General features: G+C 57.5%; 48 protein-coding genes, 2 tRNA genes, 1 other RNA gene and 1 pseudogene. 17 read left to right on the forward strand and 35 right to left on the reverse strand.

Annotated features, from left to right (window positions below; all coding sequences use genetic code 11):
* From K0F75_RS20595 to tssI, 3 genes and pseudogenes are all read right to left on the reverse strand, one after another.
* Positions 1-1475 (reverse strand): annotated as a pseudogene (locus K0F75_RS20595) (hypothetical protein); the annotation flags it as partial.
* A 1-nt stretch (position 1476) separates the two neighbouring features.
* Entirely contained in the window at positions 1477-2016 is a 540-nt protein-coding gene (locus K0F75_RS20600) for a DUF4123 domain-containing protein (RefSeq protein ID WP_219063816.1), read from the reverse strand.
* Positions 2013-3752, reverse strand: a complete 1740-nt coding sequence (tssI, locus tag K0F75_RS20605) for a type VI secretion system tip protein TssI/VgrG (protein WP_219063817.1) — start codon at positions 3750-3752, stop codon at positions 2013-2015. The genes K0F75_RS20600 and tssI overlap by 4 nt, the downstream gene beginning before the upstream one ends.
* Before the next feature lie 493 nt (positions 3753-4245).
* Between tssI and acs the strand changes: the two genes are divergently transcribed.
* From acs to K0F75_RS20635, 6 genes are all read left to right on the forward strand, one after another.
* Positions 4246-6183 carry an acetate--CoA ligase gene (gene acs, locus K0F75_RS20610; protein WP_219063818.1) on the forward strand — a complete coding sequence of 646 codons (1938 nt, stop codon included), beginning with the start codon at positions 4246-4248 and terminating at the stop codon, positions 6181-6183.
* A gap of 49 nt (positions 6184-6232) precedes the next feature.
* Entirely contained in the window at positions 6233-7105 is an 873-nt protein-coding gene (locus K0F75_RS20615; protein ID WP_219063819.1) for an oxygenase MpaB family protein, read from the forward strand.
* Positions 7106-7267: 162 nt separating this feature from the next.
* Positions 7268-8446, forward strand: a complete 1179-nt coding sequence (locus tag K0F75_RS20620) for an acetyl-CoA C-acetyltransferase (protein ID WP_219063820.1) — start codon at positions 7268-7270, stop codon at positions 8444-8446.
* Between the two features lie 110 nt (positions 8447-8556).
* Entirely contained in the window at positions 8557-9573 is a 1017-nt protein-coding gene (locus K0F75_RS20625; RefSeq protein ID WP_219063821.1) for a class I SAM-dependent rRNA methyltransferase, read from the forward strand.
* A gap of 107 nt (positions 9574-9680) precedes the next feature.
* Positions 9681-12635 carry a DUF748 domain-containing protein gene (locus tag K0F75_RS20630; RefSeq protein WP_219063822.1) on the forward strand — a complete coding sequence of 985 codons (2955 nt, stop codon included), beginning with the start codon at positions 9681-9683 and terminating at the stop codon, positions 12633-12635.
* 3 nt (positions 12636-12638) lie between these two features.
* Positions 12639-12932, forward strand: a complete 294-nt coding sequence (locus K0F75_RS20635; protein WP_219063823.1) for a DUF2845 domain-containing protein — start codon at positions 12639-12641, stop codon at positions 12930-12932.
* A gap of 186 nt (positions 12933-13118) precedes the next feature.
* Here the strand turns inward: K0F75_RS20635 and K0F75_RS20640 are convergent, their stop codons facing one another.
* From K0F75_RS20640 to rlmE, 16 genes are all read right to left on the reverse strand, one after another.
* Complete coding sequence (locus K0F75_RS20640) at positions 13119-13469, reverse strand: BON domain-containing protein (RefSeq protein ID WP_219063874.1); 351 nt, start codon at positions 13467-13469, stop codon at positions 13119-13121.
* Between the two features lie 300 nt (positions 13470-13769).
* Positions 13770-15875, reverse strand: coding sequence for a polyribonucleotide nucleotidyltransferase (gene pnp / locus K0F75_RS20645; RefSeq protein WP_219063824.1), 2106 nt, complete (start codon positions 15873-15875; stop codon positions 13770-13772).
* 175 nt (positions 15876-16050) lie between these two features.
* Positions 16051-16320 carry a 30S ribosomal protein S15 gene (gene rpsO / locus K0F75_RS20650; RefSeq protein ID WP_219063825.1) on the reverse strand — a complete coding sequence of 90 codons (270 nt, stop codon included), beginning with the start codon at positions 16318-16320 and terminating at the stop codon, positions 16051-16053.
* Between the two features lie 118 nt (positions 16321-16438).
* The gene (gene truB, locus K0F75_RS20655; RefSeq protein WP_219063826.1) at positions 16439-17356 is read right to left on the reverse strand and encodes a tRNA pseudouridine(55) synthase TruB; all 918 of its coding nucleotides are present in this window, start codon (positions 17354-17356) and stop codon (positions 16439-16441) included.
* Positions 17357-17361: 5 nt separating this feature from the next.
* A complete protein-coding gene (gene rbfA, locus K0F75_RS20660) occupies positions 17362-17808 on the reverse strand; it encodes a 30S ribosome-binding factor RbfA (protein ID WP_219063827.1) in 447 nt (148 codons plus the stop codon).
* 160 nt (positions 17809-17968) lie between these two features.
* Positions 17969-20491 (reverse strand): translation initiation factor IF-2, encoded by a 2523-nt coding sequence (gene infB / locus K0F75_RS20665; RefSeq protein WP_219063828.1) that lies wholly within the window; start codon positions 20489-20491, stop codon positions 17969-17971.
* A 27-nt stretch (positions 20492-20518) separates the two neighbouring features.
* Complete coding sequence (nusA, locus tag K0F75_RS20670) at positions 20519-22000, reverse strand: transcription termination factor NusA (protein ID WP_219063829.1); 1482 nt, start codon at positions 21998-22000, stop codon at positions 20519-20521.
* A 47-nt stretch (positions 22001-22047) separates the two neighbouring features.
* Complete coding sequence (gene rimP, locus K0F75_RS20675; protein WP_219063830.1) at positions 22048-22506, reverse strand: ribosome maturation factor RimP; 459 nt, start codon at positions 22504-22506, stop codon at positions 22048-22050.
* 129 nt (positions 22507-22635) lie between these two features.
* Positions 22636-22712, reverse strand: a tRNA-Met gene (locus tag K0F75_RS20680).
* A gap of 95 nt (positions 22713-22807) precedes the next feature.
* Positions 22808-22893, reverse strand: a tRNA-Leu gene (locus K0F75_RS20685).
* A 44-nt stretch (positions 22894-22937) separates the two neighbouring features.
* Positions 22938-23321: a preprotein translocase subunit SecG gene (gene secG, locus K0F75_RS20690; RefSeq protein ID WP_219063875.1), complete on the reverse strand. Its 384-nt coding sequence runs from the start codon at positions 23319-23321 to the stop codon at positions 22938-22940.
* Between the two features lie 4 nt (positions 23322-23325).
* Positions 23326-24081: a triose-phosphate isomerase gene (gene tpiA / locus K0F75_RS20695; protein WP_219063831.1), complete on the reverse strand. Its 756-nt coding sequence runs from the start codon at positions 24079-24081 to the stop codon at positions 23326-23328.
* A 66-nt stretch (positions 24082-24147) separates the two neighbouring features.
* A complete protein-coding gene (glmM, locus tag K0F75_RS20700; protein ID WP_219063832.1) occupies positions 24148-25485 on the reverse strand; it encodes a phosphoglucosamine mutase in 1338 nt (445 codons plus the stop codon).
* Positions 25486-25501: 16 nt separating this feature from the next.
* A complete protein-coding gene (folP, locus tag K0F75_RS20705; RefSeq protein WP_219063833.1) occupies positions 25502-26353 on the reverse strand; it encodes a dihydropteroate synthase in 852 nt (283 codons plus the stop codon).
* Between the two features lie 8 nt (positions 26354-26361).
* Positions 26362-28266 carry an ATP-dependent zinc metalloprotease FtsH gene (gene ftsH / locus K0F75_RS20710; RefSeq protein WP_219063834.1) on the reverse strand — a complete coding sequence of 635 codons (1905 nt, stop codon included), beginning with the start codon at positions 28264-28266 and terminating at the stop codon, positions 26362-26364.
* A 193-nt stretch (positions 28267-28459) separates the two neighbouring features.
* The gene (gene rlmE, locus K0F75_RS20715) at positions 28460-29110 is read right to left on the reverse strand and encodes a 23S rRNA (uridine(2552)-2'-O)-methyltransferase RlmE (protein WP_219063835.1); all 651 of its coding nucleotides are present in this window, start codon (positions 29108-29110) and stop codon (positions 28460-28462) included.
* 104 nt (positions 29111-29214) lie between these two features.
* On the opposite strand from rlmE, the gene yhbY reads away from it, so the two are divergent.
* The gene (yhbY, locus tag K0F75_RS20720) at positions 29215-29526 is read left to right on the forward strand and encodes a ribosome assembly RNA-binding protein YhbY (RefSeq protein ID WP_219063836.1); all 312 of its coding nucleotides are present in this window, start codon (positions 29215-29217) and stop codon (positions 29524-29526) included.
* Positions 29527-29534: 8 nt separating this feature from the next.
* Here the strand turns inward: yhbY and K0F75_RS20725 are convergent, their stop codons facing one another.
* The 8 genes from K0F75_RS20725 to grpE all read right to left on the reverse strand — a co-directional run bounded on the left by K0F75_RS20725 (position 29535) and on the right by grpE (position 40059).
* On the reverse strand, positions 29535-29990 hold the full coding sequence (locus K0F75_RS20725; protein ID WP_374029082.1) for an MFS transporter: 456 nt from the start codon (positions 29988-29990) through the stop codon (positions 29535-29537).
* Positions 29968-30444, reverse strand: a complete 477-nt coding sequence (greA, locus tag K0F75_RS20730; protein ID WP_219063837.1) for a transcription elongation factor GreA — start codon at positions 30442-30444, stop codon at positions 29968-29970. Before greA ends, K0F75_RS20725 begins: the two co-directional genes overlap by 23 nt.
* Positions 30441-33662 (reverse strand): carbamoyl-phosphate synthase large subunit, encoded by a 3222-nt coding sequence (gene carB / locus K0F75_RS20735; protein WP_219063838.1) that lies wholly within the window; start codon positions 33660-33662, stop codon positions 30441-30443. Before carB ends, greA begins: the two co-directional genes overlap by 4 nt.
* Positions 33663-33798: 136 nt before the next feature.
* A complete protein-coding gene (carA, locus tag K0F75_RS20740) occupies positions 33799-34935 on the reverse strand; it encodes a glutamine-hydrolyzing carbamoyl-phosphate synthase small subunit (protein WP_219063839.1) in 1137 nt (378 codons plus the stop codon).
* Between the two features lie 264 nt (positions 34936-35199).
* Positions 35200-36003 (reverse strand): 4-hydroxy-tetrahydrodipicolinate reductase, encoded by an 804-nt coding sequence (gene dapB, locus K0F75_RS20745; protein ID WP_219063840.1) that lies wholly within the window; start codon positions 36001-36003, stop codon positions 35200-35202.
* Positions 36004-36027: 24 nt separating this feature from the next.
* Positions 36028-37152 (reverse strand): molecular chaperone DnaJ, encoded by a 1125-nt coding sequence (dnaJ, locus tag K0F75_RS20750; RefSeq protein WP_219063841.1) that lies wholly within the window; start codon positions 37150-37152, stop codon positions 36028-36030.
* Positions 37153-37477: 325 nt separating this feature from the next.
* Positions 37478-39391, reverse strand: a complete 1914-nt coding sequence (gene dnaK, locus K0F75_RS20755) for a molecular chaperone DnaK (protein ID WP_219063842.1) — start codon at positions 39389-39391, stop codon at positions 37478-37480.
* A 104-nt stretch (positions 39392-39495) separates the two neighbouring features.
* Positions 39496-40059, reverse strand: a complete 564-nt coding sequence (gene grpE, locus K0F75_RS20760; protein ID WP_219063843.1) for a nucleotide exchange factor GrpE — start codon at positions 40057-40059, stop codon at positions 39496-39498.
* Between the two features lie 274 nt (positions 40060-40333).
* Here grpE and recN point away from each other — a divergent pair, with 274 nt between their 5' ends.
* Positions 40334-42007, forward strand: coding sequence for a DNA repair protein RecN (gene recN / locus K0F75_RS20765; protein ID WP_219063844.1), 1674 nt, complete (start codon positions 40334-40336; stop codon positions 42005-42007).
* A 128-nt stretch (positions 42008-42135) separates the two neighbouring features.
* Here recN and fur read toward each other — a convergent pair whose 3' ends face one another.
* Positions 42136-42543 carry a ferric iron uptake transcriptional regulator gene (fur, locus tag K0F75_RS20770; RefSeq protein ID WP_219063845.1) on the reverse strand — a complete coding sequence of 136 codons (408 nt, stop codon included), beginning with the start codon at positions 42541-42543 and terminating at the stop codon, positions 42136-42138.
* A gap of 98 nt (positions 42544-42641) precedes the next feature.
* Here fur and K0F75_RS20775 point away from each other — a divergent pair, with 98 nt between their 5' ends.
* Positions 42642-43163, forward strand: a complete 522-nt coding sequence (locus tag K0F75_RS20775; RefSeq protein ID WP_219063846.1) for an outer membrane protein assembly factor BamE — start codon at positions 42642-42644, stop codon at positions 43161-43163.
* A gap of 78 nt (positions 43164-43241) precedes the next feature.
* Here the strand turns inward: K0F75_RS20775 and K0F75_RS20780 are convergent, their stop codons facing one another.
* From K0F75_RS20780 to K0F75_RS20790, 3 genes are read right to left on the reverse strand one after another with little or no spacing between them, the layout of a single operon-like run.
* Entirely contained in the window at positions 43242-43562 is a 321-nt protein-coding gene (locus K0F75_RS20780) for an RnfH family protein (RefSeq protein WP_219063847.1), read from the reverse strand.
* On the reverse strand, positions 43555-43989 hold the full coding sequence (locus K0F75_RS20785) for a type II toxin-antitoxin system RatA family toxin (RefSeq protein ID WP_219063848.1): 435 nt from the start codon (positions 43987-43989) through the stop codon (positions 43555-43557). The genes K0F75_RS20780 and K0F75_RS20785 overlap by 8 nt, the downstream gene beginning before the upstream one ends.
* 7 nt (positions 43990-43996) lie before the next feature.
* Positions 43997-45400 (reverse strand): sodium-dependent transporter, encoded by a 1404-nt coding sequence (locus tag K0F75_RS20790; protein WP_219063849.1) that lies wholly within the window; start codon positions 45398-45400, stop codon positions 43997-43999.
* A gap of 118 nt (positions 45401-45518) precedes the next feature.
* On the opposite strand from K0F75_RS20790, the gene smpB reads away from it, so the two are divergent.
* Positions 45519-46001 carry an SsrA-binding protein SmpB gene (smpB, locus tag K0F75_RS20795; protein WP_219063850.1) on the forward strand — a complete coding sequence of 161 codons (483 nt, stop codon included), beginning with the start codon at positions 45519-45521 and terminating at the stop codon, positions 45999-46001.
* A 123-nt stretch (positions 46002-46124) separates the two neighbouring features.
* On the opposite strand, the gene K0F75_RS20800 is transcribed toward smpB, so the two are convergent.
* The gene (locus K0F75_RS20800; RefSeq protein WP_219063851.1) at positions 46125-46892 is read right to left on the reverse strand and encodes a GntR family transcriptional regulator; all 768 of its coding nucleotides are present in this window, start codon (positions 46890-46892) and stop codon (positions 46125-46127) included.
* Between the two features lie 411 nt (positions 46893-47303).
* Here K0F75_RS20800 and K0F75_RS20805 point away from each other — a divergent pair, with 411 nt between their 5' ends.
* The 7 genes from K0F75_RS20805 to ssrA all read left to right on the forward strand — a co-directional run bounded on the left by K0F75_RS20805 (position 47304) and on the right by ssrA (position 55930).
* Positions 47304-48998 (forward strand): lactate permease LctP family transporter, encoded by a 1695-nt coding sequence (locus K0F75_RS20805; RefSeq protein WP_219063852.1) that lies wholly within the window; start codon positions 47304-47306, stop codon positions 48996-48998.
* 150 nt (positions 48999-49148) lie between these two features.
* Positions 49149-49973, forward strand: coding sequence for a (Fe-S)-binding protein (locus K0F75_RS20810; protein ID WP_219063853.1), 825 nt, complete (start codon positions 49149-49151; stop codon positions 49971-49973).
* Positions 49970-51460: a LutB/LldF family L-lactate oxidation iron-sulfur protein gene (locus K0F75_RS20815; RefSeq protein WP_219063854.1), complete on the forward strand. Its 1491-nt coding sequence runs from the start codon at positions 49970-49972 to the stop codon at positions 51458-51460. Before K0F75_RS20810 ends, K0F75_RS20815 begins: the two co-directional genes overlap by 4 nt.
* Entirely contained in the window at positions 51457-52128 is a 672-nt protein-coding gene (locus K0F75_RS20820) for a lactate utilization protein (protein ID WP_219063855.1), read from the forward strand. Before K0F75_RS20815 ends, K0F75_RS20820 begins: the two co-directional genes overlap by 4 nt.
* Complete coding sequence (locus tag K0F75_RS20825) at positions 52125-54935, forward strand: FAD-binding and (Fe-S)-binding domain-containing protein (RefSeq protein ID WP_219063856.1); 2811 nt, start codon at positions 52125-52127, stop codon at positions 54933-54935. The genes K0F75_RS20820 and K0F75_RS20825 overlap by 4 nt, the downstream gene beginning before the upstream one ends.
* A 213-nt stretch (positions 54936-55148) precedes the next feature.
* On the forward strand, positions 55149-55418 hold the full coding sequence (locus K0F75_RS20830; RefSeq protein WP_219063857.1) for a hypothetical protein: 270 nt from the start codon (positions 55149-55151) through the stop codon (positions 55416-55418).
* A 118-nt stretch (positions 55419-55536) separates the two neighbouring features.
* Positions 55537-55930: a transfer-messenger RNA gene (ssrA, locus tag K0F75_RS20835) on the forward strand.
* A 579-nt stretch (positions 55931-56509) separates the two neighbouring features.
* Here ssrA and K0F75_RS20840 read toward each other — a convergent pair.
* Genes K0F75_RS20840 through K0F75_RS20850 form a run of 3 tightly spaced genes read right to left on the reverse strand, consistent with a single transcriptional unit; the run spans position 56510 to position 57601 of the window.
* A complete protein-coding gene (locus K0F75_RS20840) occupies positions 56510-56974 on the reverse strand; it encodes a DUF1353 domain-containing protein (RefSeq protein ID WP_219063858.1) in 465 nt (154 codons plus the stop codon).
* Positions 56967-57161, reverse strand: a complete 195-nt coding sequence (locus K0F75_RS20845) for a hypothetical protein (protein ID WP_219063859.1) — start codon at positions 57159-57161, stop codon at positions 56967-56969. The genes K0F75_RS20840 and K0F75_RS20845 overlap by 8 nt, the downstream gene beginning before the upstream one ends.
* The gene (locus K0F75_RS20850; protein ID WP_219063860.1) at positions 57158-57601 is read right to left on the reverse strand and encodes a structural protein P5; all 444 of its coding nucleotides are present in this window, start codon (positions 57599-57601) and stop codon (positions 57158-57160) included. The genes K0F75_RS20845 and K0F75_RS20850 overlap by 4 nt, the downstream gene beginning before the upstream one ends.
* Between the last annotated feature and the right edge of the window lie 70 nt (positions 57602-57671).

The following is a 57671-nucleotide window of genomic DNA, read 5'->3' on the forward strand; positions in this document are numbered from 1 at the left end:
CTCAACAGCGCCTGACTCATGTCCAGCTGGCGCCAGAGTTGCGCTCGTTCGCCGGTGGCGGTGAAGCGGTTGATGTCGATCCGGCCCTGCTCCTTGAGCTTCTCCATACCTTGGTGCAGCGGATTTTTCTGCCCACCCAAGGTCTGCGGCACGATCAATTGTTGCACCAGAAGCGCGCTGGCGTGATGGGCGTAATGGCTGGCGCGCTGGGCGCACAGGTTCAGCAGGTGTTGCTGGTCGTGAATCCGCGTCTGTACGTGACGCAGACGATAGTGCGCGTCGTGCAGCAGCACGCCGTACAGCTCGCGTTTTCGTGCACTTAACAGCACATCAGCCACCGCCGGCTGCGCTTGCCAGAACTCATCGGCGATCTGGGTTTCGGGATTGCACACCTGTTCCAGCCAATGGGCCCAGGCGCCGGTTTCCACGGAGGTCGGCTGATAGGCAGTTTCACCCTTCTCACAGCGAACCACATGCTGGCGCGCTGCGCTCAAGGCAATGACCGGGAACTGCCCGCTCAGGTCGCACAGGTAGCGGCCCGGTTGGTCGAGCAGCCATTCGTAACCAGGTTGGCGGGCGCGTTGCGGGGCGACCAGGCTGACCGGAAAGGCGTGCGAGCTGAGGTTGAGCCTGGCGACATGCGCCGCGCCCGCCGCAGACTGGTTGGCCGCGTCATAGGCGTCGAATGCGCTGAACGCTTCGAGCATTGCCACGCCGTCCGGTTTATCGCGGAACACGCGTTTGAACTTATCTTGCGAGCTGCGCAAGTCCGGGCTTTGGCAGCGTTGGGCGCGCAACGCCGGGTCTTGCTCAAGACGGCGCAAACGCGGCCCGCTGAGCTGCACTTCGCTGAAACAGAGCTGCGGCGACACCTGTTGATCGTTCCAGCTGGACGGCAACCAGATGTCCTCCAGCGCCTGCCCGCTGGCCAGTCGAAGGCCCTCCTCAATCTCGTCGCCCATGCGATAACGGTTCAGGTCGATGTCGTGGTAAGTGGTGTGTTCGTCTGCGACCCGCACCTCCAGCTCGCGCCACAGCCGGTTGCCCAAAAAGACATAAATGAACCCTGCGCGGCACACCACCGGAGTGCCGTGATCGTGGGCACTGTTGGCACCGGGCAACGCGACGAAGGGCACCACTGGCACGATCTGGTTCCACTGCGCGTCGAACTGGCGCAGGGTGATCGCGACCTCGGGTAGGAGCAGGCGAATGGGACTGCCGTCGACCGAGTCGATTTCCAGCCACAGGCGGTGGGTGTAGTGATTTTTCCAGCTCCAGACGTGCAGGGCGCTGTCCACAAAGTAGGGCTTTTCCAGCGTTTCAGGCTTGTCTTCGGCAGTCAGGGTGTCCAGGCGTTTTCCGGCTTGGTCATAAAACGCCAAGCGCTGACTGGGCGGATGGTTGTTGCCGGTGACCTGTACGATCAATTTATTGATTTCGCAGCATGGGCCGCGGCTGAGCATGCTCTGGGCCATGTCAGGACTCCTGTCCGTTCGCAATGTACTGCTCAAGGGCCACGCTTTGCTCTGCGCTAAGCACCAAGAGGTGGTTGGAGGTGGCTGGAAGCCAGGTGGTGGCGTGAGGGTTGTCCAGGCGTTGCCATCCGCTTTCACGCGACGCATACCAGTTCAAACGACTGATCGGGCCAAGCCAGCGGTTGAGGTTTTCATCGGTGCAGGCGGGGAAAAAACACTCGGCAACGGCCGGATTCCAATAATGCAGCATGCCTTTGCGGGTCTGTTTGAAGCGAATGATCAGCAGATGCCGCAGGTGTTCACGTACCGCTTCGGCGCTATGTTCACTCTCGATCACCAATCCCGGCCAGTGGATGGGTGCTTCCTTGATCGCCTGTAGCAGTGTCCCGTCGCTGTCGTCTTTCACCAACAACGGGCTGAACTGCGAATAGATCATCAATTCAGTTGAATCAAACAGGCGCACAAAATCCGGACGACCCATCTGCCGGAAAAGAGCAGGCAGCAAATGGTCGGTGTGTTCCAAGAGCATCCAAGTGGTCATGAGCGTGCTCCCGGATTCATAGCCTCGCGGCAACCGCAGTCCTCAAGCGGGCAGTCCATGGGTGTACCCCCTTCTGGCATTTGGCACATCTCGACAATGGGCTCACCGCCAAGGAGCTGCTGTTGGAACGTTGGGCTTGGTGGCAAAACGTCAGCTTCGAGTGCTTGAGTGTCGCCCGGCGCCAACGGCGTCGCTGGCATACCCGTCATCGCCATACCGCCTGACAGAATCGGTGTACTGCTGAAAATGCCAGCCGGATTAAGGACGATATGTTGGCCTCCGGCGCTCAGCGTCAGGCCTAGACAGGCGTGGACGACGATGTCGTCACCGGTGAGGTGTACGTGTTCGGCCTCCATCACCAACACCTGACCCACACGGGTGTGACTGCTGCCTGCCACCTGCAGATGATCGCCCGCCAGCAGCTGAACCTTGCGCTCGCCGGTGAGGGTCCGGTGTTCCTCACCGTTGAGTACCGAGGTGCTGTTGCCCTTGATGGTTTCCAGGCGCTGACCGCCAATTTCAGTCCGGCTGTCGTTCTGGATCAGCTGCTCCATGTCGCGTTGGGCGCGCAGGTAGACCCGTTCCGCACCGCTCTTGTCGTCAAAATGGACTTCGTTGAAACCGGTGCTCGCACTGGAACTCCGGCTGCGAAAGACGCTTTTGGTCTTGTTTTCAGGCAGCCCATGCGCAACGGGATTCAGGTTATTGGCAAGGCAGCCCACGATAACCGGCCTGTCGGCGTCCCCTTCAAGGTATGAAACCAGCACCTCCATGCCCACCCGGGGAATGGTGACGGCGCCATACCCATCGCCCGCCCAACTAGAGGCGACCCGCACCCAGCAGCTGGTTGTTTCATCGTCCTGTTCGCTACGGTCCCAGTGGAATTTGACTTTCACCCGGCCGAATTTGTCGCAGTAGATTTCTTCATTCACAGGGCCGGTGACTCTGGCGGTCTGGGTGCTGTGGATTCGCGGTTTCGGGTGCTCCAGTGCCGGACGGAACTGGACCGCTTCCGCAATGGCGGTGAAGGTGTTGCGATACCCCTGAACGATGCGCCCGTCTTCAACCGGGCTGCTGCCGGTCAGCTCTTCGAGCACCTGCGGCTGTCTTGCGTCATGTTGCACAAAAATCAGCACCCAGTGGGTTTCGGGGGCGTAATCCTGAACCAGGTGCAAGCGCGATCCACTGCGCAAAAGCGACGCATCACTCTCGCCATCCGCCAGGCGAAAACCGGTTTGATGGCGCTCAAGCGCACGCTTGGATAGGACGTCACCGCGCCGTCTCTCCTCGAAATTCCCGGGATAGACGTAATCCTCCAGGTAGGGACCGTATTTGGGGACTTCGCCGCGCTCCCATTGCGCCTGGGTTCGCGCGGGGTCTTGTAGGCTCTGCAGCGGAATATGGGTCTGTTTGAAGTCATGATCGCGCAGGGCGACATGGTTGGTTTGGGCGGTCAGACGCACGCCGAAGGCCTTGACCGCCGGACCTTCTGCCACCAGGCCGCTCCCCGGCTTGAACGGCAACACCTGCGGGGATTGCTGCGGGAATCGGGTTTCATCGTCGGCAAAGATCAGGTGATGACTGTCAGGCGTGTGCTCAAACCGGTAGAAAATCCCCTCTTCCTCGCACAGCCGGCTGAGAAAGTGCAGGTCCGACTCGTCGTACTGCACGCAATAGTCGCGCGGCGCCATGACCGCCGTGATGCGGTCGAACGATGCATCGGTGCCCTTCAGCATGTGGTGCCCTTNAATGCCCCGCCTGTTTTGCCTTGGCGGATCGCATAAATATGACCGTGAATCCCCTGCCCTTGCGCCCCGAATCTCAGGTAGGCCGCTTTATGCAGCAAGCCGTCCAACGCGTGGGATGAGCGCCGGCTCACCAGTTCGATGTTGATTTCATAGGGTCGGCTCAGCGCCTCGGTCCCGTGAAAACTCAGCACCTGCAAGTCAGCTTGCTGTTGCCCGTTGATGTCCAGACAGAACTTCGGGGTAAGGCCGGGATGAGACATGCGCGGATCTTCGTGTTGGAAGGGGGCACGCAGTGTCATTGACGATGTGCGCCCACACAGCCAGCCAGCACCTCTGGATCATGTAGGACAGTTCTGGTGATTGGGTGGGCTTGTACTGACGGACTTAGCCAAACATGGATGCAGTTCCCGTCCCCTTGAACCAATCCCCACCAAAGCGCACCCTGATGACTTGTTGCATCAACAAGAATAAGGATCAACCCATGTTCGATATCAGCGTTTTCCCGAAAGCCGACGCCGTGCGTAAAGCTGCGCAGCTGAGCCCCGCTGACTATCAGCGGATGTATCAACAATCAGTGGAACACCCCGATACCTTCTGGGCCGAACAGGCCAAGACGTTTCTCGACTGGTCCAGACCTTGGCAGCAAGTGCAGCACGCAGACCTGAACACGGGCGAGGCCAGCTGGTTCAAGGGCGGCGAGTTAAATGTCAGCTACAACTGCATCGACCGTCATCTGAAAGAGCGCGGTGATCAAATCGCGATCATCTGGGAAGGCGACAATCCGGGTGAGTCCGCTGAAATCACCTATAAAAAGCTGCATCACAACGTCGCCCGCCTGGCGAACGTACTCAAAAGTCGCGGAGTGAAAAAAGGTGATCGCGTCTGCATCTATATGCCGATGATCCCCGAGGCCGCTTACGCGATGCTGGCCTGCACCCGAATCGGTGCCGTGCATTCGGTGGTGTTCGGCGGGTTCTCGCCAGACGCGTTGCGTGACCGGATTCTCGATGCCGACTGCCGCACGGTGATCACTGCCGATGAAGGGGTGCGCGGGGGTAAATATGTCGCGCTCAAGAAGAATGTCGACAAGGCGCTGCAAAGCTGCCCGAACGTCAGCACCGTACTGGTGGTAGAGCGCTCTCAGGGCGACGTGGAATGGGTCGAAGGTCGCGACATTTGGTACCACGACGCCGTGCGTGGCATGAGCGCTGACTGCCCGCCCGAGCCAATGGATGCGGAAGACCCGCTGTTCATCCTCTACACCTCAGGCAGCACCGGCAAGCCCAAAGGTGTGCTGCACACCACCGGCGGTTACCTGCTGCAAGCCGCAATGACCTTCAAGCACGTGTTCGACTACCAGGACCGAGAAATCTTCTGGTGCACCGCCGATGTCGGCTGGGTCACCGGTCACAGCTATATCGTCTATGGCCCGCTGGCCAATGGCGCCACCACGCTGATCTTTGAAGGCGTACCGAACTACCCGGACGCTTCACGCTTCTGGCAGGTAATCGACAAGCACCAAGTCAACATTTTCTATACCGCCCCCACTGCCCTGCGCGCCCTGATGCGCGAAGGGCCAGGGCCGCTGCAAAGCACGTCACGCGAGAGCCTGCGCGTGCTCGGCAGCGTCGGCGAGCCAATCAACCCTGAGGCATGGGAGTGGTATTTCCATCAGGTCGGCAAGGAGCGCTGCCCCATTGTCGATACCTGGTGGCAGACCGAAACCGGCGGCATCATGCTGTCACCGTTGATCAGTGCCAGCCACCTCAAGCCGGGCTGCGCGACGCGTCCGTTGTTCGGGGTACAACCGGTATTACTGGACGAGCAAGGCAAGGAAATCATCGGTGCGGGCAGCGGTGTTCTGGCGATCAAGGCCAGTTGGCCGGGACAGATTCGTAGCATATACGGCGATCAACAGCGCATGGTCGAGACCTATTTCAAACCCTATCCCGGCTACTACTTCACCGGCGACGGCGCTCGCCGCGACGAGGATGGCGACTACTGGATCACTGGCCGCGTCGACGACGTACTCAACGTGTCTGGACACAGGATCGGCACCGCAGAAGTTGAAAGCGCACTGGTGCTGCACGACAGCATCGCCGAAGCCGCAGTGGTCGGTTATCCCCACGACGTCAAAGGTATGGGGATTTACGCCTTCGTCACGCCGATGAAAGGCGTCGAAACAAATGATGCGTTGAAAAAAGAACTGCTGGCCCACGTCGGCCAGGAAATCGGCAGCTTCGCCAAACCGGAATTGATTCAGTGGGCATCCGCCCTGCCGAAAACCCGCTCAGGCAAGATCATGCGCCGGATTTTGCGCAAAATTGCCTGCAATGAACTGGACAGCCTGGGTGATACGTCGACCCTGGCTGACCCGAGCGTGGTCGAAGGCCTGATCGATAAACGCCTGAACCGTTGAACGTGTTGGGCGCAGCCCTCCCTGCGCCCGACTCAGATGTTGAGAGCCCATGGAATTCATTCGTAGCCGTATCGAAACCCAAGTCATGAGTCTGACTGGATTGTCTCTGGGTCAGTTGGACCTGGAAAACCCTAAAGGTGATCCCGGCCTGTTCGGTCCAGAGGCGATCTGCTGGCAGGTGCATGGCGACTTCAGCAGCATGCTGATCGGCGGCATCAGCGCATTGATGCTGCAAGCCCTGCACCCATTGGCGCTGGCCGGGGTCTGGGATCACTCGACCTTCCGTCAGGACATGCTGGGCCGCCTTCGCAGGACCGGCCAGTTTATTTCAGGGACAACCTTCGGTTCGACCCGCGACGCCAACTGGCTGATAGACAAGGTGCGCACCATCCACTTGCAAGTGACTGGCACTGCGCCCGACGGACGCCCCTATGCTGCCAGTGATCCGGACCTGTTGACGTGGGTACATGTGGCCGAAGTCAGCAGTTTTCTGGCCGCCCATTTGCGCTATCGCAACCCCGAGTTGTCGGGTGACGCACAGGATGCGTACTACGCAGAAGTCGCCACCATTGCCGAACGGCTCGGCGCACGTGAGGTGCCGCGCTCAAGGCAAGCCATTGCCGACTATCTCGACCGGATGCGCCCGCAGTTGATCTGTGATGAACGCAGCCGCGAGGTACTGCGCTTATTGCTGAATGCCCCGGCTCCGAGCAGGCTGGCCAAGCCATTCGGTGCCTTAATGATGCAGGCAGGCATCGACCTGTTACCGGTCTGGGCCAGCGATTTGTTCGAGATCCATCAGGGCCTGCTGCAACGCACATTGATCCGCGCCAGCATCAGACGTAGCGTGCCCCTGTTACGCTGGGCGGTGCGCAACGGCTCAGTTCAGCGCGCCCACCGACGGTTGGGGCTATCCTGCTGACCGACCTGAAGCACACACGCGACCGTCAGTTTGTCGTTGGAACCTGAACGGCCATGTGTGACACCATGCGCACCATTGTCATCGTCATAGCCACCGCCACAGCGAACAGGGCCAGCTGAATCAGGCCCGACGCAAAACCCAATAATAGTGAGGACCTTTGCCATGCAAGACGTCGTTATCGTTGCCGCCACCCGTACCGCTGTCGGTGCGTTCCAGGGTGCCCTGGCGAATATTTCCGCAGTCGATCTTGGCGCTGCTGTCATTCGCCAACTGCTGTCTCAAACCGGGCTGGATGTTACTGAAGTCGATGAAGTGATCATGGGCCACGTATTGACCGCAGGCGCCGGGCAGAACCCTGCACGTCAAGCCGCGATCAAGGCGGGGCTGCCTTTCGCGGTACCGGCAATGACCGTGAGCAAGGTCTGTGGCTCGGGCTTGAAGGCCCTGCATCTGGCCGCTCAGGCGATTCGCTGCGGCGACGCGGAAGTGGTCATCGCGGGCGGTCAGGAAAACATGAGCCTGTCCAATTACGTCATGCCCGGTGCGCGCACCGGTCTGCGTATGGGCAACAGCACCCTGGTCGACACGATGATCAGCGATGGTTTATGGGATGCGTTCAACGACTACCACATGGGCATCACTGCCGAAAATCTGGTGGAAAAGTACGGCATCACCCGCGAAGCACAAGATGCGTTCGCCGCCGCGTCGCAACAGAAAGCCATGGCCGCCATCGAAGCCGGGCGTTTTGTCGACGAAATCACCCCGATCCTGATCCCGCAGCGCAAAGGCGACCCGCTGTCGTTTGCCACGGACGAACAACCGCGCGCCGGGACGACCGCCGAATCGTTGGCCAAACTCAAGCCAGCGTTCAAGAAAGATGGCTCCGTCACCGCGGGCAACGCTTCGTCGCTGAATGACGGCGCCGCCGCCGTCATCCTGATGAGCGCCGCCAAAGCTGAAAAGCTCGGGCTGCCGGTTCTCGCGCGCATCGCTGCTTACGCCAACGCAGGTGTCGACCCGGCAATCATGGGCATCGGCCCGGTCAGCGCCACGCGTCGTTGCCTGGCCAAGGCCGGCTGGTCGCTGGAGCAGCTTGACCTGATCGAAGCCAACGAAGCGTTTGCCGCGCAAGCTTTGTCAGTCAGCAAGGAGCTGGGCTGGGACATGAACAAGGTCAACGTCAACGGCGGCGCCATTGCCCTTGGCCACCCGATTGGTGCGTCAGGCTGCCGCATTCTGGTCACGCTGCTGCACGAGATGATCAAGCGCGACGCCAAAAAAGGTCTCGCAACCTTGTGCATCGGTGGTGGTCAGGGTGTGGCATTGGCGCTTTCCCGCTGAGTCTGCTGCGCCTGATCTGACGTGATCGCGGGCAAGCACGCTTGCCCGCGATCAATGCCCGCGCTTAACTGTTAAACTGCCGCGCCCATTTCCAACCCAAGGCGCTGTGCATGTCCTCCTTGAATCAGGCGCTAAGCGTCGCCCTCGATAACCGCGAACCACTGCTTGCCGAGTTGCATCAACACGGCACGGATTGCTATCGGCTATTCCATGGCAGCCAGGAAGGTGCCAGCGGCCTGACCATCGACCGTTATGGCCCGCAATTGCTGGTGCAGAGTTTCCACCACGCGCTGGAACGCGAGGTCCTGCTGGAACTGCACGCGGCCGTCAATACGCGCCTGGGACTCGAAACCCTGCTGGTCTACAACGACCGCTCCCAAGGCAACTCGCGAATAGACCGTAACGACGCCGTATACAAAGCCGAAGATGCAGCACTGGTGGATATGATCGGTCACGAGTGGGGCCTGAACTACCGTGTACGCGGGCGCCATGCCGGGCAGGACCCGCTGCTGTTTCTCGACTTGCGTAATACCCGTGGCTGGATAAAGCAACACAGCGCCGGCAAGACCGTGCTGAACCTGTTTGCGTACACCTGTGGCGTTGGCCTGAGTGCGGCGGCGGGCGGCGCGCGGGAAGTGTGCAACCTGGACTTCGCCGAAGGCAATCTGGCGGTGGGTCGCGAAAATGGCGTCCTCAACCCTCAATTGAAAGCCATGAAGTTTGTGCAATCCGATTACTTCCCGGCGATCCGCCAACTGGCAGGCTTGCCCATCGCCCCACGTCGCGGGAATAAGTTGCCCGAGTATGTGCGCCTCGAACAACGGCAATACGACCTGGTGTTCCTTGATCCGCCTGCGTGGGCAAAAAGCGCATTCGGCACCGTCGATTTGCTGCGCGACTACCAGAGCCTGCTCAAACCGGCGGTATTGACCACGGCCACCGATGGCGTGTTGATCTGCTGCAATAATCTGGCGAAGGTCAGCATGGAGGACTGGCGCGAACAGGTGCTACGCTGCGCCAGCAAGGCCGGGCGCCCGGTACGCGACTGGCAGGTTCTGACGCCGGGCAGCGACTTCCCGTCTCAGGACCAGCAACCACCGCTCAAAACGCTGATACTGCAGCTCTGACGCCCGACGCAAGAAAGGAATCTTCCGACACGCACTGAGGGTACTTCTGGGGAACCAGATTCGCGTGCCATACTCCAAGGACCTCCGACAGAGAGACGACGCCTCACATGCCCAAAGGATTGATACGCGCTATTTGCGCCTTGCTGACCGTCATCGCGCTTTATAGCTTGCTGGGGTTCTTGATTCTGCCCGGCATCGCATTGCGGATCGTCAATCAACAACTGGCCACCTATTCCACGGTCCCGGCAACGCTTGGTCGCCTGGAAATCAACCCCTACACACTGGAAGTCACCCTGTGGGGCCTGAACATCGGCACGCCGGGCCAGGAGCAGGTCGGTTTCGAACGGTTGTACACCAACCTGCAGATTGACAGCCTGTGGACCGGCGCCCTGCATCTGGCGGCTGTCGAGTTGGACAAACCCAAGTCCGAACTTCTCTTCAGCAAGGACGGTACGCTGAACCTGGCGCAGTTGTTCAAGCTACCGGCCAGCGCGCCGGCGAAGGACGCGCCACCCGGCAAGCCTTTCCCGATGCGGGTCGACTACATCAAGTTGGCTGACGGTTATGTCCACTTCCAGGACCTGCGCCCCAGCGAACCGATTGAATTCCTTTACGACAAACTAAGTCTGGAACTGAAAAACCTCAGCACCCTGCCCGAAGACAATGCCGACATGACCCTGGTTGCAGTAGGTCCTGGAGGCGGTCGACTCGACTGGGTCGGGCGCATCAGCCTGGTGCCGATTGCCTCCGAAGGTAAGCTAAAAATCACTGACGGCAAGATGAAAGTCTTTTGGCCCTACGTGCGCGATGCGCTACCGCTCGTACTGCAAGACGGCATTCTGAACTTCAGCACCGACTACACGCTCAGCCTGGCCAGCGCAACCGAATTGCAACTGACCAATACCGCCTTGAGCGTTGCGCCCTTCGCGATCAATGCGCCGGATGGGCGACCATTGGTGCGTCTGGAACGACTGGACGTCACCGAGACCTCTATCGACCTGGCCAAGCAGCAAGTGACGGTCGGCAAGATCCGCAGCAACAAACTTGAAACCTGGGCGACGCGCGAAGCGGATGGCGAGCTCGACTGGCAGAAGCTGTTCGCCAGCCAACCAAAAAAACCCGCTTCCGCAGCCGCCATCAAGGCTCCGGCGACCGCAGCAGGTAGCGCCCCCGAAGTCGCCCAGCAGCCCATCGCCCCCAGCAAACCCTGGCAGGTGCTGCTGCGTGACGTGCAACTGCGCAACTATCAGATTCACCTGGCTGATCGGGTCCCCAAGGAACCCGTTGCGCTGGAAGTAGGCCCGCTGAACCTCGACCTGCAGAATTTCGACAGCCTCAACAAGTCGCCTTTCAGCCTCAAGCTTGACACCGGACTGGGCAAACAAGGGCATATCACGGCAGCAGGTGACGTCAATCTGAGCCCGGTCAGCGCCAAACTGCAGGTCACCACCAAAGACATCGACCTGCGTGTCGCGCAGTCTTATATCAGCCCGTTTATCCGTCTTGAACTGCGCAGCGGCATGCTTGGCAGCGACCTGGCGGTCAATCTGAAGAGCACGGAGCCGCTGGCTTTCAGCGTCATGGGCAAGGCCCAGATCGACCAATTGCACACCCTCGACACCCTCAAGCAGCGCGACTTTCTCAAGTGGCAGCAGGTGATGCTTGAAGGACTGGATTATCAACACGGCAACAGCCTGACGATCGCCAAGGTCAATCTGCAGCAACCGTATGCGCGCTTCATGATCAACGATGACCGCACCACCAACATTGATGATCTGTTGATTCCACAGCCAGCCGACAGCGGTAAACCAGCGACTAAACCAGCGGCAGGCAAGGCCTCTGCAAGTAGTGAAAAACCGATGGGAATTCGTATCGGTGAAGTGAATATCAACGACGGCTCCGCCAACTTCGCCGACTTCAGTCTCACGCCCAACTTTGCCACCGCCATTCAACAGCTCAATGGCAAAATCGGGACGCTCGACAACCGTCAGTCAAAACCTGCAACAGTCGATATAAATGGCAAGGTCGACCGCTATGCGCCGGTGACCATCAAAGGCAGCCTCAACCCCTTCGACCCCTTGGCCAGCCTGGACATCGCGACCAGTTTCAAGCGCGTCGAGCTAACCACACTGACGCCGTACTCCGGGAAGTTCGCCGGCTACCGCATTCGCAAAGGGCGCCTGAATCTCGACCTGCATTACATGATCGTCAAAGGCCAACTCAAGGCCGAAAACAAGGTGGTACTCGAACAGCTACAGCTGGGTGAGAAGGTCGACAGCGCCAGTGCCGTCGATCTGCCGATTCGCCTGGCCATTGCCTTGCTGAAGGACACCGATGGCAAGATCTCCATCGAACTGCCAATCTCCGGCGACTTGAACAACCCACAATTCAGCGTGATGCCCATTGTCTGGCAAACGCTGCGCAATTTGGTATTGCGTGCGGCTGAGGCGCCCTTCAAGTTCATTGGGGGGTTAATCAGCGGCGGCGAATCTCAAGACCTCGGCAGCATTGCGTTCACCCCCGGCTCGAGCGACTTGACCAGCGACGCCCAATCCGCCCTGAACAAGCTCTCCGCCGCACTCAAGGAGCGCCCGGCGTTGCATCTCGAGATCGAAGGCACCAGCGCTGTCAGCAGCGATGGCCCGCTGATCGCGGCACAACGTCTGGAGCGCGAGTACCAGAGCACGTACTACAAGATTCTTCAGCGTCGCGGTGACAAAGTCCCGGCTCAAGCCTCACTGTTGCAAGTGCCGGAAAACGAAAAAACACCCATGCTCGAAGGTATTTATCGCACCCTGCTGAAGCAACAACCGCCTGCCGAGTGGACAGATCTGGGCAAGGAAGAGCGGGCCGCGAAAATGCGCGCAGACGTGATCAAGTCCTGGAGCAGCAACACCGCATTGCTCCGCCAGTTGGGCCAGGCGCGCGCCGGCAGCATCAAGGACTATCTGGTCGATAAAGGCAAACTGGCTGATGATCGGGTCTATTTCATCGACACCAGCCTTGGTGAGGCTCAATCAGATGGCCGTGTCGTCACTCAGCTGCATCTGGACAGCGAATAATCCATGCGAACAGGCGGTTTAGTACTTTTGGCAGTCGCTTGCCTCGCAGGCCAGGCACAGGCAGATACCTTGCGTTGCGGCAGTCAATTGATCAGCGTGGGTGATCGGGAGTTTGAGGTGCAGCAGAAATGCGGTGAACCTATTGCCCGAAATATCATTGGTTATAAGCGCAGCGTGAACAGGCGCGAAGAAGTCCAGATTGATGAATGGATCTACGGGCCCAATAACGGAATGTATCAATACCTGCGTTTCGAAGGCGGCCGACTACTGCGCATAGACAGTAAGCGCGGTAGCTGACGGCTGCGCCGGGCCTTACCCTTCAAATCCCCCATCCCCACAATAGAACAGGCCCCGGCGCGAACGCAGGGGCCTGTAATGACCACATCCTTATGGTCTTTCGCATGAACCTTTAACGAGCCAGCCGACACCGTCCAGCGTTATCAGCGGGCTCCTTATCCATGATCATCGCGAGAGGGTAAAACGTTACTCGGATTTCAGGCCATCAGCCGACACTGCTTGAACGCCTTTGATTTTCTTGGCGATGTCGACAGCCAGCTTTTTCTGAGCTGCGCTCAATGTAACGGTCGATGACAGGGAAACCACGCCTTTGTTGGTCTCTACCTTGATGTCAGTACCTGGAATGCCTTTTTCGGTGACCAGATCGGCTTTGACTTTGGTGGTGATCCAGGTATCAGAGGTTGCTTCTGTAGCTTTGGTCATTTCGCCAGCAGCAATAACCATAGGTGCTTGAGTGGTTTGTTGAGCAAATGCCGCGTTGGCCATGGTGAAGGTCAGTGCAGTGGCAGCAGCAGCGGCAATAGCGAACTTATTCATATTCATACGAGTCACTCCTGTTTTTCAAAAATCTGCGCCAGCATCACTGGCAGCAGGGTTACAGGATATATCGCAAGGGCTGTGCCAACCTCTAGCTGGATATAATTGCATTATAAAACAATAACTTAAGCTCCATCCTTAAATTGGTTATCGTGCAGATTGCACGTTCCTCCCCCTGTGCTGCGTGCAAGATGCATGCAGTGCGCAGCGAAATGACTGGCTGCCCGTATAAGCGCTTAAAAGCGCTCATAAAAAAAGGACCCCGAAGGGTCCTTTTTCAGCGTATGGCAATCAGGCTAATTACACGCCTGATGCTTTTGCTGCTGCAACGTCTTTGATCGACAGCTTGATACGGCCGCGGTTGTCCACGTCCAGTACCAGAACTTCAACTTCCTGACCTTCTTGCAAGATGTCAGTCACTTTCTCAACGCGAGCGTCGCTCAACATGGAGATGTGAACCAGGCCGTCTTTGCCAGGCAGGATGTTGACGAATGCGCCGAAGTCGACGATACGCTCAACCTTACCGATGTAGATCTTGCCAATCTCGGCTTCAGCGGTGATACCCAGAACGCGCTGACGTGCTGCTTCAGCCGCTTCCTTGGTTTCGCCGAAGATCTTGATAGTGCCGTCGTCTTCGATGTCGATCGAAGCCTTGGTCTCTTCACAGATCGCACGGATCGTCGCGCCGCCTTTACCGATGACATCACGGATTTTGTCGGTGTCGATTTTCATCGCGATCATGGTCGGAGCGTTTTCCGACAGTTCAGTACGCGATTGACCAATGATCTTGTTCATCTGACCGAGGATGTTCAGGCGCGCTTCCAGGGCTTGGCCCAGAGCGATCTCCATGATTTCTTCGGTGATGCCTTTGATCTTGATGTCCATCTGCAGCGCGGTAACACCTTTGGCGGTACCCGCTACTTTGAAGTCCATGTCGCCCAGGTGATCTTCGTCACCCAGGATGTCGGTCAGGATGGCGAACTTCTCGCCTTCTTTAACCAGACCCATGGCGATACCGGCCACTGGCGCCTTCATCGGCACACCAGCGTCCATCAATGCCAGGGAAGCACCACAGACCGAAGCCATGGAGCTGGAACCGTTGGACTCGGTGATTTCCGATACCACACGAATGGTGTACGGGAACACGTCAGCAGCAGGCAGCATGGCTTGTATGCTGCGACGAGCCAGACGGCCGTGACCGATTTCGCGACGACCAGCACCGCCCATACGACCACACTCGCCCACCGAGAACGGAGGGAAGTTGTAGTGCAGCATGAACGGGTCTTTGCGCTCGCCTTCAAGAGTGTCGAGCAACTGTGCATCACGTGCGGTACCCAGAGTGGCAACAACCAGCGCCTGGGTTTCGCCACGGGTGAACAGTGCAGAACCGTGAGTCTTCGGCAGAACGCCGACTTCGATGTTCAGCGGACGTACAGTGCGGGTATCACGACCATCGATACGCGGCTTGCCGTTAACGATGTTCTCGCGCACGGTGCGGTATTCGATTTCGCCGAAAGCAGCTTTGACTTCGCTGGAAGTCGGCTGACCTTCTTCACCGGAAAGCTTGGCAACGATCTGGTCACGCAACTCACCCAGACGGGCATAACGCTCGTGCTTGACGGTGATGGTGTAAGCCTGGGAAATCGCATCGCCGAACTCAGCGCGAATCGCGCCCAGCAGTGCGGTGTTTTCTGGTTGTGCTTTCCAGTCCCAAGTCGGCTTGGCAGCTTCGGCAGCCAGCTCTTTGATGGCCTGGATAACAACCTGGAATTCGTCGTGGGCGAACAGTACGGCGCCCAGCATCTGGTCTTCGGTCAGCTCTTTAGCTTCCGATTCAACCATCAATACCGCTTCCGAGGTACCGGCTACAACCATGTCCAGGCTCGAAGCCTTGAGTTGTTCGTAGTTAGGGTTCAACAGGTAGCCGGTGCTTTCGTGGAAAGCAACGCGCGCAGCACCGATAGGGCCGTCGAAAGGAATACCGGAGATCGCCAGTGCAGCCGAGGTGCCGATCATGGCAGCGACGTCTGGATCAGTCTTTTTGCTGGTGGACAAAACGGTGCAGACAACCTGCACTTCGTTCATGAAGCCTTCTGGAAACAACGGACGGATCGGGCGGTCGATCAGACGCGAAGTCAGGGTTTCTTTCTCGGAAGGACGGCCTTCACGCTTGAAGAAACCGCCGGGGATTTTGCCCGCAGCGTAGGTTTTTTCCTGGTAGTGAACGGAAAGTGGGAAGAAGCCTTTGCCTGCGTCAGCGTGCTTGGCACCGACCACAGTCACTAACACGCTGACGTCGTCGTCAACGGTGACCAATACTGCGCCGGAAGCTTGACGGGCGATACGGCCTGTCTCGAGGGTGACGGTCGATTGACCGAATTGGAATTTCTTGATGACCGGGTTCACGGTTTCCTACCTTCTTTGTGGCTCTTGGGGAACTGGTTTCTTGCGAATTCTTGGGCAGTGACAGGGATCGGACCCATCGACCGTCCAGATAAAACTTGAGGCTGGGAGCCTGCCACGGCTCATCAGGTAAACCCGATGAGCCGTGACAAACAACCAACCTCGAGCAACGTCGTTATTAGCGACGCAGACCCAGACGAGCGATCAGGGCGCTATAACGGCTAACGTCCTTACCTTTAAGGTAATCCAGCAGCTTGCGACGCTGGTTTACCATACGGATCAGACCACGACGTGAGTGGTGATCCTTACCGTTGGCCTTGAAGTGGCCTTGCAGTTTGTTGATGTTGGTGGTCAGCAGTGCAACTTGCACTTCTGGCGAACCAGTATCACCAACAGCTTGCTGGTAGTCGGCTACGATCTGAGCTTTTTCTTCTACGCTGAGTGCCATGTGGGCAATCCTTTATTCGAGAAACCGCTCCAAAGAGACAGTTTCAATGGGCCGAGGACAAATCCTCGTATTTTTAAATGAGATGTGACCGTGCCCATTGACAGCCACCCTCGTCCGGTCATTCTGACCGAATCAATCGACGCGGCGCGATCCGCCCGTCTTCACTCACTTCACCGATTCCGATGAAGCGACCTTCATGATCTTGCACGCGAACCATGCCAAATTGTGGCGCGTCCGGTGCTCTTACGGGTTGACCATGCAACCAGTAAAATGAACTGTGTTCCGAGAACTGCAGCAGCGGCCAATCCAGCAAACCGCTGTCCGAAGGCATCAGGAAGCGATCAACCGCTTCGTTGCCACCCTCGGCGTGTACCTGCTCCAACTCTTCCAGCGTAACCGTCTGAGCCAGGCTGAAAGGTCCGGCCTGCGTACGACGCAACTCTGCGACATAGGCGCCACACCCAAGCTTTTCACCAATATCTTCCACGAGGGTACGAATATAGGTGCCTTTGGTGCAGTCCACTGCCAAGCGCGCAGTATCGGCGTCACATTCGAGCAATTCCAGGCGCGTGATAGTAACAGAACGCGGTTCGCGCTCCACCACTTCCCCCGCTCGGGCCAGCTTGTACAGGGGCTGACCATCACGTTTGAGCGCTGAGTACATCGGCGGTATCTGACTGATTTCACCGCGAAAAAACGGTAAAGCCGCTTCGATATCGGCACGACCAACGGTCACTGGACGAACGAGTAAAACATCACCTTCAGCGTCTGCCGTGGTGGTGGTTTTACCCAATTGCATCTTGGTTTCGTACGCTTTGTCCGAATCGAGCAAGTATTGGGAAAACTTTGTCGCTTCGCCAAAACACAACGGTAATACGCCCGTCGCGAGTGGATCGAGGCTACCGGTATGCCCGGCCTTTTCCGCATTGAGCAGCCAGCGCACTTTCTGCAAGGCGGCGTTGGACGTGAAGCCCAGCGGCTTGTCGAGCAGGATGATCCCGCTGACGTTACGGCGTATACGTTTGACCTGCGCCACCCGCATTACTCCTTGTTGCTTTCTGGCTTGTCGCTTTCTGCCAGGGAGTTTTCCTGGGTAGCGTCTTCTGCCTGCACATTGTCCGGGTGATGGCCATCTTCAGCCACAGCACGTTCGATCAATGCAGAAAGATGAGCGCCACGCACGACGCTTTCGTCGTAATGGAAATGCAACTGTGGAACGCTGCGCAATTTCATCTCGCGAGCCAGCTGCATGCGCAGAAAACCTGCCGCAGCGTTAAGCACCTTGATGGTCTGGGCAATTTCTTCAGCACTGTCCTGACCCATCACGGTCATGAAAATCTTCGCATGACCAACGTCACGGCTGACATCGACAGCAGTGATGGTGACCAGGCCGACGCGCGGGTCTTTGATTTCGCGGCGGATCAGCTGTGCCAGCTCGCGCTGCATCTGATCGCCAATGCGTTGGGTACGGCTATATTCTTTTGCCATGTCTACTACCTGTCACTGACCCGGGGCGAAACCCGTACGGTCTGAAAGCGGCAAACGCCCGGCCTGACAAAATGTCGGACCGGGCGTTGCGTTTAGAGCCCATGACGGATCGCGGTGCATTTGCATGCGACGACCCGTCATGGCTCTTACAACTCGCGACTTAGAGGCTGCGAGCCACTTGGACTTTCTCGAACACTTCGATCTTGTCACCGGCTTTGACGTCGTTGTAGCTCTTGACGCCGATACCGCATTCCATGCCGGCACGCACTTCGGACATGTCGTCCTTGAAGCGGCGCAGGGACTCGAGTTCGCCTTCGAAAATAACGATGTCTTCGCGCAGTACACGGATCGGACGGTTGCGGTGAACCACACCTTCCAGAACCATACAGCCAGCGATCGCACCAAACTTCGGCGAACGGAATACGTCACGGACTTCGGCGATACCCAGGATGTTCTCCCGAACGTCGCTGCCAAGCATACCGGTAAGGGCTTTCTTGACGTCTTCGATGATGTCGTAGATTACGTTGTAGTAACGCATATCCAGACCTTCCTGCTCGACAATCCTGCGAGCGCCAGCATCGGCACGCACGTTGAAGCCAAACAGCACAGCGTTGGAAGCCAGTGCCAGGTTAGCGTCGCTTTCGGTGATACCACCGACACCGCCGCCGACTACGCGCACTTGCACTTCGTCGTTACCCAGGCCGCCAAGGGCGCCCTGCAGAGCTTCCAACGAACCACGAACGTCAGATTTGAGGACGATATTAAGCGTCTTCTTCTCTTCCTGGCCCATGTTCTCAAAGATGTTTTCAAGCTTGCCGGCATGAGCGCGAGCCAGTTTGACTTCGCGGAACTTGCCTTGACGGAACAGAGCGACTTCGCGCGCTTTCTTCTCGTCAGTCAGTACGCTCAGCTCGTCGCCAGCGTCCGGTGTGCCATCAAGACCCAGGATTTCGACCGGAATCGAAGGACCCGCTTCTTTAACAGGCTTGCCGTTCTCGTCGAGCATGGCGCGGATACGGCCGAAGTTCGAACCGACCAATACCATGTCGCCTTGACGCAGCGTACCGTCTTGGACCAGAACGGTTGCAACCGGACCACGACCTTTGTCGAGACGCGATTCAACCACGACACCACGACCAGGAGCGGACGGGGTCGCTTTCAGTTCCAGCACTTCGGCTTGCAACAGAACAGCTTCGAGCAGTTCGTCAACGCCGGTACCTACTTTCGCAGAGACTAGAACGAACGGAGTCTCACCGCCCCACTCTTCGGAAGTAACACCGTGGACAGACAATTCGCTTCTGATGCGATCGAGATCAGCACCTGGCTTGTCGATTTTGTTCACTGCTACGACCAGCGGAACACCCGCGGCCTTGGCATGCTGAACAGCTTCAACGGTCTGCGGCATGACGCCGTCGTCCGCAGCAACAACCAGAATCACGATGTCGGTCGCCTTGGCACCACGAGCACGCATTGCGGTAAACGCAGCGTGACCCGGGGTGTCGAGGAAGGTGACCATGCCACGATCAGTTTCAACGTGGTAAGCACCGATGTGCTGAGTGATGCCGCCGGCTTCGCCAGCTGCAACCTTGGCACGACGAATGTAGTCGAGCAGCGAGGTTTTACCGTGGTCAACGTGGCCCATTACGGTCACAACCGGTGCACGGGAGAACGTCTCACCTTCGAACTTCAGCGATTCGGCCAGAGAATCTTCCAGGGCATTGTCGCTGACCAGTTTGACCTTGTGGCCCAACTCTTCGGCGATCAACTGGGCAGTTTCCTGATCCAGTACCTGGTTGATGGTCACCGGGGTGCCCATCTTGAACATGAACTTGATCACTTCAGCCGCTTTGACCGACATCTGTGCGGACAACTCGCCGACAGTGATGGTCTCGCCGATGGCAACGTCGCGAATGACCGGCCCGGTAGGGCTCTGGAAACCGTGAGCGTTACGCTTTTTCAGCTTGGCCTTGCCGCGACCACCACGACGGAAGCTGTCGCTTTCTTCGTCGGTAGTACGAGGCGCAACACGTGGCGCTGGCGCTTTCTCTTTAACAGAAGCACGGTGCGGCGCGTTCTTGCGATCGCCGTCACCACCACCGCCGCCACGACGACTGTTGTCATCGCTGCGTGGTTTGTCCGGGCGACGCTGTTCGTCTTTCTTGCGGGCATCGGCAGCCGGTGCAGCAGCCGCGACCGGTGCTTGACGCACAGGTTCGGCAACAGCAACAGGCGCGGCAACAGCTTCAGTACCGTTCGATTGCGCAGGAGCAGGCTGGCTACGCGCTTGTTCTTCGGCGCGACGCTTGGATTCTTCTTCAGCCTTTTGACGTGCAGCATTTTCTACGGCGCGACGTTCGTCCACTTCGCGTTTACGCTCGGCTTCGATTTCTTCCGGGCTGCGCTGTACGAAAACTTTCTTCTTGCGCACTTCAACGCTGATGCTTTTGCTGCCAGCAACGCGAAGTGTGCTTGTGGTTTTGCGCTGCAAAGTGATCTTGCGCGGCTCTTCCACTTTGGCCTTGTGACCGCTTTTCAAATGCGTCAACAGGGCTTGTTTCTCTATGTCGGTCACAACTTGCTCGGCGGCGGTGTGCGGCAAACCTGCCTCACGCATCTGCTGTAACAGGCGCTCTACCGGTGTGTCGACCACTGTGGCCAGTTCTTTCACCGTGACTTGCGTCATGCACTTCTCTCCTCAGGCCGCGCCTACTTACTCGAACCAATGGGCTCGGGCGGCCATGATCAACTTGCCGGCACGAATATCGTCAATGCCGTCGATGTCGAGCAGGTCGTCAATAGACTGCTCGGCCAGGTCTTCGCGGGTAACTACGCCGCGCACCGCCAGTTCCATCGCCAAATCCTTGTCCATACCCTCAAGCGAGAGCAGGTCTTCGGCCGGATGGGCGTCTGCCAGCTTTTCCTCAGTAGCGATGGCTTTAGTCAACAAACGATCTTTGGCCCGAGCGCGAAGCTCGTTGACGGTATCTTCGTCAAAGCCATCGATGTTGAGCATTTCTTCCAACGGTACGTAGGCAATCTCTTCCAGACTGGTGAAGCCTTCATCAACCAGTACCTGTGCCAGATCTTCGTCGACTTCCAGCTCGTCGATGAAGTTGCGCAGGATGTCACCGGTTTCTGCTTGCTGCTTAGCCTGGATGTCCGATTCGGTCATCACGTTCAGGGTCCAGCCAGTCAACTGGCTGGCCAGACGCACGTTCTGACCGCCGCGACCAATGGCCTGAGCCAGATTGTCTGCGCCAACGGCGATGTCCATTGCATGGGCATCTTCATCAACGATAATTGCCGCCACTTCAGCCGGTGACATGGCGTTGATGACGAACTGCGCCGGGTTATCGTCCCACAGGACGATGTCCACACGCTCGCCGCCCAGCTCGCCGGAAACAGCTTGAACGCGCGAACCACGCATGCCAATGCAAGCGCCTTGCGGATCGATTCGTTTGTCCTTGGAGCGAACAGCGATTTTTGCACGCGAACCCGGGTCACGGGAGGCAGCCATCACCTCGATGAGACCTTCGGAGATTTCCGGCACTTCAATCCGAAACAGCTCGATCAGCATCTCTGGCGCAGTACGCGACAGGATCAGCTGAGGGCCACGGTTTTCGGTGCGGATTTCTTTAAGCAGTGCACGAACGCGGACACCCACGCGGAAAGTCTCCCGCGAAATAATGTCTTCACGCGCCAGCAGCGCTTCGGCATTGTTACCCAGGTCGACGATGACATTGTCACGCGTAACCTTTTTAACAGTGCCAGAAATAATTTCGCCAAGACGCTCACGATAAGCATCAACGACTTGAGCACGCTCGGCTTCGCGGACTTTTTGCACGATGACTTGCTTGGCAGTCTGTGCAGCGATCCGACCGAATTCGATAGAGTCGATTTTAATTTCGACAACATCACCGGCTACGGCACCAGGCTGTTTTTCCTGAGCCTGATCGACAGCCAGTTCGTGTGCTGGATCGTCCAGATCTTCGTCTTCGACCACTGTCCAGCGACGGAAAGTCTCGTAGTTACCGGTCTGGCGATTGATCTCCACACGCAGCTCAACTTCATCTTCGAAACGCTTTTTGGTAGCAGTGGCAAGAGCCAGCTCCAGCGCTTCGAAAATCACACCTGCCGGTACGCCCTTTTCATTGGACACCGACTCAACAACCAGCAGTACTTCTTTGCTCATCGTACGCCTCGCCTTTCGCAAGCCATTGGATCCGCGGGATCCGCGTCTCAGTCAAACTTGGGGATAATGTTGGCTTTGTCGATCAAGTCGATCGGCAACAAGTATTCGTGGTCTTCTACCTGCACCACGATGTCTTGCTCCTCCACCCCGCGGAGAAGGCCCTGAAAGTTGCGACGACCATCGAAGGGCGAACGCAGCTTTATCTTCACTTGTTCGCCGGCGTGCAAAGCAAACTGCTCAAGCGTGAACAGTGGGCGCTCCATGCCAGGAGAAGAGACTTCAAGGGTGTATTCAACGGCGATCGGATCTTCGACGTCCAGAACACCGCTGATCTGACGGCTGACTATTGCGCAGTCATCCACCAAAACGCCGCCTTCTTTATCGATATAAATACGCAACAGTGAATGGCGACCTTGAGCCGAAAACTCAATTCCCCAGCATTCATAGCCAAGGGCCACGACCACCGGGGCCACCAAGGCCTGCAACTGTTCTAGCTTGCTCGACACCTGAACCCCCTCGTGCATGCAATGCAAATAAAAAATGGGCGAAACGCCCATCCCTGAAAACGCCGTTGAATAGCGGCGCTATGACTGTCCAGCTAACAAAAAGCCCCTAAAAAGGGGCTCCGCTAAAACTGGTTGCGGGGGCTGGATTTGAACCAACGACCTTCGGGTTATGAGCCCGACGAGCTACCAGACTGCTCCACCCCGCGACAAAGCTGGGGCGGAAGTATACGACCGATCCCTCACAGGGTCAATCGAACCTCCACCGACAAGAAAGCCCGCTACTGCGGGCTTTCTTGATAATTGGTACCGAGAAGGGGACTCGAACCCCTACACCCTATGGGCACAACCACCTCAAGGTTGCGTGTCTACCAATTCCACCACCTCGGCAATACAACTCTTTAGCGGCTCAACATCAACCGCCCTATCCCGTGTTACTTTTGCTGTGGCGCTTGAGGTACGTCAGCAGGTTTAGCCGCTGGCTTTTGCGCTTCGAGCACCGGTACATCTTCTGTAGCCGGCTTTTTCTGCGGCACTTCCAATACTGCTGGATCAGGCAAACCTACTTGAGTCAGCTGATGAGCTTTCTCTTTAGCAAAGTAACCTAACCCCAAGCTGGTTATGAAAAAACCTGCGGCAAGTATAGCAGTAAACTTACTAAGAAAGGTAGAGGAACCTTGGCTTCCGAACACAGTATTTGAAGCACCTGCACCGAAAGACGCACCAGCGTCCGCACCCTTACCCTGCTGCAGCAATACCAGAGCGACAACGCCCAACGCACCCAACAGATGAAAAACGACTACGACTGTTTCCAGCATTTTTTCAGTTTCCCGCGGCGCGACAAATCGCACCGAACTCATCTGCATTCAGGGAAGCTCCACCAATGAGCCCCCCATCGATATCCGGCATGCCGAACAGTTCAGCCGCATTGGCCGCCTTCACGCTGCCGCCATAAAGAAGTCGCACACCTTGTGCAACCTCAGCATTCTCTGCCGCCAACTGCGCACGAATGGCTGCGTGCACTTCCTGCGCCTGTTGGGGCGATGCAGTCAGTCCGGTACCAATGGCCCAGACAGGCTCGTAAGCAATGACTGCATTTACAAAAGCACCGACGCCCAGCTCTTCGATGATGCTGCCAAGCTGACGCGCGACAACTTCAAACGTCTTGCCCGCTTCGCGCTGCTCCAGGGTTTCCCCTACACACAACACCGGCGTCAAACCACACGCCTGAGCTGCCGCGAACTTGCGATTAAGGACGTCGTCGCGTTCGCCCATGATCTGGCGACGCTCAGAGTGCCCTACCAGCACCAGGGTACAGCCCGCATCAGCCAGCTGACTCGGTGAAGTCTCACCGGTCAACGCACCCTGCACTGGCTCTACCGCAGAATTCTGCGCACCTACGGCGATCAACTTGCCATCAAGGCCGTCAATCACCTGATTGATGTACAAACAAGGCGGAAACACCGCTACATCAACACCGCTCGGCAAGGCCTGATTACGAAGGCCCTTGATCAGCTCAGCGACGCTGGCGCGGGTACCGTGCATCTTCCAGTTACCAGCTACCATTAGGCGACGCATGCTGTACCTCGTCGGTCAAAGTGGGCGCAGATGTTACCCAACCGCATCAACACTGGCAAGCCGAAATCAGGCGCAAACTTCAGTAACCAGTTTTGCCAGCTCATCAGCGTAACCACGAACCAGGATTTCGTCGTCGCCTTCGACCATGACACGCACCAATGGCTCAGTGCCAGATTTGCGCAACAGCACACGCCCACGACCACCCATAGCCACGGTAACGCGCTCGCAAGCCTCTTTCACGGCAGGATGCTGGACCGGGTCCACACCGCCTGCGAAGCGAACATTAAGCAGCACCTGAGGACACTTGCGCAGCGCTTGTCGCGCCAACGCCAGGCTTTCGTCGCGACGACGCAGTGCAAGCAGAACCTGCAGCGCAGCAATAATGGCGTCACCGGTCGTGGTGTGCTGGAAGCAGATAATGTGACCGGAGTTCTCACCACCGACCTGCCAGTTACGCTCAAGCAACTCCGCAACCACATAACGGTCGCCAACGCCCGCACGCACGAACGGAATATTCAAGTCCGCAAATGCCAGCTCAAGCCCGAGATTACTCATCAGCGTCCCAACGACACCGCCTTGCAGCTTGCCACGCTCATGTAAATCACGCGCAATGATGAACAAAAGGTCATCGCCGTCGACGATTGCACCCGTGTGATCGACCATCAGCACCCGGTCGCCATCGCCATCGAAGGCGATGCCCAGATCGGCATGCCCTGCCAGCACGGCAGCCTGCAAGTTGCCCATGTGGGTCGACCCGCAGTCTTCATTGATGTTCAAGCCGTTAGGCTCAGCCGACAACACTGTCACCTGAGCGCCCAATTCACGAAAAACGTTAGGCGCGACTTTGTAAGTGGCGCCGTGAGCGCAATCGATGACCAGCTTCAAGCCTGCAAAATCGGTACTGCTCGGAACACTGCTTTTACAGAATTCGATATAACGCCCGGCGGCATCGTTGATACGCGAAACCTTGCCCAGCTTATCGGACTCAACCACCGTCATCGGCGCGTCAAGCAGCTCTTCGATCATCATTTCCACTTCGTCAGGCAACTTGGTGCCCTGGCCAGAGAAGAATTTGATGCCGTTGTCATGATGGGGATTGTGCGACGCACTGATCACAATGCCAGCTTCAGCATGAAAGGTACGGGTCAGATAGGCGATGGCAGGTGTAGGCATCGGCCCCAGGAGCATGACGTCAGCGCCAGCAGCCGAGAGACCGGCTTCCAGCGCCGATTCGAACATGTAGCCAGAAATGCGCGTGTCTTTACCGACCAGAACCCGGCAAGCGCCCAAGCGGCGGAACGCCATCCCTGCGGCCCAGCCGAGCTTGAGCATAAAATCCGGAGTAATCGGAAATTGGCCGACCCGGCCACGAATGCCGTCGGTACCAAAATATTTTCTAGTCATGGATGCTCCCTCATTCTTATTCAGCCGATTCGACAGCAGCGATCATTCGCACCACGTCGACGGTTTCGGCCACATCGTGCACACGTAAAATGCGTGCACCCTTGATCATGGCCATGGCAGCCAAAGCCAGACCACCAGAAAGCCTCTCGGCAACCGGACGCCCAAGCACCTGGCCAATCATGCTCTTGCGCGACACACCCACCAATAACGGTCTGCCGAGCGCATGCAAGGCTTCCATATGCTTGAACAGACTCAGGTTGTGCTGAAGGTTTTTAGCAAAACCAAATCCCGGGTCGAGAATAATCCGCTCACGAGGTATGCCGACTGCGGCGCACTGCTCCATACGCTCGAGCAAAAACGCGGAAACCTCACCCACAAGATCCTCATACTGCGGATTATCCTGCATATCGCCCGGCTCGCCGCGCATGTGCATCAGACACACAGGTAAACCTGTGGCTGCAGCAGCGTCCAGAGCACCTTCACGACGCAAAGAGCGCACATCGTTGATAAGGCCCGCACCGAGGCGCGCCGTCTCACGAATGACCGCTGGCGTTGAAGTATCGACCGAAATAATCACATCAAGTTCGCGACTTAGCGCCTCGACGACAGGACCTATTCGCTCAAGCTCTTCGACAGGAGAAACTGCGCGCGCACCGGGCCGCGTGGATTCGCCACCGACATCGATCAACGTCGCACCGGCAGCCACCATCGCTTCAGCGTGGCGCAATGCCGCGTCGCGCTGGCTGAATCGGCCGCCGTCCGAAAAGGAGTCTGGCGTTATGTTCAGGATGCCCATCACATGCGTATGGGCCAAATCAAGAACCCGGTTGCCACAAGGCAACCGGGTTGGGTACAGCGCAGAAGTCATGTCAGGCCTTAGAGTTCAGCAGCCGGACCGCCGATAGGGGTTTCTGGACGCGGGCCCAGAGGCGCTGCCGGAGTAGTACCGGAGCCACCTTCCCAATCACGCGGTTCGCGAGGAGCGCGACCGGCCATGATGTCATCGATCTGTTCAGCATCGATGGTTTCATATTTCATCAGCGCATCAGCCATCGCATCCAGTTTGTCACGGTTGTCCGTCAAGATCTGCTTGGCGCTGCCATAGCACTGATCAATGATGCTACGAACTTCTGAGTCGATAAGCCTTGCCGTTTCGGCAGACACGCTGGAGTGCTGACCACCGCCGCCGCGACCGAGGTACATTTCACCCTCATCTTCGGCATACATCAACGGACCGAGTTTTTCCGACAGACCCCACTTGGTCACCATGTTCCGGGCAATTTGACTTGCACGCATGATGTCGTTGGATGCGCCAGTAGTCACGCCGTCGAAGCCCAGGGTCATTTCTTCAGCGATCCGCCCGCCATAAAGCGAGCATATCTGACTGATCAGCGCGCGCTTGGACAAGCTGTAACGATCTTCTTCAGGCAAGAACATGGTCACACCCAGCGCACGACCACGCGGAATGATCGACACCTTATAAACCGGATCATGCTCAGGCACCACGCGACCCACGATGGCGTGACCCGCTTCGTGATAAGCCGTGTTCCGTTTCTCTTTCTCGGACATGACCATTGATTTGCGCTCGGCGCCCATCATGATCTTGTCTTTGGCCAACTCGAACTCTTTCATCTCAACGATGCGCTTACCAGTGCGCGCGGCAAACAGAGAAGCTTCGTTGACCAGGTTAGCCAGGTCAGCACCGGAGAAGCCCGGCGTACCACGAGCGATCACGCCCGGGTTGACGTCTTCACCCATTGGCACTTTGCGCATATGGACTTTCAAAATCTGTTCGCGACCACGAATATCCGGCAGACCCACCACCACCTGACGGTCGAAGCGACCTGGACGCAGCAGCGCTGGGTCGAGTACGTCCGGACGGTTGGTAGCGGCGATGACGATGATGCCGTCATTCACTTCGAAACCATCCATCTCCACCAGCAACTGGTTGAGCGTCTGCTCACGCTCATCGTGACCACCACCCATGCCAGCACCACGATGGCGACCGACCGCATCGATTTCGTCGATGAAGATGATGCAAGGCGCATGCTTCTTGGCTTGCTCGAACATGTCACGGACGCGGCTTGCACCAACGCCTACGAACATCTCGACAAAGTCGGAGCCGGAAATCGTGAAGAACGGCACCTTGGCTTCACCCGCAATGGCCTTGGCCAAAAGGGTTTTACCGGTACCAGGCGGGCCAACCATCAGCACGCCGCGTGGGATCCGGCCGCCCAGACGCTGGAACTTGCCCGGATCACGGAGGAACTCAACGAGTTCGCCCACTTCTTCTTTGGCTTCATCGCAACCGGCGACGTCGCCCAGCGTGGTCTTGACCTGATCCTCGGACAGCAGTCGCGCCTTGCTCTTGCCAAAACTCATCGGCCCGCCTTTACCGCCGGCACCACCTTGCATCTGCCGCATAAAGAACATGAAGACAGCGATGATCACCAGGATCGGGAAGCTTGCGACCAGAAGCTGAGTCCAGATGCTCTGCTGCTCAGGCTGCTTGCCTTCGATCACTACATTGTTGTCGACCAGATCTCCGATCAGACCATTGTCCTGAATCGCCGGACGAATAGTCTTGAAGGAGTCGCCATCGGCACGCTTGCCGGTGATGACATAACCGTCGACGGCAACCTTCTCGACCTTGCCATCCTTAACCTGCTGGATGAACTCGGAATAGTTGAGGGTTTGCGGCTCGTTTGGGCTGGAGAAGTTGTTCATCACTGTCACCAGGACAGCGGCGATGATCAACCACAGGATCAAATTCTTTGCCATATCGTTCAATTAGCTACCCTCTGAAGCAAGCTCCACGCAGGAGCGTGCCTCGCATGATATTCACCGGCCTAACTTACTACATTACCTACGGGTGTGGCAGGCGCCGTCTGTAACCCTTTGTGAAACGTTGACTACATCATGTTCGTTTATGCTTCGTTGGCAAGGCTATTTAATAAAACCTATCGCCTCTACATCAAAGCCGCTCAACGCTTTCAGCGCCCTTGATGCCGCGAAACCCTCGACCCAGCAAATACTGCTCGCGAGACCGATCGCGTGAAGCCGCCGGTTTGCGCATCTGGACCTTGTCAAACACTTGGCGAACCGACTTATGGAACGCGTCGAAACCATCGCCCTGGAAAATCTTGACCAGAAAATCACCACCTGGACGCAATACACGACCCGCCAAATCAAGCGACAGCTCGCAAAGAAACATAGCGCGAGGCATGTCAACAGCAGCCAGTCCACTCATATTGGGGGCCATATCGGAAATCACAAGGTCTACTTGAGTATTACCGACAGCCTCGAGGATTTGAGCCAGCACCGTATCTTCAGTGAAATCGCCCTGAATGAAGGTCACATCAGGGATGCTGTCCATTTCGAGAATGTCTGAGGCGATCAACCGACCCTGACCACCAATCAGACGACTGGTGACCTGCGACCAGCCTCCTGGCGCGGCGCCAAGGTCGATAACGGTCATGCCTGGGCGGATCAACCGGTCCTTTTCCTGGATCTCCAGGAGCTTGTAGCTGGCACGCGAACGATACCCGTCTTTTTGCGCCATTTTGACGTAGGGGTCGTCGAAATGTTCTTTCAACCAGTTATGGCTTGTTTTGGAACGGGCCACAGGGCACCTCAAAAATAAACGAGTCGTGATTAACTGGGCGGTCCCGGACTCGCTCGGGTAAACTGGCCGCCGCTTTTTACAAGATCAGACGCAGGGGTCAGATTATGCCGCTCACTCAGGAGCAGAAGAAACAGTACAAATCTATTGGCCACCATCTGAAACCGGTATTGATTGTGGCTGACAATGGTTTGACTGAAGGTGTTTTAGCCGAACTTGAACGCGCATTGGGCGATCACGAGCTGATTAAAATCAAACTCAACATCCTCGACCGCGAAAGCCGCCTGGAGGCCGTTGCAGCGTTGTGCAAGGCCGGCAAAGCGGATTTAGTGCAAGTCATCGGTAAAATGGCGTTGATTTATCGCAAGAACGCCAAGGTAAACAAGCTGTTGTCCAACGTCCACCGCTTCCACGCATAACCAAGCGGTCAGGGGCGCGCAATGCGCGCCCCGCCACTTCCACCCGGCACAGGCTGGATAACCAGCAGCAGTCCGGACAGCGCAAGCATCAGGTAGCTCAGCAATTGCCAACGCACGGCATCTGGCAGCCATTGGTACAGCACGTAATAACTCGCTGAAGCCAACGTCGCGATCAGCAGCAATTGCCCGCGCACATCAAGCCAAAGACTCGACAGGCGCTCGGCCTGTACCAGCACCACCATCTGCAATATCGCGCAAAAACCTGCAAACGCGACCAGCAACGTCCCTGAAAGATTGGCAACCTCATCAATCAGCAGTGGCGCCAGACCTGTTTGCTCCAGCACCGTCAACATCGCAAGATGCAGCAATACCAGGCCGCCCACCCATAACGTCTGGGCGAGCTGCCAGATAATTGCGCCCGCACGATACGGGCGACAGCTGTTAGATATGGCTGACTTCGACAATCTCGTACTCGATCACACCACTTGGTGTTCTGACTGTCACCACTTCACCCTCTTCCTTGGCAATCAAGGCACGAGCGATAGGTGAGCCGACCGAAAGTTTGCCCTGCTTGATATCCGCTTCGTCTTCACCAACGATCTGATATTTCACGCGCTCATCGGTTTCGACGTTAGCAATCTCGACAGTCGTGCCGAATATCACCTTGCCGGTGTGCACAATCGTCGTCACATCAATGACCACTGCGTTCTGCAGTCGGCCTTCAATATCACGAACCCGCGCTTCCACCATGCCCTGCTGCTCGCGAGCAGCATGGTATTCGGCGTTTTCCTTGAGATCACCCAGCTCACGTGCAGTGCCGATGTCCTGGCTGAGCTTGGGGCGGATCACCTTAGTCAGGTGAGTCAATTCTTCTTCCAGGGCGCGAGCGCCCCGAACAGTCATTGGATATTTAGTCATACCTTTAATCCTGCATGTAGATCCTGCAAGCGCCGTACAGTCTTCTCTGGACCGAACTTCAGCGCTTCACAGATGGCTTCACCCGCAGCGATGGTGGTCGTGCAGTAGATTTTGTGCTGCAAGGCATTACGACGAATAGAGTAGGAATCAGCGATCGACTGACGGCCCTCAGTGGTGTTGATGATCAGCGTGACTTCGTCATTTTTGATCATATCGACTACGTGTGGACGACCTTCTGTCACCTTGTTGACGCGACGCACTTTCAGGCCCGCAGCCTCAATCAACTGAGCGGTTCCGGCCGTCGCGACAATTTCGAAGCCCAGATTGATCAGGTCACGCGCGACACCGGCCACGAGCGGCTTGTCGTCATCACGAACGCTGATGAACGCAGTGCCACCGGTCGGAAGTAGCTCGCTGGCACCCATTTGAGCCTTGGCGAAGGCTTCACCAAACGTATCACCCACACCCATGACTTCGCCGGTGGACTTCATCTCCGGGCCGAGAATCGGGTCAACACCCGGGAACTTGGCAAACGGGAACACCGCTTCTTTCACGCTGTAGAAGTTTGGAATGATTTCTTTGGTGAACCCAATTTCCTTCAGGGTTTTACCGGCCATGACGCGCGCAGCGATCATTGCCAGGGATACACCGATGCACTTGGACACGAACGGCACGGTACGCGAGGCACGCGGGTTGACTTCAATGACGTAGATGTCATCGCCTTGCAGCGCCAACTGTACGTTCATCAAGCCGATAACGCCCAGCTCCAGAGCCATTTTCTTGACCTGTTCGCGCATCTCGTCCTGGATATGCGCAGGCAGCGAGTACGGCGGGAGCGAGCATGCGGAGTCACCGGAGTGAACGCCTGCCTGTTCAATGTGCTGCATGATCGCGCCAATGACTACGTCAGTGCCGTCACAGACCGCATCGACATCCATCTCGATGGCGCAGTTGAGGAAGTGATCCAGCAGCACCGGACTGTCATTGGACACTTTCACCGCATCACGCAAGTAGCGCTTGAGCTCTTCTTCTTCGTAAACGATTTCCATCGCCCGACCGCCCAACACGTAGGACGGACGCACCACCAGCGGGTAACCAATCTTGCCTGCGGCGCGAATGGCTTCATCTTCGCTGCGCACAGTGGCGTTAGGCGGCTGACGCAAATTCAGACGCTCGACCATCTGCTGGAAGCGCTCACGGTCTTCGGCACGGTCGATTGAGTCAGGGCTGGTACCAATGATTGGTACGCCAGCTTCCTCAAGGGCACGCGCCAGTTTCAGCGGAGTTTGGCCGCCGTACTGAACGATCACGCCTTTTGGCTTCTCGACCCGGCAGATTTCCAGCACGTCTTCCAGGGTTACTGGTTCAAAGTACAGGCGATCCGAGGTATCGAAATCGGTGGATACGGTTTCCGGGTTGCAGTTGACCATGATGGTCTCGTACCCGTCTTCGCGCAGGGCCAGTGCCGCATGTACGCAGCAGTAGTCGAACTCGATGCCTTGGCCGATGCGGTTCGGACCACCGCCCAGAATCATGATCTTGTCGCGCGTCGACGGATTGGCCTCGCACTCTTCCTCGTAGGTCGAGTACAGATAAGCGGTATCGGTGGCGAACTCGGCCGCGCAGGTATCGACGCGCTTGTAGACCGGGAAGATCTCAAGCTTGTGACGATGGCGACGCAGGTTTTTCTCGGTGACGCCCAGCAGCTTGGCCAGACGCGCATCGGAGAAGCCTTTGCGCTTGAGGCGGAACATCAGGTCACGGTCGATGGTAGCCAGACCCAACGTCTTGATCTTCTCTTCTTCCTTGACCAGATCTTCGATCTGAACCAGGAACCAAGGGTCGATCATGTTCATGCTGAAAATTTCTTCAACCGTCATGCCCGCACGGAAGGCGTCTGCCACGTACCAGATGCGCTCAGCGCCCGGCACCGTCAGCTCACGCTTGAGCACAGCCATGCTTTCCGGGTTGGTCAGGTCAAGCTTGGGGTCCAGACCGCAGACACCCACTTCCAGACCGCGCAGGGCTTTCTGCAGGGATTCCTGGAAGGTACGGCCGATGGCCATGACTTCGCCGACCGACTTCATCTGCGTGGTCAGGCGTGCGTCGGCCTTGGGGAATTTTTCAAAGGCGAAGCGTGGCAGTTTGGTGACCACGTAATCGATCGAAGGCTCGAACGACGCCGGGGTCTTGCCGCCGGTGATTTCGTTCTGCAGTTCGTCGAGGGTGTAACCAATTGCCAGCTTGGCCGCGACCCGGGCAATCGGGAAGCCAGTGGCTTTCGAGGCCAGCGCCGAAGAACGGGAAACCCGTGGGTTCATCTCGATCACGACCATACGGCCGGTGTCCGGGCAGATACCGAACTGCACGTTCGAGCCGCCGGTCTCCACGCCGATCTCACGCAGTACCGCCAGCGAGGCGTTACGCATGATCTGGTATTCCTTGTCGGTCAGCGTCTGTGCTGGCGCAACAGTGATCGAGTCGCCGGTGTGAACGCCCATCGGGTCAAAGTTTTCGATGGAGCAGACGATGATGCAGTTGTCCTTTTTGTCGCGGACCACTTCCATCTCGTACTCTTTCCAACCGATCAGCGATTCGTCGATCAGCAGCTCTTTGGTCGGCGACAGGTCCAGACCACGGTTGCAGATCTCTTCGAATTCTTCGCGATTGTAAGCAATACCGCCACCTGTGCCGCCCATCGTGAAGGACGGACGGATGATGCACGGGAAGCCCAGTTTTTCCAGGACGACGTAAGCTTCTTCCATGGTGTGGGCAATACCCGAACGCGGGCAATCCAGACCGATGGACTTCATTGCCTTGTCAAAGCGCGAACGGTCTTCGGCCTTGTCGATGGTGTCGGCATTGGCGCCGATCATTTCGACGCCGAATTTTTCCAGAACACCTTCGCGCTCCAGGTCCAATGCGCAGTTCAGCGCAGTCTGGCCACCCATGGTTGGCAGCAGCGCGTCTGGACGCTCCTTCTCGATGATCTTGGCAACGGTCTGCCATTTGATCGGTTCGATGTAGGTCGCGTCGGCCATTGACGGGTCGGTCATGATGGTCGCTGGGTTGGAGTTCACCAGGATGACGCGGTAACCCTCCTCGCGCAGGGCTTTGCAGGCCTGGGCGCCGGAGTAGTCGAATTCACAGGCCTGGCCGATCACGATGGGGCCGGCGCCGAGAATCAGGATGCTTTTTATATCTGTACGTTTTGGCATGGGTTGTCACTCAAATCCGTAGGTCAGTCGGCAAGCCGTCTTGAATATTTCTCTGAGGGGGTCGGATGGACCATCCAGACAGTCAATCGTCCGGGCTCCACACACCCCCTGCTCGCTACATTCTCAAGGCAACCGGTTAGCGTCGCTTGGCCATGGCTTCGATAAAGCGATCGAACAGTGGCGCCACATCGGTAGGGCCCGGGCTCGCTTCAGGGTGACCCTGGAAGCTGAACGCGCTCTTGTCAGTGCGCTCAAGGCCCTGCAAGGTGCCGTCGAACAGCGACTTGTGAGTCGCCCGCATGTTGCTTGGCAGCGTAGTCTCGTCCACCGCAAAACCGTGGTTTTGGCTGGTAATCATCACGACACCGGTGTCCAGATCCTGGACCGGGTGGTTTGCACCGTGGTGGCCATGACCCATTTTCATGGTCTTGGCGCCGGAAGCAAGTGCCAGCAATTGGTGACCGAGGCAGATACCGAAGATCGGAATTTCGGTTTCCAGCACGTCCTGAATCGCCTTGATCGCGTAGTCGCACGGCTCAGGGTCGCCCGGACCGTTGGACAGGAACACACCGTCCGGCTTGAGCGCCAACACATCACTGGCAGGTGTTTGTGCCGGGACTACCGTGACACGGCAACCGCGATCAACCAGCATGCGCAGGATGTTCAGTTTGATACCGTAGTCGTAAGCCACGACGTGGTATTTCAAGTCAGCTGCAGCGAAGTCCGGGTGGCTATCAGTCGCCAGGTTCCAGACGCCGGAGCGCCATTCATAGCGTTCCGTGGCGCTGACGACTTTCGCCAGATCCATGCCCTTGAGGCCAGGGAAGCCACGAGCGGCGGCAATTGCCGCTTCTTCGGAAATGTTATCGCCGGCCATGATGCAGCCGTTTTGTGCGCCTTTCTCACGCAGAATGCGGGTCAGGCGGCGGGTATCGATACCGGCGATTGCGACAACATTGTTGGCGTTCAAGTAGTCCGACAGGGACATCTTGTTGCGCCAGTTGCTCGCGACCAGCGGCAAGTCGCGGATGACCAATCCTGCCGACCAGACGCGATTGGACTCGGCGTCTTCTGGCGTCGTACCGGTGTTACCGATATGTGGATACGTCAGAGTGACGATCTGTTGGGCATAGGAAGGATCGGTAAGGATTTCCTGATAGCCGGTCATTGCGGTGTTAAACACCACCTCACCAACGGTTTGACCGTCGGCTCCAATGGCTTCGCCGCGAAAAATGCTGCCATCAGCAAGGGCGAGTATGGCTGGCTTAGTCAAGAAGACCTCCCGTAAATAAAGCCTGAAAGGGCGTTCGCAGGTTGCAAAAAAGCGGAATGACGTATAGACACGTCACCCCGCTTTCTCTTCGAATTATCTGCGCGCTTTTAGTGGACACACTAAAGCTGTAGCTTACAGAAAAAGCCTTTTTTGGTCTACCGCCAATGAGCCTTAAAGACAGGGGAATGCGACAGAACGCCACCCAAAGGCTCAAAACAGAGTCAAAGCCCACGTAACTGTTGAGCTTCAACCCCGTTTAGACGGTCAACGCAGATCCAGCACGTCCTGCATGTCGTACAAGCCGGGTGCCTGACCATCGAGCCACAAGGCAGCCCTGACAGCTCCCTTGGCAAAGGTCATGCGACTGGAAGCCTTGTGCGTGATCTCTACTCGCTCACCGTCCGCTGCGAACATCACGGTGTGATCACCGACGATATCGCCAGCGCGAATCGTTGCGAAACCGATGCTTTGACGATCACGTGCCCCTGTCTGCCCTTCACGCCCATAGACCGCGACCTTTTCAAGGTCACGACCCAGCGCCTGAGCAACTACTTCACCCATACGCAGCGCCGTGCCCGATGGCGCATCGACCTTGTGCCGATGGTGGGCTTCGATGATTTCGATATCGACATCATCACCCAACACGCGCGCAGCCGTATCGAGCAATTTCAGGCACAGATTGACCCCGACGCTGAAGTTGGCAGCAAACACGATCGGGATGTCTTTACCCGCCTCTACCAGAAGCTGCTTCTCTTCCGCACTGAAACCCGTGGTACCGATGACCATGGCCTTGCCCGCCTTGCGGCAGAACGCCAGGTTCTTCAAGGTCACCGACGGATGAGTGAAGTCGATCAGCACGTCGAACTCGTCAGCCACGTTAGCCAGATCGCCCGACAGCGGAATGCCGATACGGCCCAGCGCTGCGAGCTCGCCCGCATCCGCACCGACCAATGAGCTGTCCGGACGATCGACCGCAGCAGTCAAACCCGCGCCCTGCGCTTGCTGGACCGCCTCGATAAGGGTTTTACCCATGCGCCCAGCGGCGCCCATTACTGCAATACGTCGCATGCCTTGCTCCTGACCTGTTAGCCCTTACAAATCGCCGAAGAAGCGTTTCACACCTTCGAACCAACCGCTGGCCTTGGGTGAATGCGAACTGTCGCCTTCGAGCGAAGCACGGAACTCTTCGAGCAATTCACGCTGACGACGCCCCAGATTGACCGGAGTTTCGACGGCAACGCGACACATCAAGTCGCCCGCACCACCACCGCGTACCGGCGCCACACCCTTGCCACGCAGACGGAACTGCTTACCGGTCTGAGTACCTTCGGGGATTTTCAGTTTGACCCGACCATCCAGCGTCGGCACTTCCAATTCGCCACCCAGCGCAGCATCAGCAAAGCTGATCGGCACTTCGCAGTACAGGTGCTTGCCGTCGCGCTGGAAAATCGCGTGCTCGCGAACGTTGATCACGACATACAGATCACCCGTTGGCCCGCCCTGAGTACCCGCCTCGCCTTCACCGGAAAGACGAATGCGATCACCCGTATCGACACCTGGCGGCACTTTCACCGACAGAGTCTTGAACTCTTCGACCCGGCCTTCGCCGCGACATGCGTCGCACGGATCGGAAATGATCTTGCCGTGGCCATGGCAGCGCGGGCAGGTTTGCTGCACCGAGAAGAAACCTTGCTGCATGCGCACCTGACCAATACCGCCGCACGTCGGACAGGTAATGGGCGCCGAGCCTTTCTTCGCGCCGGAGCCATCGCATGGCTTGCAATTGACCAGCGTCGGCACACGAATACTGACGGTCGTGCCGCGCACAGCCTCTTCGAGATTCAGCTCAAGGGTGTAACGCAAGTCGCTGCCGCGCTGAGCACCACCGCGAGCACCGCCACGGCCGCCACCGAAGAAATCACTGAACACGTCGCCGAAAATATCGGAGAAGTTCGAGCCGCCGAATCCTGCTCCACCGCCACCCATGCTCGGGTCGACGCCGGCATGACCGTACTGATCATAGGCCGCGCGCTTGCTGGTGTCGGAAAGCACTTCATAGGCCTCGTTGGCCTCTTTGAACATGTCTTCGGACGCTTTGTCGTCTGGGTTGCGGTCCGGGTGGTGCTTCATCGCGAGTCGGCGATAAGCCTTCTTCAGATCCGCCTCGCTGGTGTCACGCTCCACACCCAAAATCACGTAATAGTCACGCTTAGCCATAAGTCTTATGCACTCTTGAGGACGTCCGACAAAACCCTCCTGAGTCTTGCCAAACTCGTTGAGCCCAATACAGGCCCGGACTCAACTCACGTCGATTCAACGATTCCGGTCTTGGCTCTACGGCCAGTTCACTGACCGAGAGAAGCAGCAAAACAAGCCACATGCAGGAGCATGTCGACTTTGCCGCATCGCTTGCGGGCCAAAACCCCCAAGCTTGAAAATTCGTCTATTCCAGACACGCCAACGCGGGAGCAAGCTCCCGCGCGGCGACATCCTACCAGCCACCGCTTGAATGCAGTCAACCGGCTTGCAAGTGAGCCTGCGCTTACTTGTGGTCTTTCACTTCTTCAAACTCTGCATCAACGACGTCGTCAGGCTTTTTGGCTTCGTCAGCAGGCTGACCAGCGGCTTCCGGCTTCTCGGCTTCGGCGTACATTTTCTGAGCGATTGGCGCGGAAACCTTGGACAGTTCCTCTACCTTGGCGTCGATGACTGTTTTGTCGTCGCCTTTGATGGCCGCTTCCAGAGCAGTCAGCGCAGCTTCGACGGCGGTTTTTTCTTCCGCAGTCACTTTTTCGCCAGCATCGCTGATCATTTTGCGTGTCGAGTGGACCAGCGCATCACCCTGGTTACGGGCAGAGGCCAGTTCTTCGAACTTGCGATCTTCTTCAGCGTTGACTTCAGCATCACGCACCATCTGCTGAATTTCTTCTTCAGACAGACCGGAGTTGGCCTTGATTACGATCGACTGCTTCTTGCCAGTCGCCTTGTCTTGAGCGCCTACGTGAAGAATGCCGTTGGCATCGATGTCGAAGGTCACTTCGATTTGCGGGACGCCACGTGGAGCAGGTGGAATCTCGGCCAGGTCGAACTTGCCCAGCGACTTGTTCTGAGTTGCTTGCTTACGCTCGCCTTGCAGCACGTGAATGGTTACCGCGCCCTGGTTGTCATCGGCTGTCGAGAACACTTGCGATTTCTTGGTAGGAATCGTGGTGTTTTTCTCGATCAGCGCAGTCATCACGCCACCCATGGTTTCGATACCCAGGGTCAGCGGGCTAACGTCAAGCAGCAACACGTCTTTCACGTCGCCAGCCAGTACCGCACCCTGGATAGCAGCACCCATGGCAACAGCTTCGTCCGGGTTCACGTCTTTACGTGCTTCTTTACCGAAGAATTCAGTCACCAGCTTCTGTACCAGCGGCATACGCGTCTGACCGCCGACCAGAATCACGTCGTCGATTTTGCCTACGTCGATGCCCGAATCCTTGAGTGCAATACGGCAAGGTTCGATGGTGCGTTGAACCAGGTCTTCAACCAGCGATTCCAGCTTGGCGCGAGAGATTTTCACGTTCAAGTGCTTAGGACCGGTTGCGTCTGCAGTGATGTACGGCAGGTTAACGTCGGTCTGCAAGCTGGAGGACAGCTCGATCTTGGCTTTTTCAGCGGCTTCTTTCAGGCGCTGCATCGCCAGCGGGTCACCCTTGAGGTTCATGCCGCTTTCTTTCTTGAATTCGTCAACGAGGTAGTCGATCAGACGGATATCGAAGTCTTCACCACCCAGGAACGTATCACCGTTGGTAGCCAGTACTTCGAACTGGTGCTCGCCATCGACTTCAGCGATTTCGATAACCGAAACGTCGAACGTACCGCCGCCCAAGTCGTAGACGATAACAGTGTGATCGCCCTTCGCTTTGTCCATACCGTAAGCCAGAGCGGCTGCGGTGGGTTCGTTGATGATGCGCTTGACGTCCAGACCCGCGATGCGACCGGCATCTTTGGTGGCTTGACGCTGGCTATCGTTGAAATAGGCTGGAACGGTGATGACCGCTTCAGTGACTGTTTCGCCCAGATAGTCTTCAGCAGTCTTCTTCATCTTCTTCAGGATTTCAGCCGAAATCTGAGGAGGAGACATTTTCTGACCGTTGACTTCGACCCATGCATCGCCGTTATCAGCCTTAACGATCTTGTAAGGGACCATCTGAATATCTTTCTGCACAACTTCTTCGTCGAAGCGACGACCGATCAAACGCTTCACCGCATACAGGGTATTGTGCGGATTGGTCACTGCCTGACGCTTGGCCGATTGGCCAACCAGAATTTCGCCATCGTTGGCGTACGCGATGATCGAAGGCGTGGTGCGAGTGCCTTCAGCGTTTTCAATAACTTTTACTTTGCCGTTTTCGAGAATAGAGACGCAGGAGTTGGTGGTCCCCAGGTCGATACCGATGATTCTGCCCATGTTAACTTTCTCCGGAAATTTTAAATTTGGATGCCGCAACTGCGTTCACACATTGCGGTAGCTCTTAAACGCATGACTTCTAAATGGGGGCCTGACGGCTGATTTCAAGCCTGCTCATCAATAGATGGTCTAACAGGCGAAACCGCCTTGCTGACCACAACCATCGCCGGACGCAACAGGCGACCGTGGAGCTGGTAACCTTTCTGGAACACCTTGAGCACGCTGTTAGGCTCAACGTCGGCACTCTCTTGCATGGCCATCGCCTGATGATGCTCGGCGTTGAAGGGTTCGCCGTGTGGATCAATCGCTTCCAGCTGATAACGCTTGAGGGTGTCCTGAAACATTTTCAGCGTCAGCTCGATCCCTTCACGCATCGGACGGATACTTTCGTCGTCCGGGTTGGACAATTCCAGGCCGCGCTCAAGGCTGTCGATGATCGGCAGCAAATCACCCGCAAATTTTTCCAGTGCGAATTTATGAGCCTTCTCGACATCCTGCTCGGCGCGACGGCGGACATTCTGCAGATCCGCAGCAACTCGCAGAGACTGATCCTGCGCAGCAGCCAATTGCTCTTCAAGCACTTGCACACGCGCTATCACGTCATCAACCGAAGCCGCACCAGCGGCCTGATCCTGAGTCTGCGTATCCAGATTCTGTTCGTCAGCCATAGATTTCTCCTTTCAATAACGTCCGCGAGCTCAACTCGCGCTTCTGTCCCGCTATATGGGGTCTTAATTTCCAGCTTCAAGTGCAACCAAAAGCACAATAACGTCCATTTTCATCAAGAACCCGCTTCGCCCTCAGCCCGGACCACACGCGACCAAATCACATAGCGGACTAAAAAAAGCCGTAATTCAAGCAAATCGAGCTAAGACAGGGCATTGTCAGCAGAAAGCAAAACACTGTATAAATAACCAGACAAATAGCTTGGGAGCCGCCTCTATGCTGGTGCACCTGTCAGTACATAACTACGCCATCGTCGAACATCTCGATCTCGAGCTGGACCGAGGCATGAGCGTGATCACTGGCGAAACCGGTGCCGGCAAATCAATCATGCTCGACGCTCTCGGCCTGACATTGGGTGATCGCGCCGACAGCGGTGTGGTCCGCCCCGGTGCCGACAAGGCCGATATCCTTGCCACGTTCGACCTGACCGATATCCCCGAGGCCCGCGCCTGGCTCGCAGAACGAGACCTGGACAATGACGGGCCGTGCATCCTGCGCCGGGTTATCACCGCAGAGGGTCGCTCGCGGGCCTACATCAATGGTTCACCCTGCCCTCAAGGTGACTTGAAAGCGCTCGGCGAATTCCTGATCGATATTCACAGCCAGCATGAACATCAGTCATTGCTCAAGACGGACACCCATCGCCGTCTGCTTGACGAATACGCGGGCGCTACCGACCTGGCGCGCCAGGTACATCTGGCGGCACAGCGCTGGCGCCAGACCCGGCAAGAACTGGAGCGCCTCGCCAATTCAGGCGATGAACAACGCTCGCGCCATCAATTGCTCAGCTATCAACTCGAAGAACTGGAAAGCCTCAGCCTTGGCGAAAACGAGCTGGATCAGTTGGAGCAGGAACACAAAACCCTGACCAATGCCGAAAGCCTGCTGAGCATCTGCCGTCAGGTCGTTGAACAATGCAGCGAAAACGACTCGGGCAACGTCCTGAACGCACTGACCGCCAGCCTCAATCGTCTGTCTGGCATCAACAGCTCACCGACTGCCATGTGCGAAGCCGCCAGCCTGCTGTCCAGCGCGCAGATTCAGGTCGAAGAAGCAGTGGGCGAACTGAACCGCTTTCTCGATCACTTCGATGCCGACCCGGCACGTCTGCAGCAACTTGAAGAACGTCTCGATGCGATCTACACCCTGGCCCGCAAACACCGCATTCAGCCCACCGACGTCGCCGCGCTCCAGCAAAAGCTGCTGGACGAAATCGAAACCTTGAATGCAAACGATGAAGCCATCGAGCGCCTGGAGAATGAATTGTCCTCCTATGCTCGACATTATCAGGACAAAGCTCGCGAATTGAGTGATCTACGTCAAGGTTCAGCGCCGACTCTGGCCAGTGCTGTGGAGCAGGAAATTCAACGTTTGGGCATGCCTGGTGGGCGGTTCAGCATCGAACTGCGGCCCAATACCAGCAAAGAATTACTGCCCAATGGTCTGGAGCAGGTCGAGTTATTGGTAAGCGCTAACCCTGGGCAACCGCTGAAGGCGCTGGCCAAGGTCGCGTCGGGTGGCGAGCTGTCGCGGATCAGCCTGGCGATTCAGGTCATTACCGCACAAACCTCGCGAGTGCCGACGCTGGTGTTCGACGAAGTCGATGTCGGGATTGGCGGGCCGACCGCAGAGATTGTCGGTCAGCTGTTGCGTCGTTTAGGCGAGCGCGGGCAAGTCATGACCGTCACGCATTTGCCGCAGGTCGCAGCGCAAGGCCACCAGCACCTGTTCGTACACAAGGTACGTGACAGCGACGCCACTCGCACCGCCGTGTCCAAACTCAGCAAAACCGAACGCGTCGAGGAAGTTGCACGCATGCTCGGCGGCATTGATCTCACCAAAGAATCATTGGCCCACGCGAAAAAAATGGTCCTCACCGCCAAGGTTTGATCGCCCGATCAAAAACCGTGGAGCAAGGGGCGCATGGTGCCTGTCCGCGATAGCTGTATAAAAATCAGGTAACAGAAAGCACGAAGGCGACCCTGAGGTCGCCTTCGTTATTATGGCCGTCGGAAGGTTTACACCTTCTTCTTGCGCACGTAGAGCACCAAGTTGTGGTCCACCAACTCGTAACCGTGCTTCTCCACAATCGCCTTCTGAAGCTTCTCGATTTCTTCTTCGAAGAACTCGATCACCTCACCGGATTCCACGTTGACCATATGGTCGTGGTGGCCGCCGTCGGCCAGCTCGAAGACTGCATGACCGCCGTCGAAATTGTGGCGAACCACCAGCCCGGCGGCTTCAAACTGAGTCAGTACACGGTAAACCGTAGCCAGCCCCACGTCCTCGTTCGCTTCCATAAGTGCTTTGTAAACATCCTCAGCACTCATGTGACGCTGCTCAGCAGAATCGAGCATCTGTAGAATTTTGACCCGTGGCAGGGTCACTTTTAGTCCGACTTTACGCAGTTCGCTATTTTCAACCATGGTCAGCTTTCTCGCGGATGCTGCTTCGCAGCTTCTCTTAATGCGGGTATGATCGGGGTTTACGTTGTCCCAGCCAAGATAGTGGAAGTCGCCCACCGATGCAAAACACCAAGCACCTGCTAACCAGTTTCACCTTTGTGGGACTGCTCGCACTCGCCGGTTGTTCATTCCCCGGGGTTTACAAAATCGACATCCAGCAGGGCAATGTCGTCACGCAGGACATGATAAACCAGTTACGCCCCGGAATGACCCGTCGGCAAGTACGGTTTATCATGGGTAACCCTCTGCTGACCGATACGTTTCATGCCGATCGCTGGGATTACCTGTATAGCCTGCAACCTGGGGGCGGTGAACGCCAACAAGAACGCATGACCATTGTCTTTAATAGCAATGATCAGCTCGTCAGCCTTTCCGGTGACTTCATGCCTGGCGTGAGTCGTGACGAGGCCATTCTTGGCAAGCATAGCGATACGTCCGCTGCGCCCGTCCAGGGTGAACAGCCTAAAGCCGAAGAGGCGCCTAAACCTGGCTCATTGCTCAAGCAGATCCAGGATGACGTGGACAAGAGCGAATCCGCTCCAGTACCCACTCAGGAACCTCTGGAACCAACGCCGCGGTAGTTGCAAAAAGCAGCCACCAGCGTCTTCAAAAAAACCCGGCATGCCGGGTTTTTTTGCGTCTACGGGTTCAACAACAGATTATTGCGAATCGCTTTTTATCCTGGCCAGGGCAGCCTTGGCCGCACGCAACCGGCGAACCTCTTTTGGATCAGCCAGCAAAGGACGATAAATTTCTATTCGATCACCAGCCGCCAGCACTTGGGTTTCGGCATTGCTCAGCACTTTGCCGAAAATACCTACGGGACAATGCTCAAGATCCAACTCAGGAAAGTGCTGGCCGATCCCGGAAGCCCGCAGCGCATCGCGCACCGTCGAGCCCGATGCCACGTCAACGCTGAGCAACACCTGACGATCTACTGCGGCGTAAACCACTTCGATTCCAATCGGCGGCTTAACCATGCAGCTGTTTTGCCCGCTGGCAAAAAGCGTCGACCAGGGTATTGGCTGCCTGATTGAACAGCGGCCCTAACGTTGCGCGCACGATGGGGCCGGCGTAATCGAACGACAGGTCCAGGCTGATCTTGCAGGCCTTTTCTCCCAACGGCTTGAACACCCAAACCCCGTGCAGCTGGTTGAACGGCCCTTCCTCAAGATTCATCTCGATCGACTGCCCAGGCACCAGCGTGTTTCGCGTCACGAAATGCTGTTTGAGACCACCCTTGGCTATTTCGACCCGAGCGCGCATATGGCCCTCACTGGCGTCCAATATCACCGCCGATGAGCACCACGGCAAAAATTCCGAGTAGTGCGCGACGTCATTTACCAGGTCATAAAGTGCCTGAGCCGGGTAAGGCAACAAGGCAGAGCGTTGAATATGGGTAGTCATGTCAGCGTCACTTCCAAAGCTGAGCGGCAAACACAACAAGAATGCCGAACGGCGCCACATAGCGCATCAAAAAGAACGTCAAAGCGAAAAGCACCGGGCTGCGCATCGACAACTCATCACGCACCGCCTCACGGCCCATCACCCAACCTGCAAAAACCACAAAACAGAACCCACCGAGCGGCAACATGATCCGCGAGGTGAAAAAATCGATAACCCCAAAAAAGTTCAGCCCCCCCACCGCGCCCCATTGGTAGAGGTGAAACACACCGGCATCGTTCACGAAAAACTTGGCCTGTTCCCAGATATTGAACGAAAACACCGTGCCCAAACCCACGAACCAGCAGATAAACGCCAGCCAGAATGTCACCCAGCCGCGGCGAATCTTAGTCCGTTCGATCAGGTAAGCCACCATTGGCTCAAGCAAAGAAATAGCCGAACTCCAGGCCGCGACCGCTACCAGCACGAAGAAGATTACGCCCATCAGCTGGCCGAACGCCACGTTGCCAAACGCAAATGGCAAGGTCACGAACATCAGGCCCGGGCCTTCGCTGGGGTTCAGGCCCGCCGCAAACACAATCGGAAACAACGCCAGGCCTGCCAACAACGAAACAAACGTATCGAGCAACGCCACACCGACGATGGTCCCGGAGATCGAGGAGTTCTTCGGCATATACGCGCCGTAAATCATGATCGACCCTACGCCCACGCTCAGCGAGAAGAATGCGTGCCCCATCGCGGGCAGCAAGCCATCGAGCAGCTTCGACGCGTCGAAGTCGAACATGAAATGCACGCCCTCCATGAAGTGTCCGGTCGTCAGGCTATAACCCAACAAGATCACCATCAGGATAAAGAGCAACGGCATCATGATCCGCAGGCTGCGCTCAAGTCCCGCAACCACGCCTTTGGCGATCACCACCGCAGAAAGCAGCATGAACACCGTGTGCCACAAGGTCAGGCGCCAAGGGTCGGCGATGACCTTGCCGAAGTAAGCCCCCACTTGATCGGACGCAACACCCTGGAAATCGCCACGCCCCATATCAATGATGTAATCCAGCGACCAGCCACCCACCACGCTATAGAAGGACAGGATCAGCAACGCCGTGATCATTCCGGCGAATGCCCCCCAGGACCAACGCGTCGAATGCCCCGCCTCGAGCGCCAACACCTTCAAGGCGTTGGCCGGACTTTGCCGGGCGCGCCGGCCAATCAGCGTTTCGGCGAGCATCACCGGCACGCCGATCAAGGCAATACAGGCCAGAAATACCAACACGAAAGCGCCGCCGCCATAGACGCCGACCATGTAGGGAAACTTCCATATGCTGCCGAGACCCACCGCAGAACCGGTCGCTGCGAGAATGAACACCCAGCGGCTCGCCCAGCCGCCGTGGACAGAAACCTTGTCCGTCGACATCGTTAACACGCTCAACCGTTGAAAAAAGAGGCCGCATTGTCCGGGATTCAATCAAGCTGCTCAAGCACGCAGCTTCACCGTAGCCGACAGCGCGTTGTCTCCCTATAATGCGTCCCCTATGGCTAAGCTCAAGAAACACCCCACAGGGACCATCGCGCAAAATAAAAAGGCGCGTCACGATTACTTCATCGAACATAAGTTCGAGGCCGGTCTGGTCCTGGCTGGCTGGGAAGTAAAGAGTATGCGTGCTAGCAAGGTGCAGCTGGTTGACAGCTATGTGCTGCTCAAGGATGGCGAGGCCTGGCTCATGGGCTGCCATATCACGCCGCTCGCGGCCGCCAGCACGCACGTCATCGCTGACCCTACACGTACCCGAAAACTGCTGCTCAACCAGCGCGAGCTCGAAAAGCTCAACACTGCGGTTCAGCAGAAAGGCTATGCCTGCGTGGCCCTTTCCATTTACTGGAAAGCGCACTTGATCAAGTGTGAAATCGCGCTGGGCAAAGGCAAGAAGGAATACGACAAGCGCCACACCGAGCGGGAACGCGACTCTGATCGCGAGCTGCAACGTGCGGTTCGCACCAAGGGTAAGGACGACTGACAGCTCGCATGTGCGAGTTGCCTGACGCACTGCGGCGCTTCATGTGCGAATAAATTCGCTCTCACGGAGGATACGTAATCTCTGTGAGAGCGAATTTGTTCGCAAAATAGTCCGGGGCAGCCCTCACATCCCGTTACGCCTCTCCGCCCGCGCCGTGCGCTGCACTTGCTGCCGCACCTCTTCCAGCACCTCCTGCACATAGAGCAGATGGCGGCTGGCAACTTCGCGCGCACCTTCCGCACGGCCTTCGATAATCGCCAAGTACAGCTCACGGTGCTGACTGATCAGCATGTCGCGAGTCTCTGTGCGTTGCTTGTACATGCCACCGATGTTGGTCACGACATTACGCTTGAGCAAATCGAACAGCCCCCGGATCGTGTGCAGTAGCACTGCGTTATGGCTTGCTTCAGCGATGGCCAGATGGAAGCTCGCATCGGCAGCGCCCTCCTCGGCCCGACTCACTTCGCCGACGCGCGAATAACAGTCCTGCAATAAATCAAAGGCCGCCCGCAGCCGCTCACGGTCGACGTCCGTCGCGCGCAAGGCTGCGTAATACGCGCACGAAGCTTCCAGCGTATGGCGAAACTCAAGCAGATCACGCTGAGCATCCGGATTGCTTTCCAGCAAATGCAGCAACGGATCGCTGAATGTCGACCCCAGATTCTCGACCACGTAATTGCCACCGCCCTGGCGGCTGATCAACAAACCTTTGGCCGTGAGCTTTTGAATCGCTTCACGCAAGGATGGGCGCGAGACACCAAACTGTTCTGCCAACGCACGCTCGGCAGGCAAGCGCTCTCCAGACTTCAATGTGCCTTCGAGAATCATCCCTTCCAGTTGCTCGACAATATCGTCAGACAAACGGCGCTGACGCACCTGATCAAACCCCATAACTCACTCCACCTCCCCGATCATCTGTCGGGACCGCCTATTCTCGCCGATTGCCGCCGCGCCGACACCCTTCAGGTTCAGCTGCAAATGCCACATCAATGCAATTTTTTTCGCAAATCGACGAAAGTATTAGAAGGGCAAATTGACACACCAATAGCTAGGCTTTTAACCTAGCGTCCAGACATTGTAAATTGGTATTACCAATTATCCAATGCCGGCGTTCAGTGGCCACTATCCACGACGCCGCAAGACCTCTCGTCATAGCGAAAGGCTTGAGCTGGTGAGCTGTGCGACTTGTTCGTCAGCCTCGATTCGACGACCACGATGTAGCGTGCGGGCCGTCGACAACGAGCTGCGATCTTGCGATACGGAACATCGGGCCTGACCAACAACAATTAGGGGCCACCCCATATGCAAACCTGGCAACAGTTCTATACCCCACTCGGCAGCCTTGGCTTCTCCGCTATCGCCGCAGTTATTCCCATCGTGTTTTTCTTCATGGCCTTGGCTGTGTTCCGGCTAAAGGGTCATGTTGCAGGCACCATTACGCTGCTGTTATCGGTACTGATAGCGATCTTCGCCTTCAAAATGCCAGCTGATATGGCCGTTGCGGCCGCCGGATACGGGTTCGCCTATGGCGTCTGGCCGATTGCCTGGATCATCATCGCAGCGGTATTCCTCTACAAACTGACGGTTAAAAGTGGTCAGTTCGAGATTATCCGCAGCTCGGTCCTGACCATCACCGACGACCCGCGCCTGCAAGTGTTGCTGATCGCCTTCTGCTTTGGCGCCTTCCTTGAAGGTGCGGCAGGTTTCGGTGCGCCAGTGGCGATTACTGCAGCATTGCTGGTGGGCCTGGGATTCAACCCGCTCTATGCCGCCGGGTTGTGCCTGATTGCCAACACGGCCCCAGTCGCTTTCGGCGCATTGGGTATTCCGATCATCGTGGCGGGCCAGGTTTCGGGGATCGACGCGTTCAAGATCGGCGCCATGGCCGGCCGTCAATTGCCGTTGCTGTCGCTGTTCGTACCGTTCTGGCTGGTGTTCATGATGGACGGCATGCGTGGCGTCAAGGAAACCTGGCCAGCCGCTCTGGTCGCAGGTTTTACCTTCGCCGCCAGCCAGTTCCTTACTTCGAACTTCATCGGCCCTGAACTGCCGGACATCACTTCGGCGCTGCTCAGCCTGATTGCCCTGACTCTGTTCCTCAAAGTCTGGCAGCCTAAACGTACCGCTGGCGCGCAAATGGCCGGTGCTACCCCGACTGGCCCAGTAGTCGCCAGCGCTGGCGGCTTCGGTCTGCCACGCACGTCGATCAAGTCTGAATACACCTTGGGCCAGATTTTCAAAGCGTGGTCACCCTTCCTGATTCTGACCGTCATCGTCACCATCTGGACGCTTAAGCCGTTCAAGGCAATGTTCGCCGCCGGTGGTGCGATGCAGGCATGGACCATGAACTTTGCCATCCCGCATCTGGACCAACTGGTGTTCAAGGTCGCGCCTATCGTCGCCAACCAGACCGCCATGCCAGCCGTGTTCAAGTTCGACCTGATCGCCGCCTCCGGCTCCGCGATTCTGATCTCCGCATTGCTGTCGATGCTGGTGTTGCGAATCGGGGTCAAAACCGGTCTGACCACTTTCAAAGAAACCCTCTTTGAACTGCGCTGGGCCATCGTGTCCATTGGCATGGTGTTGGCGTTCGCCTTCGTGATGAACTTCTCCGGCATGTCCACCACGCTGGCACTGGTTCTGGCATCCACGGGCGCTGCGTTCCCGTTCTTCTCGCCGTTCCTTGGCTGGCTGGGTGTGTTCCTGACAGGCTCCGATACCTCCTCCAACGCGCTGTTTGGCTCATTGCAGGCAACGACCGCGCACCAGGTCGGTGTTAGCGATGTGCTGATGGTGGCTGCTAACTCCACCGGTGGCGTGACCGGCAAAATGATTTCACCGCAGTCGATTGCTGTTGCCTGCGCCGCCACTGGCCTGGTGGGCAAAGAATCCGACCTGTTCCGCTTCACCCTCAAACACAGTCTGTTCTTTGCCACCATCGTCGGCTGCATCACCCTGGCTCAGGCTTATTGGTTCACCGGCATGCTGGTTCACTAACAGCATCCACACCCGCAACGACCTGGCGCCGGGCTAATCCCCGGCGTCAACCATTCATGACCGGGTCTGCAAAGCGGTTGAAAGCTAAGACGATGCATCTTTCGACCGCGGCGCTGGACGGATAACCGGGACCACCCGGAGAAACGCCTGATGAGCGAGCTCTATTACAACGCCGTACCTAATGCGACCCGCGTCGCACCGCCACAGGCCGAACCACGGCACTACCCTGACGTAAAACCTGAGCGGGTCTACCTGTTCGGCACCTGCGTGGTCGACCTGTTTTACCCGGAAGCCGGCATGGACGCGATTCACCTGCTCGAACGCGAAGGCATTCGGGTCGAATTCCCCCAAGGGCAAAGCTGCTGCGGGCAACCGGCCTACACCTCCGGTTACACCGATCAGGCGCGTGAAGTCGCGCGGGCGCAACTGGCATTGTTCTCGGGTGATTACCCGGTGGTCGTACCTTCCGGCTCATGCGCCGGCATGCTGCGCGAGCACTACCCGGACTTGTTCAAGGACGAGCCGGAAACCTTGAAGCAGGTTCATGCCCTGGCCGCCCGCACCTATGAACTGGCGGAGTTTCTGCTGTTCGTGTGCAAAGTGAAGCTCCAGGACAGTGGAGCACCGATCAAGGTGGCGCTGCATACGTCCTGCTCGGCACGCCGGGAAATGAACACGCACTTGCACGTCCGGGAACTGTTGTCCCAGATGAGCAACGTCGAGCGGGTAGACCACAGTCACGAAAGTGAATGCTGCGGTTTTGGCGGGACGTTCAGCGTGCGCATGCCGGATATTTCCGGGGCCATGGTCGCGGACAAGACGCGAGCGTTAAAAGAGTCGGGCGCGCATCAGGTAGTGACCGCCGACTGCGGCTGCTTGATGAACATCAACGGCTCGCTGGAGAAACAACGGGAATCGCTACGCGGCCAACACGTGGCCAGTTTCCTGTGGCAACGCACCGGAGGTGGACAATGAGCACGCAAACACTGATCCCCACCGTTGAGGTACACGAAGACTTCCGCGCCCGAGCCCACAAAGCCTTGGGCGACAGCCAACTGCGCAACAACTTCCGCACCGCCATGGATTCGCTGATGACCAAGCGCGCGGCCGCGTTCAGCGATGCCGACGAGCGTGAACGTCTGCGCACCCTGGGCAATGCGATTCGGGCGCGCGCCCTGTCCAAGCTGCCCGATTTGCTTGAGCAACTTGAACGAAACCTGACCCGTAATGGCGTGAAGGTGCATTGGGCGGAAACGGTAGAAGAAGCCAATGACATTGTCCTCTCGATCGTCGAGGCTCATGAAGCCCGGCAAGTGATCAAGGGCAAGTCGATGGTCAGCGAAGAAATGGAAATGAATGATTTCCTCGCAGACCGTAACGTCGAATGCCTGGAATCGGACATGGGCGAATACATCGTCCAGCTCGACCATGAGAAGCCGTCGCACATCATCATGCCGGCGATTCACAAAAACGCCGGCCAGGTGGGCACCTTGTTCCACGAAAAACTGGGCGTGGACTACACCAAAGACGTCGACAAACTGATCCAGATCGGTCGCAAAGTGCTGCGCCAAAAATTCTTCGAAGCCGACATCGGCGTCTCCGGTGTCAACTTCGCCGTGGCTGAAACCGGCACCCTGTTGCTGGTCGAAAACGAAGGCAACGGCCGCATGTGCACGACGGTTCCGCCGGTGCATATCGCCGTGACCGGCATCGAAAAAGTCGTCGAGAACCTGCGTGACACCGTCCCACTGCTGTCGCTGTTGACCCGCTCGGCGCTGGGCATCCCCATCACCACGTACGTCAACATGATCTCCGGCCCACGCAAGGCCGATGAACTGGATGGCCCGCAAGAAGTGCACCTGGTGCTGCTCGATAACGGTCGCAGCCAGGCGTTCGCCGACAGTGAACTGCGCCAGACCCTGAACTGCATCCGCTGCGGCGCCTGCATGAACCACTGCCCGGTCTATACCCGCATCGGCGGCCATGCCTATGGCGAGGTGTACCCAGGCCCTATCGGTAAAATCATCACCCCACACATGGTCGGTCTGAACAAAGTCCCGGACCACCCCAGCGCTTCGTCGTTGTGCGGCGCCTGCGGCGAAGTCTGCCCGGTGAAAATTCCAATCCCGGCCCTGTTGCGTCGCCTGCGAGAAGAAAACGTTAAATCGCCGGACGCGCCGAACAAAGCCATGCGCGGCCAAGGCAGCAAATACTCACGCACAGAACGCTTTATCTGGAATGCCTGGTCGCGCCTCAATAGCTCGCCGGCGCTGTACCGCGTGTTCGGCTTTTTCGCGACCCGCCTGCGCAATTTGACCCCAAGCAGCATCGGCCCGTGGACGCAGAATCACAGCGCACCGAAACCGGCAGCCCGCTCGCTGCATGAGCTGGCCCGTGAACATTTGGCCAAGCAGTCGACAGAGAATCAGTCGATAGAGAAGCAACCGGGAGCCAAGCGATGAGCGCCAAGCAAAACATCCTCAACAAACTGCGCCACAGCCTGACCGGTGCCACGCCGATCACCGACAACTTCGACGAAGAGCTGGTGACCACCCCGTGGAGTTACGCCCCCGAACAACGGCTCGCGCAGTTGCGCAAACTGATGGAAGCCGTGCACACCGAAATCCATCTCAGCACCGAACAGGGCTGGCCGGAACTGCTCGGACAATTGGTGCATGACCGCCAATTGCCGAGCCTGTTGATTGCCCCGAGCACGCCCCACGGTCGGCGCGTCAGCGAGCATTGGACCGTGCACCCCGAGTTACCGTCGCTCAAGGCCTATGACCGTCCGGTGGAGGCGTGGAAAACCGAGCTGTTCGACGACACCCCCGCCAGTTTCACCACCACCCTGGGCGCCATTGCTGCCACCGGCAGCCTGATTCTATGGCCGACCCGCGAAGAACCGCGCCTGATGAGTCTGGTGCCGCCCGTGCACTTCGCCCTGCTCAAGGCCAGCGAAATCTACGACAACTTTTATCAGGTTCAGCAAAATCAGAAATGGGCAGCCGGCATGCCGACCAATGCACTGCTGGTGTCCGGCCCGTCAAAAACCGCTGACATTGAACAGATCCTGGCCTACGGCGCCCACGGCCCGAAAGATCTGGTGGTACTGATTCTGGAGGATGCATGAGCCTGCCCGCTGTATTCCTGCGCGAAGCCGAGCGACTGATTCCCAAGAACAGACGCTTCGACGACCCGCTTTCAACCCTGGCCTTCGGCACTGATGCAAGCTTCTACCGGCTGATCCCGAAACTGGTGATACGCGTCGAGTCCGAAGACGAAGTGGTCGCGCTGCTCAAGCTGGCTCAAGCTGAAAGCGTACCGGTGACGTTTCGCGCTGCGGGCACCAGCTTGTCCGGCCAGGCCATCAGCGATTCAGTGCTGATCGTGCTCGGCGACAACTGGAACGGCAGAGAGATTCGCGGTCAGGGCACGCAGATCCGCCTGCAACCGGGGGTCATTGGTGCTCAGGCGAATGCCTGGCTGGCACCGTTCGGGCGCAAGATCGGCCCGGACCCGGCGTCGATCAACGCCTGCAAAATCGGCGGCATCGTCGCCAACAACTCCAGCGGCATGTGCTGTGGCACCGCGCAGAACACCTATCACACACTCGCCGGGATTCGACTGGTATTGGCTGACGGCACCCGCCTGGACACCGAAGACTCCGCCAGCGTCGCCGCGTTTCGCGACAGCCACGCCGACCTGCTGGAACAACTGGCCCGACTCGGCCGCGAGACACGTGCCAACAGCACGCTGGCCGCAAAAATTCGCCACAAATACCGCCTGAAAAACACCACCGGCCTGTCACTCAATGCCCTGGTGGATTTCGATGAGCCACTGGATATCCTCAGCCACTTGCTGGTCGGCTCCGAAGGCACCCTCGGTTTTATCAGCGCGGTCACTTACGACACCGTCATCGACCACCCGTACAAAGCATCGGCGCTGATCGTGTTCCCCGATGTGGAAACCTGCTGCACCGCCGTCACCGTCCTGAAAAGCCAACCGGTTGCAGCAGTCGAATTGCTGGACCGGCGCAGCATGCGGTCGGTGCAGGACAAACCAGGCATGCCTGCCTTTGTCCGCGAATTATCGGAAAACGCCTGCGCCCTGCTGATCGAATCCCGCGCCGCCTCCCAGGCATTACTGCATGAGCAGCTCGCGCAGATCATGGCCTCGCTGGCCTCATTCTCGGTGGAGAAGCAGGTCGACTTTACCGAAGACCCCGTGGAAAACGCCCGTCTCTGGGCGATTCGCAAAGACACTTTCCCCGCCGTTGGCGCCGTGCGTAAAACCGGTACCACAGTGATCATCGAGGACGTTACATTCCCGGTCGAACAACTGGCGATTGGCGTGCGTCGACTGATCGCGCTGTTCGACAAACATCACTACGACGAAGCGATCCTGTTCGGCCACGCGCTGGAAGGCAACCTGCACTTTGTGTTCACTCAGGGGTTCGACAGCCCTTCGCAAGTCGCCCGTTATCAAGCGTTCATGGACGACGTCACGCAACTGGTGGCCGTAGAGTTCGGCGGCTCATTGAAAGCCGAGCACGGCACTGGACGCAACATGGCGCCGTTTGTCGAGCTGGAATGGGGCAGCGATGCCTACCAACTGATGTGGCAACTCAAACGGCTGCTTGATCCTAACGGCATCCTTAACCCGGACGTAGTGCTCAGCACCGATCCGCAGATCCATTTGAAACACCTAAAGCCACTGCCCGCCGCCGATGAGATCGTCGACAAATGCATCGAGTGCGGGTTTTGCGAGCCGGTCTGTCCGTCCAAAGGGCTGACGCTGAGCCCACGACAACGCATCGTGATCTGGCGCGATATCCAGGCGAAAAAACGCGCGGGCATCGACACCACTGATCTGGAGCGCGACTACCACTATCAAGGCATCGACACCTGTGCCGCGACAGGGCTGTGTGCGCAACGTTGCCCGGTCGGGATCAATACCGGCGAACTGGTGAAGAAACTGCGCAGCCGCGAAGCGACCCATGGCAAAACTGCGGACTGGCTGGCCCATAATTTCAAGACCGCGCTGCAAGGTGCGCGCTTCACGCTGCACGTGGCCAACGGTGCGCGGATGCTCTTGGGCGCACCACGCCTGGCCAAAATCTCCGCAGCGTTGAGCAAGGCGTCGTCAGGTCGCGTGCCGCAGTGGACCGCCGCCATGCCGCAGCCGGAGCGGGCCATTCGTTTCAGCCCACCGATCGATGATCAGCGCCCACGTGTGGTGTACCTGGCAGCGTGTGTATCACGCGTCATGGGCCCAGCTGCAAGCGACCGCGAACAGATGTCGCTGCTGGACAAAACCCGCGGTCTACTGGAGAAGGCCGGTTATCAGGTGGTCTTCCCCGACAATCAGGACAGCCTGTGCTGCGGGCAACCCTTTGCCTCAAAAGGCTACAACGAGCAAGCCGAGGACAAACGCCAGGAACTGCTCGCGGCCTTGATCAAGGCCAGTCGCGGCGGTCTCGACCCGATCTATTGCGACACCAGCCCATGCACCCTGCGCCTGGTTCAGGATCTGAAAGACACGCGCCTGGACCTGTACGACCCGGTGCGCTTTATCCGCACTCACCTGCTGGACAAGCTGCACTTCACTCCCCAGCAGGAAGCTATCGCGGTGCACGTCACCTGCAGCACCCAACACTTGGGCGAGAGTCAGGCCTTGATCGAACTGGCGCGCCTGTGCAGCCAGAATGTGGTGATACCCGAAGGCATCCACTGCTGCGGTTTTGCCGGTGACAGGGGCTTCACTACGCCGGAACTGAACGCGCATTCATTGCGCACCTTGAAAGACGCGGTGCAGTACTGCAACGAAGGCATTTCCACCAGCCGGACCTGTGAAATCGGCCTGTCGCAACACGGCGGTATCGATTACCACGGACTGGTTTATCTGGTGGATCGAGTGACTCAAGCCAAGTCGGCGTAAAACCTCCCTGACGGGGCCTACACGCCCCGTCAGGACGCCAGACGTCGCAAGAATGGCTTTTTCACAGGCTGCTCAAGAAAAAATAGAACCCCTGCGTTACGCCAGAGTCAATCTATTCAAGCCCTCCCCAGAAGTGATCCGGGCTTACCACAGCGCTCGGGCCATCGGCCTCATAGACCGTCCATCCCGAGTCCACAGGCTAAGGAGACACACATGAAGCGCACTGCACTCACTGGATTGTTCCTCACCGCCGCCCTGTTGGCTTCCCCGGTATTTGCCGCTGATGATCTGTGCGACGCCAATCTGCAGCAGATCAAAGATGACCTGACCACCGGCGCGACCGACATGGGCGACGACACCCTGATGAACCTCAAGGAAGCGCAAAAGGAAGCCATGGCCGCAAAAGCGGCTGGCGACAATAAAAAATGCATCGAGCTGACCGAAAAGGCGCTGGAAGAGGCCGACAAGGGTGAGGACAGGTAAAAGCATTGCCAAGGCCAGCCCTGGGGCTGGCCTGTTTCACCCCGTCGCCTGAGAGAAAGTCGACGTCCTCCCTGCATTGAGGTAGACTCACCACTTGACTGCTAGAGCAGTTGTAATTGGGGCCGATTAGGATTCGACGCCGGTCGCGAAACTCTAGGGGCATGCCGAGTTGGTAACAGAACTCGTAAATCCACTGTTGCAACTTCTTATAGTTGCCAATGACGAAACCTACGGGGAATACGCTCTCGCTGCGTAAGCAGCCTTAGCCCTTCCCTCCTGGTCGCTTCGGCGCCAGCAATCACTAGGGGATGTCTGTAAACCCGAAGTGATTGTCATATAGAACAGAATCGCCGTGCAGTATGTTGTGGACGAATCGGCTAAAAATTACACAGCTCGCCCAATGCACCCTGCCCGTCGGGCCGCTGAGGGTTAACTTAATAGACACGGCTAAGCATGTAGTCCCGAAAGCGGAGTACTGGCGGACGGGGGTTCAAATCCCCCCGGCTCCACCAAACGAAGCACCGAAAGGCCCGCCCAGCGCGGGTCTTTCTGTATCTGGAGTTTGAATGTTGCTGAAAGTTGATGTGGATTCATGTCGAATCGTGCATCTCTCAGCAACATTTCAGCAACCTCCCTCCCCCGGCGTCCTGCCGACCGAACACAATCCCCACATAGCAGTAGTGAACCGGCCCTGTGCCACTGGTAATATCCCGCCCACGTTCGCCACCCATTAAGGGATGGAGGCGAAAATAGAAGCCCTGAAGTCGCGAAACTTCGGGGCTTTGCTTATTCAACCATCGCATAGATGACCATCGTCACGGCCGCGACCCAAAAAGTAGTCAGTAGTACTATCAGCCAGATCCAGATAAGGCGCCGCTCCATTGCCTCTCCTTCTGCATGGATTGATCCTCAAATCAGCGTAGCTCATAACCGTCCATCTCGAGCCAGGCCACCACATCTTGAGCAGCCGTGAAGCCTATTCCGGTTTTCCTACATGAATTGAGGTCGTGCTAATTTTTACGACCAACAATGTAGGCGCGAAAAATTAGCATGCGATCTCTGACTTGCCGACCGAACACAACCCCTCTCCTTTATACCGCCACAGCCTCATGCGTCACCGAAAGCCGCCTCGTCCAATAGGCCCTGTCGTTATCGGGCATCAGCTCAAAGGCCAGGTCTTCAACCTTCATCCCGCCCGAGCAGGCCTTGTACCGACTGCCACCACCAACCCGCAGACCGGCATACATCAGGCCAGCGCGGCGCTTGTCGGCATCCATGGCCAGCAGCATTTCGAAGAACAAGGCATCGCAGACTTCACGGGGAAGTTCGTTGGAGCAGTACGCGAAATCATGAATGACGCCACAGGCCCGGTCTTCGATGCCCATCAGCAGTGGCGTGACAATCCACGGGGTTGACGCCAGATCGGTCACAAACCACTTGGGGGCGGTGTAAATAGTTCCGTCAATGGACTGATACCGGAAGTCGGTCATCAGCACCCATTCCCCTTTGGCGTAGGCGCGCAAGATCAGCGGGTCGAGGAATTGACCTTTAGTCATGAGCGACCACCTCGTCAGCGCAGGTGATGGCGACCGAGTTCGGCGCAATGGTGGCGTTGACCAGGATACGATTGGCATGCCGCGCAGGGTTGGGGATCGCGCAGTAAGCATCCACGGCTGAGCTGGTGGCGGACACGACAGTGCAGCCGGACAGGGTGAGCAGGCATACGATCAGGATTAGCTTCATGCCAGCGCCCTCCGCACGCCTTCAGAAACAACAGCCGGTGTGTAAGGCATGCTGCCATTCTCATGCTTGATAATCGCCGTCACGACACCCAGCAAAATGCGCCTGTCCCGAATATCGATCTGCTCGTTTGGCAGGACACCGGCCGCGACGGAAACGGCCTTGATGTACGCCTCGGTATCGTTCTCCACGGAGGGCGCCCAGCGGTTGATCGTCTCGCGCACGGTGTCGATGCCCTTGAGGCCGATGCCGGGCATGCCGTCCTTGCCGCGATAGTTGATCAGTAGCTTGGCCAGAGCGCGAATGCCGTTCTCAGGCGAATCGAAACGAGCGAAGCGTTTCTCGATAGCTGGGTCTGGCGGCAACTGGCCCTGCCAGTCATTGCGCGGGTTATAGTCGATGTTGCCTGGATTATTATTTCTGAGTCCGCGCGCGATGGTCATGTCGGTTTCCTTGAGGCGAAAAAAAGCCCGCACACGGCGGGCATATGGCTGAAATCTGGAGTCGTCAATA

This window comes from Pseudomonas sp. UMAB-08 (assembly GCF_900095225.1).
GTDB lineage: Bacteria > Pseudomonadota > Gammaproteobacteria > Pseudomonadales > Pseudomonadaceae > Aquipseudomonas.

Excerpts from the sequence above, each read along its gene's own strand:
- K0F75_RS20600 (WP_219063816.1), bottom strand. The coding sequence starts at position 2,016 with ATGACCACTTGGATGCTCTTGGAACACACCGACCATTTGCTGCCTGCT.
- tssI (WP_219063817.1), bottom strand. The coding sequence starts at position 3,752 with ATGCTGAAGGGCACCGATGCATCGTTCGACCGCATCACGGCGGTCATG.
- acs (WP_219063818.1), top strand. The coding sequence starts at position 4,246 with ATGTTCGATATCAGCGTTTTCCCGAAAGCCGACGCCGTGCGTAAAGCT.
- K0F75_RS20615 (WP_219063819.1), top strand. The coding sequence starts at position 6,233 with ATGGAATTCATTCGTAGCCGTATCGAAACCCAAGTCATGAGTCTGACT.
- K0F75_RS20620 (WP_219063820.1), top strand. The coding sequence starts at position 7,268 with ATGCAAGACGTCGTTATCGTTGCCGCCACCCGTACCGCTGTCGGTGCG.
- K0F75_RS20625 (WP_219063821.1), top strand. The coding sequence starts at position 8,557 with ATGTCCTCCTTGAATCAGGCGCTAAGCGTCGCCCTCGATAACCGCGAA.
- K0F75_RS20630 (WP_219063822.1), top strand. The coding sequence starts at position 9,681 with ATGCCCAAAGGATTGATACGCGCTATTTGCGCCTTGCTGACCGTCATC.
- K0F75_RS20635 (WP_219063823.1), top strand. The coding sequence starts at position 12,639 with ATGCGAACAGGCGGTTTAGTACTTTTGGCAGTCGCTTGCCTCGCAGGC.
- K0F75_RS20640 (WP_219063874.1), bottom strand. The coding sequence starts at position 13,469 with ATGAATAAGTTCGCTATTGCCGCTGCTGCTGCCACTGCACTGACCTTC.
- rpsO (WP_219063825.1), bottom strand. The coding sequence starts at position 16,320 with ATGGCACTCAGCGTAGAAGAAAAAGCTCAGATCGTAGCCGACTACCAG.
- rbfA (WP_219063827.1), bottom strand. The coding sequence starts at position 17,808 with ATGGCAAAAGAATATAGCCGTACCCAACGCATTGGCGATCAGATGCAG.
- infB (WP_219063828.1), bottom strand. The coding sequence starts at position 20,491 with ATGACGCAAGTCACGGTGAAAGAACTGGCCACAGTGGTCGACACACCG.
- nusA (WP_219063829.1), bottom strand. The coding sequence starts at position 22,000 with ATGAGCAAAGAAGTACTGCTGGTTGTTGAGTCGGTGTCCAATGAAAAG.
- secG (WP_219063875.1), bottom strand. The coding sequence starts at position 23,321 with ATGCTGGAAACAGTCGTAGTCGTTTTTCATCTGTTGGGTGCGTTGGGC.
- tpiA (WP_219063831.1), bottom strand. The coding sequence starts at position 24,081 with ATGCGTCGCCTAATGGTAGCTGGTAACTGGAAGATGCACGGTACCCGC.
- glmM (WP_219063832.1), bottom strand. The coding sequence starts at position 25,485 with ATGACTAGAAAATATTTTGGTACCGACGGCATTCGTGGCCGGGTCGGC.
- folP (WP_219063833.1), bottom strand. The coding sequence starts at position 26,353 with ATGACTTCTGCGCTGTACCCAACCCGGTTGCCTTGTGGCAACCGGGTT.
- ftsH (WP_219063834.1), bottom strand. The coding sequence starts at position 28,266 with ATGGCAAAGAATTTGATCCTGTGGTTGATCATCGCCGCTGTCCTGGTG.
- yhbY (WP_219063836.1), top strand. The coding sequence starts at position 29,215 with ATGCCGCTCACTCAGGAGCAGAAGAAACAGTACAAATCTATTGGCCAC.
- greA (WP_219063837.1), bottom strand. The coding sequence starts at position 30,444 with ATGACTAAATATCCAATGACTGTTCGGGGCGCTCGCGCCCTGGAAGAA.
- carB (WP_219063838.1), bottom strand. The coding sequence starts at position 33,662 with ATGCCAAAACGTACAGATATAAAAAGCATCCTGATTCTCGGCGCCGGC.
- dapB (WP_219063840.1), bottom strand. The coding sequence starts at position 36,003 with ATGCGACGTATTGCAGTAATGGGCGCCGCTGGGCGCATGGGTAAAACC.
- dnaJ (WP_219063841.1), bottom strand. The coding sequence starts at position 37,152 with ATGGCTAAGCGTGACTATTACGTGATTTTGGGTGTGGAGCGTGACACC.
- dnaK (WP_219063842.1), bottom strand. The coding sequence starts at position 39,391 with ATGGGCAGAATCATCGGTATCGACCTGGGGACCACCAACTCCTGCGTC.
- grpE (WP_219063843.1), bottom strand. The coding sequence starts at position 40,059 with ATGGCTGACGAACAGAATCTGGATACGCAGACTCAGGATCAGGCCGCT.
- recN (WP_219063844.1), top strand. The coding sequence starts at position 40,334 with ATGCTGGTGCACCTGTCAGTACATAACTACGCCATCGTCGAACATCTC.
- fur (WP_219063845.1), bottom strand. The coding sequence starts at position 42,543 with ATGGTTGAAAATAGCGAACTGCGTAAAGTCGGACTAAAAGTGACCCTG.
- K0F75_RS20775 (WP_219063846.1), top strand. The coding sequence starts at position 42,642 with ATGCAAAACACCAAGCACCTGCTAACCAGTTTCACCTTTGTGGGACTG.
- K0F75_RS20780 (WP_219063847.1), bottom strand. The coding sequence starts at position 43,562 with ATGGTTAAGCCGCCGATTGGAATCGAAGTGGTTTACGCCGCAGTAGAT.
- K0F75_RS20785 (WP_219063848.1), bottom strand. The coding sequence starts at position 43,989 with ATGACTACCCATATTCAACGCTCTGCCTTGTTGCCTTACCCGGCTCAG.
- K0F75_RS20790 (WP_219063849.1), bottom strand. The coding sequence starts at position 45,400 with ATGTCGACGGACAAGGTTTCTGTCCACGGCGGCTGGGCGAGCCGCTGG.
- smpB (WP_219063850.1), top strand. The coding sequence starts at position 45,519 with ATGGCTAAGCTCAAGAAACACCCCACAGGGACCATCGCGCAAAATAAA.
- K0F75_RS20800 (WP_219063851.1), bottom strand. The coding sequence starts at position 46,892 with ATGGGGTTTGATCAGGTGCGTCAGCGCCGTTTGTCTGACGATATTGTC.
- K0F75_RS20805 (WP_219063852.1), top strand. The coding sequence starts at position 47,304 with ATGCAAACCTGGCAACAGTTCTATACCCCACTCGGCAGCCTTGGCTTC.
- K0F75_RS20810 (WP_219063853.1), top strand. The coding sequence starts at position 49,149 with ATGAGCGAGCTCTATTACAACGCCGTACCTAATGCGACCCGCGTCGCA.
- K0F75_RS20815 (WP_219063854.1), top strand. The coding sequence starts at position 49,970 with ATGAGCACGCAAACACTGATCCCCACCGTTGAGGTACACGAAGACTTC.
- K0F75_RS20820 (WP_219063855.1), top strand. The coding sequence starts at position 51,457 with ATGAGCGCCAAGCAAAACATCCTCAACAAACTGCGCCACAGCCTGACC.
- K0F75_RS20825 (WP_219063856.1), top strand. The coding sequence starts at position 52,125 with ATGAGCCTGCCCGCTGTATTCCTGCGCGAAGCCGAGCGACTGATTCCC.
- K0F75_RS20830 (WP_219063857.1), top strand. The coding sequence starts at position 55,149 with ATGAAGCGCACTGCACTCACTGGATTGTTCCTCACCGCCGCCCTGTTG.
- K0F75_RS20840 (WP_219063858.1), bottom strand. The coding sequence starts at position 56,974 with ATGACTAAAGGTCAATTCCTCGACCCGCTGATCTTGCGCGCCTACGCC.
- K0F75_RS20845 (WP_219063859.1), bottom strand. The coding sequence starts at position 57,161 with ATGAAGCTAATCCTGATCGTATGCCTGCTCACCCTGTCCGGCTGCACT.
- K0F75_RS20850 (WP_219063860.1), bottom strand. The coding sequence starts at position 57,601 with ATGACCATCGCGCGCGGACTCAGAAATAATAATCCAGGCAACATCGAC.